Genomic DNA, 55,573 nt, shown 5'->3' with positions numbered 1-55,573 from the left:
GCCATGATCTGCACATTGGCGTGACCATCGGCCTCCAGCGCTTCGCGAATCGCGCCGATGCGCCCGTCCATCATGTCGCTCGGCGCGATGATGTCCGCCCCGGCGGCGGCCTGATTGAGCGCCTGGCCGATCAGCATCTCCACCGTGGCATCGTTCACGACATAACCGGCTTCATCGAGCAGGCCGTCCTGACCGTGCGCGGTATAGGGGTCGAGCGCCACGTCGGTCAGCAGGCCGATCTGTGGCACGGCATCCTTGATCGCGCGGATCGCCTCGCACATCAGATTGTCCGGGTTGAGCGCCTCCACGCCATCGTCGCTGCGCCGGTCATGCGGGGTATTGGGGAACAGGGCGAGGCACGGAATGCCAGCCGCTGCCGCCTCCCGCGCGCGCCCCACAGCCAGATCGACCGACCAGCGCGAGACGCCCGGCAGCGAGCCGACCGGCTCCTCGACCCCACGCCCCGCCGTGATGAACAGCGGCCAGATGAAATCGGCCGGCGTCAGGCGATGCTCGGCATGAAGGCGGCGGCTCCAGGCGGCAGCGCGGGTGCGGCGAAGGCGAAGCTCGGGATAGGCAGCGTGCGTCATGCCGGCGGGATAGGCCTCTCGCGCGCGCCGATCAATGGCTGCGGCGCCGCCCACCCCTGAGAGACGGTGGGGCGCGCCCATCCACGTTCATTCCTTCGACAAATGATATTCAATCCGTTACGCCGTCGCAAACGGCCGACATCCGGCCAACAACATATCCGAGGGAGAGGCAGGCATGGCATCCACCGCCGCCACCACATTCAGCGCCGCGCTGGCCAGCAGGCCCGTGCGCAGGTTCCAGTGGATCACGGTCGGCATCTGCCTGCTCATCCTTGTCAGCGATGGCATCGACATGCAGCTGCTCGGCATCGTCGCGCCCCTGGTGATCGCCGATTTCGGGGTGGATCGCGGCACATTCGGCATTGCGATGAGCGCGGCGCTGATCGGCTTCGGTCTCGGCGGCTGGCTGGGCGGGATGCTGGGCGACAGGATCGGCCGGCGCTACGCCCTCGCCTTCGCCGCCATCATCTTCGGCCTCGGCACCATCGCGGCAGGCCAGGCCGGCAGCGTGACCAGCATGGCTCTGTGGCGGCTGGTCAGCGGCATCGGCTTTGGCGCAGCCTATTCCAACGCATTGACCATGGCCAGCGAGTGGCTGCCGGACCGGCTGCGGCCGATCACGGTCAGCTCGCTCTCGGTCGGCACGCCGATTGGCGGCGCCGTCGTCGGCTGGGTCGCCCCCGCCCTGTCGGACCTTTATAGCTGGCGCTGGACCTTCATGGTCTTCGGCATCGCGACGCTTTTCCTCATCGTGCTGATTATCGCCGTGCTGCGCGACAGCCCCTCCTTCCTTATCGCGCGCGGTCGCAAGGCGGAGGCGCAGGCCGTTGCCCGCCGCGTGCTGGGTGAAGACATCGACCTCATGCCGGAGCGCCATCGCGCGGATGATGGCGCCGGCGTCGCCATCGGCGTGCTCCACCGCAGCAACCTGCGGATGAACATCGGCGTCTGCACCTCCTTCACCGCCTGCGCCCTCGTCGCCTATGGCATCCTCAACTGGTCCACCACATTCCTGACCGCCGCCGGCTTCACCCTGCCGCAGGCGGGCAATGCCGTCTCGGTGGCGGGCATCACCTCCATGGTCGCGGCGATTGCCGCTGGCTTCCTCAGCCGGCGGCTGGGCACCCGCACGGTGATGAGCGGCATCAGCATCGCGCTGTTCCTCTGCATCGTCACGCTCGGCTTTTTCGTCGAGACGCTCTCCCCGGCGCCGACCGAGACCGAGCGGCTGATCGTGGTCAGCCTGATCGGCGCCTCGGCGGCGGCCTTCAGCGGCGGCATCGCGACCATGTATGTCATCATGACCCATGGCTATCCGCCCTCCTGCCGCTCGTCGGGAATCGGCTTCGGTATCTTCATGAGCCGGGTCGGCGCGGTGTCGGCCAGTGCGTTCGGCGGCGCGCTGCTGGAACTGGGCAATGGCAGCGTCATCCCCTTCTTCGCGGTGCTGGCGGTCGGCGCCATTCTCGTCTCGGCAGCCTCCTTCATTGTCGACCAGCATATGCCGCCCGCCGGGCGCCCCGTCCCGCTGCCGGCCTGAGCGGATCAAGCCGCGGGAACCTAATCTGCGCAGGTCCGCTTAAGGCGCATGCTGGCGCGCGCACCATTTGAGGATGTTCTGGAGGAGATCGCCTCGGGCGACCTCTCGTCGGGCTCCGGCACGGCCGCAGCCTGCGCGCTGGCGATGGGCATTGCCTGCCTGCGCAAGGCGATCGCGGTGAGCCTCCATCATCCCCCCGTCGACCCCGCCCTGCACGATTCGGCGGCTCGGCTGTGCGCCCTGCAGGATCGCGCGCTGGCCGCTGCCAAGGCGGACGCCGTCGGTTTTCCGCGCCTCGTCCGCGCCCGCCCGGATGGCGAGAAAGCGCAGGCGGCGGACGATCTGGTGGCGCTGGCCGACCGCTTCACCTGGCTCTGCGCGCAACTCATGTCGGAAGCCGAGCGACTGGCGCCGCTGCTGCGCCCCAACATGGCCAATGACATCCTCGCCGCGCGCCGATTGGCCGACGCCGCCTCCGCGATCATGGAGGCCAATGGTTCGGAGAATGCAGGCGACGCAACCGAAGGCGCATAGCTCCCCTACCCAAGCGCCGCTGCGCTTGCTAATCGCGCGGCATGACAGATTTTCGCGATCCGCTGGACAGCATCAAGGACCACCCCTTCGATTCAGCCCTGTCCGAGCGATATCTGGTCTATGCGCTCTCCACGATCACCGCGCGCTCGCTGCCCGATCTGCGCGACGGCTTGAAGCCGGTCCACCGCCGCCTGCTGTGGGCAATGCGCCTCTTGCGGCTCGAACCGAGCGGGCCAGCGCCGGATATTCTGGTCGCCAATCCCGAGCGGAACACCACCAGCTACAAGAAATGCGCCCGCGTCGTGGGCGACGTCATCGGCAAATATCACCCGCATGGCGACGCCTCTGTCTATGACGCGATGGTCCGGCTGGCGCAGGACTTCTCCCTGCGCACCCCGCTGGTCGACGGGCAGGGCAATTTCGGCAATATCGATGGCGATAACGCCGCCGCCATGCGCTACACCGAGGCGCGGCTGACGCAGGCCGCTGCCGATCTGATGGCCGGCCTCGACCATGGCACCGTCGATTTCCGCCCGACCTATAATGGCGAGGAGGAAGAGCCCGAGGTCTTCCCCGGCCTGTTCCCCAATCTGCTCGCCAATGGCGCCAGCGGCATCGCGGTGGGCATGGCGACCAGCATTCCGCCGCACAATGTCGCCGAGGTGATCGATGCGGCCACGCTGCTGATCGACCAGCCGGAAGCCGATCACGCCCAGCTCATGCAGTATATGAGAGGGCCGGACTTCCCGACCGGCGGCGTGCTGGTCGATCCGCCCTCGGTGATCTCGGACGCCTATGCGACCGGCCGGGGCAGCATGCGCCTGCGCGCCCGCTGGCACCGCGAGGATGAAGGGCGCGGCACCTGGATCGCGGTGATCGACGAGATTCCCTATGGCGTCGCCAAGGGCAAGCTGATCGAGCAGATCGCCCAGCTCATCGCCGACAAGAAGCTGCCGATCCTCGCCGACGTGCGCGACGAGTCGGACGAGGTTCTGCGCATCGTGCTGGAGCCCCGCGCGCGCACGGTGGATCAGGACGTGCTGATGGACAGCCTGTTCCGTCTCACCGATCTGGAGAGCCGCTTCCCGCTCAACATGAACGTGCTGGATGCCAGCCACACGCCCCGCGTGATGGGCCTGCGCGATCTGCTGACCGAATGGCTCAAGCACCAGATCGAGGTGCTGGTCCGCCGCGCCCGGCACCGCATCGAGCAGATCGACAACCGGCTGGAGCTGCTCGACGGCTATATCATCGCCTATCTCAACCTCGACCGGGTGATCGAGATCATCCGTAGCGAGGATGAGCCCAAGCCGGTGATGATGGCGGAGTTCCAGCTGACCGACCGGCAGGCCGAGGCGATCCTCAACATGCGGTTGCGCTCCCTGCGCAAGCTGGAGGAAATGGAGCTGCGGCGCGAGCGCGACGACCTCGCCGCCGAACGCGAGGATCTGCAGAAGCTCGTCGAATCGCCCGCCCGCCAGCGCACCCGCCTCAAGCGCGACCTCGCCGATCTGCGCAAGCGCTACACGCCGGAAAAGGGCATCGGCGCACGGCGGACTGGACTGGAGCAGGCCGGGCCGGCGCGCGAGATTCCACTTGAGGCGATGATCGAGCGCGAGCCGATCACCGTCATCATGTCCCAGCGCGGGTGGATTCGCGCGATGAAGGGCCATGCCGATCTCACCGCCACCGATGCGCTCAAGTTCAAGGAAGGCGATGGCCCGGCCTATGCCTTCCACGCGCAGACCACCGACAAGCTGCTGCTCGCCGGATCGGATGGGCGCTTCTACACGCTGGGCGCGGACAAGCTGCCGGGCGGACGCGGGTTTGGCGAGCCGGTGCGGCTGATGATCGATCTGGCCAATGAGACCGACATCGTCGCGCTGTTGCCGGCCAGGGCGGACGGCAAACTGCTGCTCGCCGCCAGCGACGGGCGCGGCTTTATCGCGGCGATGAGCGAGATCATCGCTGAGACCCGCAAGGGCCGGCAGGTGGTGAACCTCAAGGCCGGCGCGCAGCTCAAGGTGGTGCGGCCGGTGGCACCGGGGGCCGATTCGGTCGCTGTCATCGGCGAGAATCGCAAGCTCGTCATCTTCTCGCTCGCCGAACTGCCGGAAATGGCGCGCGGACAGGGCGTGACCTTGCAGCGCTACAAGGATGGCGGCCTCTCCGACGCGATGACGCTCACGCTGGCGCAGGGCCTCTCCTGGACGATGGGCGGGGACAGCGGGCGGACCCGCACCGAAACCGACCTGCTCTCCTGGCGCGCGGCCCGCGGCGCTGCCGGGCGGATGCCGCCCAACGGCTTCCCCCGCGACAACCGCTTCGACTGATCCGTCAGCGCAGGCGAATCCTCCTTTTCCCGTCACGGGACGATGGGGACTGTTGCGGCATCAACAAAAATAGGGGCTTGGGCCAGACTTTCAGCCTTAATTTACCATGGGCCGTTAACCCGGCGATCCATGACGGCAAGCGCAAAACGCGAGACGGAGCATGTAGAGGCAGCGGCACGCCCGCGGCCTGCGCCCTTTGATGCCTCCATGACAGAGCCCTTGCCGGCGGTCGACGACCTGCGCGGCTATACCGCCTTCCTGAAGGCGCTCCCTTATCCCGCCGCGCTGTTGACCCAATCCCCATCAGGCCTGCACGTTCTGGTCGGCAATGCGGAGTTTTTCAGCTTTGTCGAGGATCAGGCCGCCAACGAATTGCTCGACAGTGAAGACAGCCAGCGCAGGCAGCGTAACTGGCGGCACCGCGCGCAGGCGATGTTCGATTCGCAGCGCCGCTCCGACCGCTTCGAACTGGAATTCCACGACCGGCTCGGGCTGCGGGCCTACAGCTGCTCGCTGACCTGGGTTGAGGAAGACGATGCGCAGCCCGCCCGGCTGGTGCTCTTCACCGCAACCGACCGCACCAGCGAGCGCAATGCGGAAAGCACATTGCGCAAGGAGCTGATGACGGACAGCCTGACCTCGCTGCCCAACCGCATTGGCTTTGTCGAGCAGATCGAGGGCCTCGCCGAAAATGGCCGCCCGGCCGCGAGCAAGGCGACCTATGCGATCATCGGCTTCGATCTCGTGCGATTCAGCCGCATCAACGAATCGCTGGGCGCGATGGCGGGCGACGAGCTGATCATCACCGTCGCGCGCCGCGTCAAATCCGTGCTGCGCGCGGGCGACGTGCTGGCCCGAATCGGCGGCAACGAGTTCGCCATCTTCGCCCATGTCGGCCATGGCCTGTCCGAAGTGCTGCAGATCGCCGAGCGCGTGCGCAAGGCATTCGAGGCACCGATCCGCCTCTCCACCTATCTCATCAACGTCGAGGTCGCGCTGGGCTGCGCGCTGGCGCAGGAAGACAGCGACGATATCGAGCGGCTGCTCAGGCAGGCGCAGGCGGCGGTGAAGCGCGCCAAGAAATCCGGCGCGCTGGAGGTCTACCGCGCCAATGTGCTCCGCGAGGCGCTCAAGCGCTTCACGCTGGAGAACCGCCTGCGCGAGGCGATCGACAATGGCGAGCTCACCATGGTGTTCCAGCCGCTGATCAACCTGCAGACCGGCGCGGTGAAGGGCTTCGAGGCGCTCACGCGCTGGGAGGATTCGGTGCTGGGGCAGGTCTCCCCCAATGAGTTCATTCCGGTCGCCGAGGAATCGGGGCTGATCGTGCCGCTCGGGCGCTGGGCAATGTGCGAGTGCGTGCAGACCCTTGCGGATTGGGACAGGCGGTTCGGCGAAACCCTGCCGATCACGATGAACGTCAACCTCTCACCGGTGCAGATGGTGCGCGACAATGTGCCCCGCGCGGTGGAGGAAGCGCTGCGCTATGCCGGCATTGCCGGCAACCGCCTGATCATCGAGCTGACCGAAAGCGCGCTCATCGCCGACCCGGACAAGACCCGGCAATTGCTCGGCGCGCTGCAGGCGATGGACGTGACGGTGGCGATGGACGATTTCGGCACCGGCTTCTCCAACCTCGCCAGCCTCCAGTCGCTCCCCATCGACGTGCTCAAGATCGACCGCAGCTTCGTGACGGACATGATCGGCGACGCCGACAAGATCGCCATCGTGCGCGCCATCGTCAGCCTCGCCGGCGCGCTCGGTATGGAAACCACCGCAGAGGGCATCGAGACGCCCGATATGGCCGATGCCCTGCGCAAGCTCGGCTGCCATTTCGGTCAGGGCTATCATTTCGCGCGCCCCCTGCCGCCGCAGGAAGCCTTCCACTACTGGCTGGAGCGCAGCGCCGCCCCGACCATCTGACGCGCCATCTCGCGCGTCTCGTCCGGCTCGGGAAAACCCCGGTCGATCCACGCTCTCTCCAGCGCCTGAAGCGTCCGCGCCACCAGCGGACCTGCCGTCAGCCCCATCGCAATCAGATCGCCTCCCGAAAGCGGCAGGCGCGGCGCCTGCCAGCCGATCAGCGTGGGCGCGCAGTCGGACGAAAAGGCCCGGCCCAGCAGCAGCTGATCGACCGCGCTGTCTTCGCCCAGCGCATAGGCCAGTGCCTGCGGAGTGGCCGCCGAGGTCGGGGTAGCGGCCGCGCGCAAACGCTGGCGCGCCTTGTTGGAGAGCCGCAGCCGTGCGCCGACCTGATCGGCCAGCGCGCCATCGGGCGGAAGCAACGCCGCCAGACGACGCAAGCCGGCCGGCGCGATGCCCGTCGCCTGCTCGGCGGCGATGAGCGCGCGCAAGGCGGCGACGCCCTCCACATCGATCTCCGGCAGCACGGACGCCAGCACCCCGTCGCCCACCATCGCCGCGATCACGTCGGCCGGGTCGGGCAGACCGAGCAGCTTGAGCATCTCGTCCGCGACGCGCTCCCGCGAAAGCGCCATGAGGCTGGTCGCGTGCGCCACGCAGGCGCGATAATCCGGCGTGTCGCGATCCAGCGTGCCGAACCGGGCCGTAAAGCGGAAATAGCGCAGGATGCGCAGATGATCCTCGGCGATGCGCTGATGGGGATCGCCGATGAAGCGCACGCGGCGAGCGAGCAGATCGGCGCGCCCGTCGAAATAATCGGACAAGACGCCACTGGCGGGATCGGCATAAAGCGCGTTCATCGTGAAGTCGCGGCGGGCCGCGTCATCCTGCCAGTCCGTGCCGAACGCGACCGTCGCCCGGCGTCCGTCGGTGGAAACATCCCGCCGCAATGTGGTGATCTCGATCGGGCGATGATCCAGAATGGCGGTGATCGTGCCATGCGCGATGCCGGTCGGCACGGCGCGCAGGCCAGCGGCCTTGACGCGCCGGACCACCTCCTCCGGCAGGTGGACGGTGGCGATGTCGATATCCTTAACCGCGATGCCCAGCAGGGCATCCCGCACCGCGCCGCCGACGAAACGCGCTTCGCCTTGGTCCGCGCCCAGCGCCTCGCAGAGTGCCAGTAGGCCCGGCCAAGCCCGCCACTCGGCATCGGGAAGCCGCTCGGGGAGGGGCGCGCTCATGCGGCCGCCTCGATGCGCCGGGCGAGGTTGACCAGCATCGCTGCCGTCACGCCCCAGATGCGGTGCTCCTGCCACAGAAACTCGTAATAGCTGCGCGTGCCGCCTTCCCAATCCACGGTGCGCAAGGCGCGGTTGGTGGGATCGAGCAGGAAATCGAGCGGCACCTCGAAGATGGCGTCAACCTCCGCCTCGGATGGCCGCAACGCCAGATCGGGCGGGACGATGCCGACAATCGGCTCGATCTCGAACCCCGTGCCGGTGCGGAAGCGATCCGATCGGCCCATCACCTCCACCGCTTCGGGCGGCAGCGCGATTTCCTCATGCGCCTCGCGCAGCGCCGCCTCCACCGCGTCGCGATCACCCGGGTCCAGCCGGCCACCGGGAAAGGCGACCTGCCCGGCATGGGCGCGCAGCCCTGCGTGGCGCAGGGTGAAGATCATGCCCGGATCGGGACGGTCCGTGACCGCGATCAGCACCGCTGCCGGCGTGAACGGCCCCTCCGGCTCAGGCCGGTTGCGATACAGGAAGAAATCATGGGTATGCGCCGAGTCGAATTCCGGCCGCAACGACGCGGTCAGCCGGTCCCGCCAGCTCATGCCGTCGTCTCCAGCGCGTGAAAAACGCCGCTGCTCCACAGGCCCAGGGGATCGTGCCCCTCCGCAATGGCAAGATCGGCCAGCGCATAATAGACCGGGCGGATCAGCCGCGCGCGCAGCCCGGCCTCCAGCCCGAGCGCGGGACGCGGCCCCGCCGCATTCTCTTCCATCCCGAGCGGATGGGCGCCGTCAGCTATGATCCACTGCCCGGTCGCTCCAATCCGAAACCGCAGCGTCCGCGCCTGCCCTTCCCCGTCGCTCGCCATTTCCACCGCGAACAAAGGCGCGTCCTCGACCTCGATGTCGAGCATCTCGACCGGCGTCACCAGCACATGCCGCCCGTCCGGCTCGCGCCGCAACAGGCGCGCGAACAGGCTCACCAGCTCGGGACGGCGGATCTCCCGCTCCTCATGAAACCAGCGGCCCTGCGCATCGATTCGCATGGCGCTGTGCCCGCAGCGCGTGGGCGCCCAATCCATGACCGGATAGGGCCGCGCCGGATCGGCATCCTGCGGGACACCGGCAATGGGCGGATCGGAACCGGGATCGAGAGGCGCAACCATGCGCTGCAGATAGGCAAGGCCAGCCGGCTTGGCAAAGGGCGTCTCGCACCGGGGCCACGCGGTGCTGACCGCGATCAGCGCGCTCAGACCGCCGGCGTGGCCGTCGCCCCCGCCACCAGGGCCGTGCCGCGCGGGCCAAGACTGCCGGCGGAGGGCAGCACCACGCCGGGCGCCGCGCGGGTCAGCAAGCGGTGCCGCTCGACCGGACCGGGCACGGCCCAATCCCCCGTTGCATCGGCCGTAAAGCCCCAGAAGCGGCCATAATATTCGGGATCGCCGATCATCACCAGCGGATCGCCCGGATGCAGATCGACGGTTTCGATCAGCCGGTCCATCAGCGCGCGGCCGGTGCCATGGCGCTGCATCGCTGGGACCACCGCGACCGGCCCGACCATGATCAGCGGTGTCTCGCGACCGTCCGGGCCGTGCAGGGCCACCGGCCAGCTCTGCAGCGTGCCGATCAATTGCCCGTCCGAATCGAAGGCGGCGAAGGAGAGGTCCGTGAACCAGGCCATGCCCAGGCGGATGCGATAGGCCGTGCGGCCGTGGCGCGCCGGGCCAAATGCCGCATCGAGCAGCGCGGTGATGGCCGCGTCTCCGGTTCCTGCCAGCTCGCCGATCCGTGTCACCGCTTGCCGTCCGCCTTCCAAGCGGGCAATAGCGCCCGAGGCGGCGGCCTTTAGCGCTTCACGCCCAAATGAAAAGGGTTATTCGAGGCTATGATGGCGGGACGCGAGGCGGGAATGCCAGGAACGGGAGGGCACAGCGCCAATCCGGCAAACGGCGTGAATCCCATGGATGACATGCTGCTGCTCGAGATTGAGGATCTTGAGGTGGATGTGCTGACCGGCATCTATTCCGAGGAAACCCATCTGCCGCAGCCGCTGCGAATCAGCATTCGCGCCCTGCTCGAGCATCGCAGCCATTACGAGCCGAATACGCCGCTCAGCACGTCCAAAAACTATATGGACCTCAAGCATGCGGCGACCACGGCGATCACGCGCGGCCAGCACTTCATGCTGGTCGAGGCCGTGGCCGATCACATCATCGACACCATCTTCCTGCAGGACCGCAAGGCGCGCCATGTGACGGTGAAGATCGTCAAGCTGGCCCTCTCCGAGCGGAACGAGAAGATCGGCATCACCCTCTCCCGCTGGCGGAAGTAAGCTGCGGGTCCGCAGACCCACATCCTTCCGCCCCCCGTTCGTGTCGAGCGAAGTCGAGACACGAACGAGATGTGTGGGGGCGCGAAAACCTAACCCTTCTTCAGCCCAATCTCGCGCAGCCGCTCGTGCAGATAGTCATGCGCGCTGATCGGCGGTTCACGCAGCGGATTTTCCGCGCTCACGCATTGCGGCAGCGCCTCGATCATCACGTCCGGCTCCAGATGCAGGAAGAAGGGCATGGAATAGCGCGGAATGTGGCGGCGCTCGGGCGGCGGATTGACGACGCGGTGGCTGGTCGAAGGCAGCACATGATTGGTCAGCCGCTGCAGCATATCGCCGACATTGATGACCAGCGCGCCAGCGGGCGGCGTGGCCGGAATCCACTCACCCTCGCGCGTCAGCAGCTGCAGCCCGCCTTCCTCGGCGCCGAGCAGCAGGGTGATGAGGTTGATGTCCTCATGCGCGCCCGCGCGAATGCCGGGCGCCTGCGCGGAGACGGGCGGATAATGCAGCAGCCGCAGGATGGAATTGCCCTCGTCGATCTTGGCGTCGAACCAGTCTGGCGCCAGGCCGAGATGGCGCGCGACGCCGGAGAGGATGCGCGTGCCCACGACATCGAACGCCGCGAACAGCGCCGTAAAAGTCTCCTCGAACCCCGCGATCTCGCCCGGCCAGATGTTAGGCGGCATATCGGCGGCGAGGGGATGACCGGCCGGCAGGGCGCGGCCGACATGCCAGAATTCCTTGAGGTCATTCTCGCTGGCACCCTTGGCGACCTCTGTCCCGAACGCCGTATAGCCCCGCTGTCCCGCGCCGCCGGGCACGAGATAGGCGCGCTTGACCGGATCGGGCAGCGCGAAGAACGCCTTTGCCAGCGCCCAGCCCCGCGCCACGAGGTCCGGGTCCATCCCATGATCGGTGACGATGGCGAAGCCATATTCGCGGAAGCTGCTGCCGATCGCATCGGCGAAATCCTGCGGCGAGAGGCGCGCGAGCGAGAGAGTGGGGACATGCCCCAGCGGATCGGATGACGTCATGACGGTCTCATTCGAACGTGAAATGATGATGCCTGACTAGGCGTTCGCGGCGCGGCTGTCACGCCGGGCCTGGCAGGCGGAAGGCCCTTGCACCCCGCGTACCGGCATGGAATGGCGCCCTGGCAGGCTGGCAAAGGAGGATCGATCGCCCATGCGCTACTGGCTGATGAAATCGGAGCCCGATGTGTTCTCCTGGGACGATCTGGTCGAGAAGGTTCGCGCCGAGTGGGACGGCGTGCGCAACCATGCCGCCAAGCTGAACATGAAGGCGATGGAGGTTGGTGACCAGGCGCTATTCTATCACAGCAACATCGGCGTCGAATGCGTCGGCATCATGGAGATCGTGCGCGGGGCCGAGCAGGACAGCACGGACGAGACCGGCAAGTGGTTCGCGGTGGAAGTCGCGCCGGTGCGCAAACTCGCCAAGCCGGTCACGCTCAAGCAGATCAAGGCCGATCCTGCATTTGCGAACATGGCTTTGGTGCGACAATCGCGCCTGTCCGTGTCGTCGGTGAGCGACGAGGAATTCCAGAGAATCGTTGATTTATCAGAGCAATAATCATTCCCGATTGAATGCGCAGGCCACAACGATTGCAGTTTTTGCATTCGTCGCCCGGCCTTTGCAATTGAACTTTGCTGCGTTGCAACACAAATGGCCTCCAGAGACACGGGCGCTGCGCCCGATCAATTCCGGGAGCCACGACATGACCATTCTCAAGAAGATTTTTGCTGCCTACATCTCTGCCGCTGCCATGAGCGTTCCGTTCGGCGGCCTGTAAGCAGATGAGGCACGGCGCGACCCACTGAGGTCGCTCTGCTGCAAATCAAAAAGGCGACGCTGCAAGGCGTCGCCTTTTTTGTGCGCCTTTTTGCTGGCGAATCTGCGGCCGCTTCCCTACAGCGCGGACCAATGATCGGCCCGGCGCAAATTATCCCCGGACTTATCCACACTCATCCACAGTTTTGATCTCGCTCCCCGCATTGCAGCGGCGGATAATGCTTTGCACGACTCGATTCTCGTGAGACCATCAAGCCATAGAGAGACAGAAATGTTCTGTTAAATCAGGATGTTGAGTCGATCTTACGGACCAAGACCTGCGCGCGGCAACGTGCTCGGCGGATTGGTTCGGCCCGCCGCCAACCGCAGGATCACGCTTCCCCCGGGAACAGGATCGCGAGGCAGCGGGGATGGATGCAGGCTCTGCCGTCTAGGCATGATCCCGCATCCGCAAAGGCCGCCACGGCTTGCCCTTCGGGCGAGCCTCGCGCGGCCGATCCGAAGGCGGCCTGCCGCAGCCGGATCAGCACGTCGGACTTCCGCAAGGAACAGGACGTGAGGCGCACGATCTGACGATCGAGAGCGTCGTGCCAGACGCTGGATGTCCCGGAGACGGGCTGGAAGGCGATGGCATCGGGGGGGCCGGTAGCGATGCCGGCCCCCATTTTCATGCGTCGCGCGCGGTGAAAACCCCCGCACGCCCGGCCTTCGATCAGACCATCAGCGCCTCGGCCTCATCCAGCGTATCCGACAGAAGCTGGACGACGGCACGATAGGGCTCCGGCCCCGCCATGTTCAGCCCCGCGCGCTTGAGGATCTCGACCGGATAATCCGAGCCGCCGGCCTTGAGCACGGCCAGATAATTGTCCCGCGCCTTCGCCCCGCCGCGCTTGATCTCCCCGGCGAAATAGACGGCGGCGGAGAAGCAGGTGGCATATTGGTAGACATAGAAGCTGTTGTAGAAGTGCGGAATATAGGCCCACTCATTGCCATAGGCCGGCTCCATGCCGACCTTCGGCCCATGGTAGCGCGCCAGCAGATCGGTGTAGAGCGTGGTGAAGGCGCCACCCGACAGACCGTCGCCCGCCTCGGCCCGGTCATGCGCCACCAGTTCGAACTCGGCGAACATCGTCTGGCGGAAGAAGGTGCCGCGAATATTCTCCATCCGCTGGCCGAGATAGAAGAGCTTCTCCTCGCGCGTCTTGGCCTGCGACTCCATATAATCGAGCAGCAGCAGCTCGTTCAGCGTCGAGGCGATTTCGGCGGTGAAGATCGGATAATCCGCTTTCTCGAAAGGTTGCGCGGTATTGGCGAGCAGGCTGTGCATGGCATGGCCCCACTCATGCGCGTAGGTGCTCAGGCTCTCATATTCGTCGCTCAGGTTGAGCAGCAGATAGGGATGCACATCATAGGCGCTGGACTGCATATAGGCGCCCGGCCGCTTGCCGGTCCGCGGCCACGGGTCCATCCACCGCGCGGCCGTCGCGCGTGAGAGAGAGGCGGCATAATCGGGGCCCAGCGGCTGCACCGCAGCAAGCGTCAGTCGACGCATCTCGTCGAGCGAGAAGCGGCGCCCCGTTTCGACCAGCGGCGGGTAGATATCGTAATAATAGAGGTCCGGCAGCTTGAGCATCCGGCGGCGCAGCTCGAAATAGCGGTGAAGCTGGGGCAGGCCCTTGTTGGTCTCCGCCACCAGGGTGCGATAGACGCCCTCCGGCACATTCGATCCGGCGAGGGCCGACGCCAGCGCGGTGGGATATTTGCGCGCCTTCGCATCGAAGATATTGCCGCGGACCTGCGCCAGATAGGTCGCACCGAAGCTGTTGCGGAACTCCCCATAGGTCTTCCAGAAGGCATCGAACACCGCCTTGCGATCCGCCCGCTCGGGCGCCGCGCGGTGGACGGTATAGCCCTGATTGTCGAGCTTCACTTTCTCGCCGGTGGACAGGGTGATGCTGGGCCAGGGAATGTCCGAGCTACGCAGCTGGTCCGAAATGTCTCCCGGCGCCGAGAGCACGGATGTTGCGCTCGCCAGCAGGCCTTCCCCTTCTGGCGAGAGCGTATGCGGCGCGCGACGCAGCATGTCGGCCAGCGCATGATCGAACCGATCGCGCAACACGGCATTCCCCGCGATGAACTGCTTGATCTTCGCCTCGCCGATGCTGAGCACTTCCGGCGCGATCCAGGCGCTGGCCTCGCTGAACGCGGTGAACAGGTCAACCGCCTGCCCCTGCTTCTCCTGGTTCGCAGAGACGCGCACATCCTCGTCGGCACGCAGGCTGGCATAGACATAGACGCGCAGGATCTGCCGGTAGAGGTCGGACTGCATGGTGAAGGCCGCCGCGAGCGTCTCGGCACTTTCGCCAAGCCGCCCCTTATAGGCCGCCATGCCCTTGACCGCCTCGAGCGCGGAACGGCGGGCGCTGTCCCACGCGGCATCGTCGGCATAAAGCGCACTGAGATCCCAGGTGAGATCCCGGTTGGAGGCGGTTTGCGCGGCAAGCGACGCGGGCGCCAGCGCGGCGAGGCCGGCAATGGCGGCGGCGGCCACGGCTTCGCGGCGGGAAAGGTCGGTCATGCGGTCATCCTGATCGGGCGCCGCGGAACAGGCAGCGCCAGGTTGCGATGCCCTACTGTGTCGGCATTGCGCGCCGATGGGAAGATGCTTGTGTGAAACCGGCGGCGCCCGCACGGCCCGCCGTTGCCCAAAGGAAAAGGCCGCCGGTTTCCCGACGGCCTTCCCTGATACCAAAGCGGTGAACTTCTTAGAAGTCCATGCCGCCCATGCCACCCATGCCGCCGGGCATGCCAGCCGGAGCCGAGGACTTGTCCTCGGGCAGCTCGGCAATGGTCGCCTCGGTGGTGATGAGCAGACCGGCAACCGAAGCCGCGTCCTGCAGAGCTGCGCGCACAACCTTGGTCGGGTCGATCACGCCGGCTTCCACCAGGTTCTCATAGACGTCGGTCGAAGCGTTGAAGCCCCGGGTCTCGTCATTTTCGCGCAGCAGGTTGCCAGCGACGACGGCACCGTCGAAGCCCGCATTCTGAGCGATCTGACGCAGCGGCGCTTCGATGGCCTTGCGGATGATGTCGATGCCGCGGGTCTGGTCGTCATTGACGCCCTTGAGGCCGGCCAGCGCCTTGGTGGCGTACAGCAGAGCCGTACCACCGCCGGGGACAATGCCTTCTTCGACAGCTGCGCGGGTGGCGTGCAGCGCATCGTCAACGCGATCCTTGCGCTCCTTCACCTCGACCTCGGACGCACCGCCAACCTTGATGACGGCCACGCCGCCAGCCAGCTTGGCCAGACGCTCCTGCAGCTTCTCGCGGTCGTAGTCGGACGTGGTCGTCTCGATCTGCGCGCGGATCTGCTCGGTGCGGCCCTTGATGGCATCCGCATCGCCAGCGCCATCGACGATAGTGGTGTTGTCCTTGTCGATGGTGACGCGCTTGGCGGTGCCGAGCATGCCGACCGTGACGTTCTCGAGCTTGATGCCGAGATCCTCGGAGATCACCTCGCCCTTGGTGAGGACGGCGATGTCTTCCAGCATGGCCTTGCGACGGTCACCGAAGCCCGGCGCCTTCACGGCGGCGACCTTCAGGCCACCACGCAGCTTGTTGACGACGAGCGTGGCCAGAGCCTCACCCTCGATGTCCTCGGCGATGATGAGCAGCGGACGGCCCGACTGCACCACGGCCTCCAGGATGGGAAGCAGCGCCTGCAGCGAGGAGAGCTTCTTCTCGTGGATGAGGATGTAGGGGTCAGCCAGCTCGACCTGCATCTTCTCGGGGTTGGTGATGAAGTAGGGCGAGAGGTAGCCGCGGTCGAACTGCATGCCTTCCACGACGTCCAGCTCGAAATCGAGGCCCTTGGCTTCCTCGACCGTGATCACGCCTTCCTTGCCGACCTTTTCCATGGCCTCGGCGATCTTCTCGCCGACTTCGGTGTCGCCATTGGCCGAGATAATACCGACCTGGGCGATTTCCTTGTTGCCGGAAACGGCCTTGGAGCGGGCCTTGAGGTCCTCGACCACCTTGGTCACCGCGAGGTCGATGCCGCGCTTGAGGTCCATCGGGTTCATGCCGGCCGCAACCGACTTCATGCCCTCGCGCACGATCGCCTGGGCGAGAACGGTCGCGGTGGTGGTGCCGTCGCCGGCAATGTCGTTGGTCTTCGAGGCCACTTCGCGCACCATCTGGGCGCCCATGTTCTCGAACTTGTCCTTGAGCTCGATTTCCTTTGCGACCGACACACCGTCCTTGGTGATGCGGGGGGCGCCGAAACTCTTGTCGATCACGACGTTACGGCCCTTGGGACCGAGGGTGACCTTCACTGCATCGGCGAGAATGTCCACGCCGCGCAGGATGCGCTCACGGGCATCGCGGGAAAATTTGACGTCCTTGGCTGCCATGTTGCTAGTCCTTCCTTGAATTCAACGGAGTGCGAAAATCAGGCGATGACGCCTAGAATGTCGCTTTCCTTCATGATGAGCAGGTCTTCACCGTCGACCTTGACCTCGGTGCCGGACCACTTGCCGAACAGCACGCGGTCACCGGCCTTGACGTCGAGCGGCGTCACCTTGCCGTCTTCCGCCTTGGCGCCCGTGCCCACGGAGACGATCTCGCCTTCCTGCGGCTTTTCCTTGGCGCTGTCGGGAATGATGATGCCACCGGCAGTCTTCTCATCGGCTTCGATGCGGCGAACGAGCACGCGATCGTGCAGCGGACGAAATCCCATTATCCAAGTCCTTTCCATAGCGGCGGGCGCTGTCGCTCTCCGATGGATCGCCCGGCCGGCCCTTGCCGAAGCCTGCGCGCCCCCCGGATACCGACTCCGGCACCCCGCCTGTGAAACACTGTGTTAGCACTGTCAGCGAGTGAGTGCTAACGGCCGCCATATGGGTCGGTCGAACCCCACGTCAAGGCGCGGTGCAGCAAAAAACTATTCGTTCTTTTCCCCGCGCGGTGGACCGTTCGGCGTTCTCGGCCGTTGGACGGTATCGCGTCGAAGGCGTCGCGATCCATCAATGACGGTCACTCATCCGCCCTAAGGACCGGCTGAACGCCCTTAAATGATATTGCGAACTAATCGCAAAGAAAAGCCGAAATCTGGCCCGATCGTCATTGAACGGTAAGGAAATTGGGCCTATGGGCGCCTCATCGACCACCGCGCAAAGAAGGAGACGCGCATGGCCCGGAAGAAGATCGCGCTTATTGGTGCCGGCAATATCGGCGGCACGCTTGCTCACCTCGCGGCTCTCAAAGGGCTTGGCGATATCGTCCTGTTCGACGTGGTCGAAGGGATTCCCCAGGGCAAGGCGCTCGATCTCTCGCAGTGCGGTCCGGTCGAAGGCTTCGACGCCAAGATCACCGGCTCCAACGACTATGCGGACATTGCCGGGGCCGACGTCATCATCGTCACCGCCGGCGTCGCCCGCAAGCCGGGCATGAGCCGTGACGATCTGCTCGGCATCAACCTCAAGGTCATGAAGGCCGTCGGCGAGGGCATTCGCGACAATGCGCCCGACGCGTTCGTGATCTGCATCACCAACCCGCTCGACGCGATGGTCTGGGCGCTGCGCGAATTCTCCGGCCTGCCCCACAACAAGGTCGTCGGCATGGCCGGCGTGCTTGATTCGGCCCGGTTCAGCCACTTCATCGCCGAAGAGTTCGAAGTGTCCGCCAAGGACGTCACGACCTTCGTGCTCGGCGGCCATGGCGATACCATGGTGCCGGTCGTGCAATATTCCACCGTCGCCGGCATTCCCGTGCCTGACCTCATCAAGCAGGGCCGCTCCACCAAGGAGCGTATCGATGCCATCGTGCAGCGCACCCGTTCGGGCGGCGGCGAGATCGTCGGCCTGCTCAAGACCGGCTCGGCTTATTATGCGCCCGCGACCAGCGGCATCGCCATGGCGGAAGCTTATCTGGGCGACCAGAAGCGCCTGCTGCCCTGCGCCGCCTATGTCGAGGGCAAGTACGGCGTCGACGGCCTGTATGTCGGCGTGCCGGTGATCATCGGCAAGGACGGCGTCGAGCAGATCGTCGAAATCGAGCTGGATGACGAAGCCAAGGGCAATCTCCAGGTCAGCGTCGATGCGGTCAAGGAACTGCTGGTGGCGTGCAAGGGCATCGATCCGAGCCTGGCCTAAGCGATGAAGCGCATCGCTTGCTCTTCCTGTTCCCCGGCGAAGGCCGGGGCCCAGCAGCGGCCGTGATGCAATGACCTGCGCCGACTATGTCTACATCATGGCAAGTCGGCGGAACGGGACGATTTATACCGGTGTGACGAGTGATCTGGTGAGACGCGTCACTCAGCATCGGACAGGAGAGATCAAGGGCTTCACCACCAAATATGGCTGCAGGCTGCTGCTTTGGTACGAAGCTCATGACGATCTTCAGAACGCGACCGTGCGAGCTGCGGATCATTGAAGAGATAAACCCGGACTGGAACGATCTGTTCGAGTCCATCTGTCAGAACTGGACCCCGGCCTTCGCCGGGGAACAAGGAAGCGAAGCGAGCCCATGAGCATCCTCGTCGACAAGAACACCAAGGTCATCACGCAGGGCATGACCGGCGCGACCGGCACGTTCCACACCGAACAGGCGCTGGCCTATGGCACGCAGATGGTCGGTGGCGTGACGCCGGGCAAGGGCGGCACCAGCCACATCGGCCTGCCGGTGTTCGACACGGTGGAAGAAGCCGTGGCCAAGACCGGCGCCACCGCGAGCGTCATCTACGTGCCGCCGCCATTCGCAGCCGATTCGATCCTGGAAGCGATCGACGCGGAAGTCCCGCTGATCGTCACGATCACGGAAGGCATTCCGGTGCTCGACATGGTGCGCGTGAAGCGTGCGCTCTCGGGCAGCAAGTCGCGCCTCATCGGCCCGAACTGCCCCGGCGTGCTGACGCCCGACGAGTGCAAGATCGGCATCATGCCCGGCTCCATCTTCCGCAAGGGCAGCGTGGGCGTGGTCTCGCGCTCGGGCACGCTCACTTATGAGGCGGTGTTCCAGACCTCCAATGCCGGCCTTGGCCAGACGACTGCCGTCGGCATCGGCGGCGATCCGGTCAACGGCACCAACTTCATCGACGTGCTGGAGCTGTTCCTCGCCGACGAGGCGACGCAGAGCATCATCATGATCGGCGAGATCGGCGGCGATGCCGAGGAGCAGGCCGCGCAGTTCCTGATCGACGAGGCCAAGAAGGGCCGCAAGAAGCCGATGGCCGGCTTCATCGCGGGCCGCACGGCGCCTCCGGGCCGTCGCATGGGCCATGCCGGTGCGATCGTCTCGGGCGGCAAGGGCGATGCGGAAAGCAAGATCGCGGCGATGGAAGCAGCGGGCATCAAGGTTGCGGCCAGCCCTTCGGAGCTGGGCACGACGCTGCTTGAGGTGCTCAAGGCGTAGGTGGTTAACAGCCGCTTCACCCGGGACGGCTTAACAGGCCGGTCCGGGATGGCGGCACAGGCGTCTTCCGCCCGGCGGAGAGAGGCAAGGATCGAACCGATGGGTTACGAGAATCAGGAATTCAGCGGCGCGCAAGAGGCCGAACAAGGGCCGAGCTGGGCGCGCAAGGGCTGGCCACTCGACAGCACGGACGACCTGACCGCCGCGCTCGACCCCACGCAGATGCAGGTGGCGATCAAGGCCGCGGTAGCGAAGAGCGGCGCGCCCGCCTCGCAGGCCGATGTCGCCAAGGCGGCCGCCGATTCGATCCGCGCGATGATGCTCATCCGCACCTATCGGGTGCGCGGCCATCTGGCCGCCAATCTCGATCCGCTCGGCCTGAGCCAGCGCGACCTGCCGGCCGATCTCACGCCGGAATATCATGGCTTCTCCGGCGCGGAGCAGGACCGCAAGGTCTATGTCGGCGGCGCGCTCGGCCTTGAGTGGACCACGATCCGCGAACTGGTGGACATTCTGCGCGCCAATTACTGCGGCAATGTCGGCCTCGAATATATGCACATCTCCGATGTGGAGGAGCGCCGCTTCCTGCAGGACCGCATGGAAGGCAAGGACAAGGAGATCATCTTCACGCCCGAGGGCAAGAAGGCGATCCTCGCCAAGGTCATCCAGGCCGAGCAATATGAGAAGTTCCTGGGCCGCAAATATGTCGGCACCAAGCGCTTCGGCCTCGATGGCGGCGAGTCCATGATTCCTGCGCTCGAAGCCGTGATCAAATATGGCGGCCAACTGGGCGTGCGCGAGATCGTGTACGGCATGGCCCATCGTGGCCGCCTCAATGTGCTGGCCAATGTGATGGCCAAGGGTTTCCGCGTGATCTTCCACGAGTTCTCGGGCGGCACCGCCAATCCCGAGGATGTCGGCGGCTCCGGCGACGTGAAATACCATCTCGGCACGTCGACCGACCGCGATTTCGACGGCATCAATGTCCATATGTCGCTGGTGCCCAACCCGTCGCACCTGGAGACGGTCGACCCGATCGTGCTCGGCAAGGTGCGCGCGCAGCAGCTCTTCCGCGACGATATCGGCCCCGGCAAGCACAAGCAGGTGCTGCCCGTGCTCATCCATGGCGACGCGGCCTTTGCCGGTCAGGGCATTGTGTGGGAGTGCTTCGGCTTTTCCGGCGTGCGCGGCTACAATACCGGCGGCTGCATCCACTTCGTTGTCAACAACCAGATCGGGTTCACCACCAGCCCGCAATTCTCGCGCGGCTCGCCCTATCCGAGCGATGTCGCCAAGGGCGTGCAGGCACCGATCATCCATGTGAATGGCGATGATCCCGAGGCGGTGACCTTCGCCTGCAAGCTGGCGATCGAATATCGCCAGACCTTCCATCGCGACATCGTGATCGACATGTGGTGCTACCGCCGCTTCGGCCACAATGAGGGCGACGAGCCGAGCTTCACCCAGCCGCTCATGTATGCGCGCATCAAGCAGCATCCGCCGGTGAGCGAGGTCTATGCCTCCCGCCTGCGTGAAGAGGGCGTGGTGGACGATTCGTTCCTGTCCGCGCAGGTCGAGGGCTTTGTCGATCATCTCGAGGAAGAGTTTGAATCGGCCAAGACCTACAAGGCCAATCATGCCGACTGGTTCGCCGGTCGCTGGTCCGGCCTGCATCAGCCCGCCGACATCGAAACCGCGCGCAAGAATGTCGAAACCGCCGTCTCCCCCAAGCTGTTCGAGAGCCTGGGCCGGACGCTGACGACGGTGCCCGAAGGCGTGAACGTCCACCGCACCTTGCGGCGCGTGCTCGATGCCAAGGCGGAGATGTTCAAGACCGGCGAGAATTTCGACTGGGCAACGGGCGAGGCACTGGCCTTCGGCTCGCTGCTGTCGGAAGGCTATGGCGTGCGCCTGTCCGGTCAGGACTCGGGGCGCGGCACGTTCAGCCAGCGTCACGCGGTTTGGGTCGATCAGGATAGCGAGAAGAAGTACATCCCGCTCTCCACCGTGCCGCACGGCCATTTCGAGGTCTATGATAGCCCGCTGAGCGAATATGGCGTGCTGGGCTTTGAATATGGCTATGCCATGGCTGACCCCAAGAGCCTGGTGCTGTGGGAAGCGCAGTTCGGCGATTTCGCCAATGGCGCGCAGATCATCATCGATCAGTATATCGCCTCGTCCGAGTCCAAATGGCTGCGCGCCAACGGCCTCGTGCTGCTGCTGCCGCATGGCTATGAAGGGCAAGGGCCCGAGCACAGCTCCGCACGGCTCGAGCGCTTCCTGCAGCTCTGCGCGGAAGGCAATATCCAGATCGCCAACTGCACCACGCCGGCCAACTATTTCCACATCCTGCGCCGGCAGATGCTGCGCCCGTTCCGCAAGCCACTGATCATCTTCACGCCCAAGTCGCTGCTGCGGCACAAGCTGGCGGTGAGCAAGGCCGAGGATTTCCAGGGCGATCGCCACTTCATGCGCATCCTCTCCGACCCCACACCGGCGGCGGACGAGCAGACGCGCCGGCTGGTGCTATGCTCCGGCAAGGTCGCCTATGACCTCATGGAAGCGCGCGACGCAGCCGGTGACAAGGACGTGCAGATCGTCCGCATCGAGCAGCTCTATCCCTTCCCGACCGAGGCGCTCGCCACGCGCCTCAAGCGCATGACCGTGCTGGAGGAAGTGGTGTGGTGTCAGGAGGAGCCCCGCAACAATGGTGCGTGGTTCTTCGTGGAGCCCTATATCGAGGAGGCGCTCGATCAGGCCGGCAAGGCGCCGATGCGCGCCCGCTACGCAGGTCGCAAGGCTTCGGCCTCGCCCGCCACCGGCCTTGCCCGCCGTCACCAGGCCGAGCAGGGTGCGCTCATTGCGGACGCGCTCGGTCACAATGTGCGCACCGAGATCAAGCGCCAGAAGAAAGCATAGTCCGCGCAGGCCGCGCCGGGCAGGAGGAAAGACATGGCCACTGAAGTGAAAGTGCCGACTCTGGGTGAATCCGTCACGGAAGCGACGGTGGGCCAGTGGCTGAAGAAGCCCGGCGACGCGGTGAAGGCCGATGAGCCGATCGCCAGCCTGGAGACCGACAAGGTCGCAGTAGAAGTCCCCGCGCCGGTCGCCGGCGTGCTCGGCGAGCTGCTGGTGAAGGAGGGCGACACCGTGAATGTCGGCGCCGTCATCGCCACCGTGCAGGAAGGCGCGGCTGCGGCCAGCAAGCCCGCACCGGCCAAGGCGGAAGCCGCTGCGCCGGCCCCGGCCAAGACCGAGGCAGCCCCTGCACCGACCCCGACGCCCACACCCGCGCCCGCGCCCGCGCAGGCCGCGCATGAAGGCGACAGCACGCTCGGCGCCATCACCCTCTCCCCGGCCGTGCGCCGGCTGGTGCTCGAGCATGGTCTCGACCCCAGCAAGATCAAGGGCACCGGCAAGGACGGGCGCCTGACCAAGGACGACGTGATGGCCGCCATTGCCGATGGCAGCGCCGTCGCGAGCGAGTCCGCCGTGGCCGCCGCCGCGCCGGCACCGGCGACCGGCAGCTCCGGCCCGTCGCGCCATCAGGAACGCGTGAAGATGACGCGCCTGCGCCAGACCGTCGCGCGGCGCCTCAAGGAAGCGCAGAACAACGCCGCCATTCTGACCACGTTCAACGATGTGGACATGAGCGCCGTCATCGCCGCGCGCGCCAAGTACAAGGATCTGTTCGAGAAGAAGCACGGCGTGCGCCTCGGCTTCATGGGCTTCTTCGTGAAGGCCGCATGCATGGCGCTCAAGGACATCCCCGGCGTCAATGCGCAGATCGAGGGCGACGAGATCGTCTATAATGATTTCTGCGACATCTCGGTCGCGGTGTCGGCGCCCAATGGCCTCGTCGTGCCGGTCATCCGCAATGCCGAGACGATGAGCATCGCCGAGATCGAGAAGACCATCGCCGATTTCGGCAAGCGCGCCAAGGAAGGCACGCTGTCGATGGCGGACATGGCCGGCGGCACCTTCACCATCTCCAACGGCGGCGTGTTCGGCTCGCTCATGTCGACGCCGATCATCAACCCGCCCCAGTCCGGCGTGCTCGGCCTGCACCGCATCGAGGAGCGCGCCGTGGTGGTCGACGGCCAGATCGTCGCACGCCCGATGATGTATCTGGCGCTCAGCTACGATCACCGCATGGTCGATGGCCGCGAGGCGGTGACCTTCCTCGTCGCCCTCAAGAACGCCATCGAGGACCCCACCCGGCTGCTGATCGATTTGTGAGGCAGGGAAAAATAGCAAACTAGCCCGTGCTCCTGCGAAGGCAGGAGCCCATCGACGGAGAAGAAACGACGAAATCTGGCTTCGTGTATCTGATGGCCAGCAAGCCGAACGGAACGCTGCACCTCGGCGTCACGAGCGACCTCGTCGCGCGGTGTCATCAGCATCGCGAGGGTCACGTCGAAGGGTTCAGCAAACGCTATGGTTGCCGGCTCCTTGTTTGGTACGCAGTATATGACGATCTGCAGGAAGCGCGGCTACGCGAACTGCAGATGAAGAAATGGAAACGGGCCTGGAAAGTCCGCCTGATCAGGGAGAACAATCCCGAATGGCGCGATCTGTGGTCGGTGATTGCGACCTAGCCGTGGGTTCCTGCCTTCGCAGGAACACAAAACGGTGACCGGTCAATGGAGCGAGTAATGGCAGACCAGTTCGACTATGACGTTCTCGTAATCGGCGCCGGGCCCGGCGGTTATGTGGCGGCGATCCGCGCCGCGCAGCTTGGGCTGAAGACCGCCTGCGCGGAAAGCCGGGAGACGCTGGGCGGCACCTGCCTCAATGTCGGCTGCATTCCCTCCAAGACGCTGCTGCACGCCTCGCACCTGTTCCATGAGGCCAAGGATGGCGTGCTGGCCAAGCACGGCATCAAGCTCGGCTCCGTGTCGCTCGATCTGCCGGCGATGCTGGCGGACAAGGATGCGGCCGTGAAGGGCCTCACCGGCGGCATCGAGTTCCTGTTCAAGAAGAACAAGGTTGAATGGCTCAAGGGCATGGCCAGCTTCAAGGACGCGCACAGCGTCGAGGTGGCCGGCAAGACCGTGACCGCCAAGAACATCGTTATCGCCACCGGCTCCAGCGTGACGCCGCTGCCCGGTGTCGAGATCGACAATGACAAGGGCGTGGTGGTCGATTCCACCGGCGCGCTGGCGCTCAAGCAGGTGCCGGATCATCTGGTGGTGATCGGCGGCGGCGTCATCGGTCTCGAACTGGGGTCGGTCTGGGGTCGCCTGGGCGCCAAGGTGACCGTGATCGAATATCTCGACCAGATCCTGCCCGGCATGGACGGCGAGGTGCGCAAGGAAGCCGCCAAGCTGTTCGCCAAGCAGGGTTTCGATATCCGCACCGGCACCAAGGTGACCGGCGTCGCCGTCAAGGGCGGCAAGGCCAGCGTGACGGTCGAGCCGGCTGCCGGTGGCACCGCCGAGACGATCGAGGCCGATACGGTGCTGGTCGCCATCGGCCGCCGCCCGAACACGCAGGGCCTCGGCCTCGACAAGATCGGGCTGGAGCTGAACCAACGCGGCCAGATCGAGACCGGCCATGATTTCTCGACGAAAGTCGACGGCGTCTGGGCCGTTGGCGACGTGATTCCCGGCCCCATGCTCGCGCACAAGGCCGAGGATGAAGGCATTGCCGTCGCGGAGAACATCGCCGGTATGACCGGCATCGTGAACCATGACGTCATCCCCAGCGTCGTCTACACCAGCCCGGAGATCGCCGGTGTCGGCCTGACCGAGGAAGCCGCCCGCGAGAAGGGCGAGGTCAAGGTCGGCAAGTTCCCGATGATGGCGAACAGCCGCGCCAAGGCAATCAGCGCCACCGACGGCTTCGTGAAGGTGATCGCCGATGCCGAGACCGACCGGGTGCTGGGCGTGTGGATCGTCGCCGATCCCGCCGGCACGATGATCGCCCAGGCCGCGCAGGCCATGGAGTTCGGCGCCACATCAGAAGACATCGCCTACACCTGCCACGCCCACCCGACGCACAATGAGTCGGTGAAGGAAGCCGCGATGGCGGTGCTCGGCAAGCCCATCCACATGTGAATTGGCGTCCTGGCCGGCTTGTCCGGTCAGGGGCTTTCCCCTTTGCCCGCGTGTAAGCTTGTTCGCCAGCGAAGCTGAATGCTGGCGGAAGATTCGCGCACGTCTGGCGCCGCGCTGACGAGTCTTCCGCGGCTGAACCAGCCCCCCTACTGCATCCCCGATGGCAGGATCGACGGCGATTCCCGTTGCGGCTGGGGCTGCGCGGGCGGTGCCTGACGCTGCTGCTGCGGCGGCCGTTGCTGGCCCGGCTGGGCGGGTGCCGGGCGCGCCGGGCGTTCGTCGCGGCCGAGCACTTCGTCGATCCAGCGCTGGTCGATCCGGCGCGGCGCTTCGGTGCCGCTGGTGTCGCCCGGCGTTGCGCCTTCGGCACCGCTGCTCTGGCCCTCGGCGGGCGGCAGAGGCAGGCCATTCTCGTCCACCATCATGCCATTGTCGGGCGAACCATAGGCCTCTTCGTCCGGTTCGAGCTGCCATTCGGGCAGCACCACCTCGGTCTCGAAATTCTCGACCGGGCGATTGGCCACGGCGGTGCGCATAAAGGCCGCAAAGGCCCGCGCTGGCGCGCGACCGCCGGCCAAGCCACCCACTCTACGACTATCGTCGCGGCCCATCCACACGCCGGTGGTGAGGCCGCTGGAGAAGCCGACGAACCAGCCATCCTTGTTGCTGGTGGTCGTGCCGGTCTTGCCTGCGACAGGCCGGCCGATCTGGGCCGCGCGGCCCGTGCCGGTGTTCACCGCCGTCTGCATCAGGTCGGTCATCCCCGCCGCGACCCAGGGCGCCACCAGCACGCGGCTGGTATCGTCCTCATGCTCATACAGCGTGGTGCCATCGGCCGTGGTCACCTTGAGGATGCCATAGGGCCGCACCGCCACGCCCTTGCGGGCAACCGACGCGAAGGCCTGCGTCATGTCGATGAGGTGGACCTCGGACGTGCCGAGCACCATCGAGGGGTGCGTGTTGATCGTCGTGGAAATGCCGAACCGGCGCGCCATGTCGGCGACCGTCGAGAAGCCCACTTCCATGCCCAGCTTGGCGGCAATTGTGTTGATCGAATAGGCAAAGGCCGTGCGCACGTCGATCTCGCCCACATTGCGGCGATTGTCGTTGCGCGGCGACCAGCCGTTGATCGTCACCGGACTGTCCACCACCCGCGTCTCGGGCGTGTAACCCGCTTCCAGCGCGGAGAGATAGACGAACAGCTTGAAGGCCGAGCCCGGCTGCCGCTGGGCGACGGTCGCGCGGTTATAGTTGGAGCTGACATAATCCAGCCCGCCGACCAGCGCCCGCACCGCGCCATCGCGGTCGAGGCTGACCAGCGCACCCTGCGCGCCGCCCGGCACATTGCCCTTGAGCGCCGCCACGGCGGCCCGCTGCATCCGGGGATCGAGCGTGGTGTAGACGTCGAGCGGCTGCTCGCGCTCGTCGATCAGCGTATCGAGCTGCGGCAGCACCCAGTCGGTGAAGTAGCGCACGCTGTCCTGCGCCTTCTCGGGCACCAGCCGCACGCTATCGAGATCGGCAGCGGCCCGCTCGGCGCTGGTAAGGTCGCCATTGGCCGCCATCACGTCCAGCACCACGCTGGCGCGGCCGGCGGCAGCATCGGCATCGGCCGTCGGCGAATAATGCGAGGGCGCCTTCACCAGCCCGGCGATGATCGCCGCTTCCTCGAGGCTGAGCGTCGTCGCGGGGTGATTGAAGAACTTGCGGCTCGCGGCATCCACGCCATAGGCGCCACCGCCGAAATAGACCTTGTTGAGGTACAGCTCCAGGATCTGGGACTTGCTGAACTTGCGCTCCATCGCCAGCGCCAGGATCATCTCGCGCAGCTTGCGGCCAGCGGAATAGCTGTTGTTGAGGAAGATGTTGCGCGCCAGCTGCTGGGTGATGGTCGACGCGCCTTGCAGACGCCGCCCCTCGCCACGGCGCACATAACCCACCCAGGCCGCGCGGGCGACGCCGATCGGATCGACACCGGGGTGCATGTAGAAGCGCTTGTCTTCCACCGAGACCAAAGCGCGGGTCATCACCTCGGGAATCTGCGAATGATTGAGCCAGCGCCCATAGCTCGGCCCGAGCGAGACGAGCACCGAGCCGTCCGCGGCGTGAACGCGGATCATCTGCCCATTGGGCGAGCTCTTGAGCGAGTCGAAGCTCGGCAGCGACTGCATCGCGATGACGACCGCAATCACCAGCGCGATCAGTCCCCCGATGGCGAGTGCGATGCCGACCTTGATCAGCCGGATGGTCCAGAGCCTGATCGAGCTCCCCGATTTTGCCTTGGCCATGCCTTGCCTTGTACCGCTCCGAACCGCTGCGTGCTGCAACTGTGCAGGACGCTACAAGCGTCCAGCGCCTTTACAAGCGCTGAATAGGATATCAATCGTCCTGTGCGGTGCCCTGCGGCTCGAAGTCCAGCGCGACGCTGTTCATGCAGTAGCGCAGGCCTTCCGGCCCCGGCCCATCAGGGAAGACATGGCCCAGATGCCCGTCGCAGCGCGCGCAGCGCACCTCGACGCGGCGCATGCCGTGGCTCGTGTCGGTATATTCACTGACTGCCTCGTCTTCCAGCGGCGCCGTGAAGCTCGGCCAGCCCGAGCCGCTGTCATATTTATGCCCACTGTCGAACAGCGGCAGGCCACAACCGGCGCAATGATAGATGCCGGCATCCTTGAGCTTGTCATAGGCACCCGCAAAGGCGCGCTCGGTGCCATGCTCGCGCAGCACATGATATTGCTCGGGGGTCAGGCGCTCGCGCCACTCGGCATCGCTGAGGTTCATCTTGTCCATGCGCGGAATATCGGGTGCCTGCCCGGGCGCGTCAATGGCACCGAGCGGCGGATCGTGGGGCGTGGACCAACGCGCCGAATCTACGGGAAGCAAACGTCCGCTTTTCAACCCTTCTTTTCGTCATCCCGGACTTGATCCGGGATCCCGCTGCCCTTGAAGATCGCAGGTCCAGATTGAGAAACCGGAAGAAGCGGGATCCCGGATCAAGTCCGGGATGACGTCGCTAATGACGAGATAGGGTCCGGCGCCATCGCCTCGGAACTGTCCACGCCCCTCGGGCCAATCGACATTCAGATGATGACGTGACGAAAATGGCGGTTTTCCGTGACCCGGAGCGCAGCGTACTTCAGGTACGTGAGCACCGGAAGCGCGGAATGCCGCCATTTGCAGGCCGTCAGCGCTGAATGTCGATTGGCCCTAGCGCCCGCGTGCGCCGAGCCGTGCGACGTTGATCAACTCCTGCGCCAGCACCGTCTCGCCGATCTGGTGCGAGAGGCGGCTGGTCCGCTCGGCCTCCGCCAAACGGTGAATGGCCTTGTCGAGCGCCTCCGCACTCCAGCGGCGCGCGACCTCCTCGTCGCCGCGCCCGCCAAAGCGCGGCGCCTGTCCGCCCTGCGCCTGCGCAAAGCCGATGGCGCGTTGCAGGGTGAGGCGGGCAAGCCCCGCCAGCGAGCCGCCACTCTGGCGCAACCGGGCCATCTCATGCTCGGTGGCGCGGACATTGCCGGAGAGCACGACCATCGCCGCCTTGAAGAGCTGCTGGTCGCCCCCCTCCGCGCCCAGCGCATCCAGCGCCTCGGGCGTCGCGGCCTTGGGCTCCTCGGGCGAGGCATCCAGATACAGCGCCAGCTTCTCCATCTCGCCGGCCAGCAGCCCCCGCTCGGCGCCGGTCAGCGCAACCAGCCGACGGGCCAGATCGCCCGGCAGTTCCAGGCCGAGTTCGCGCGCCATGCTGACCGCCAGCGCATCGGCATTGCGGCCCTCCGGCGCATAGCTGACGATGGCGACCACCGCCTTGTCGCCCTCGCACAGCTTGAGCAGCTTGCTTGTCTTGCGCAGATTGCCCGCGATCATCACCACCGGATTGCCGGTCGCAGGCGCCTGCAGCAGGGCCTCGACGGCGGGCACGACTTCCTCACCCGCCGGCTGCACGCGCACCCAGCGCTTGTCCCCGAACATGGAGATGGCGGCGGCCTCATCCGGCAGGCGGGCCGGGTCACTGCGCAGCGTCGCCCCATCCAGGTCGATTCGCTCGGCGCCCGCCCCCATGGCCTTGCCGACGCGCGCCGACAGCGCTTCGCTGCCGGCTTCATCCGGCCCGTACAGCAGATAGAGGCGGATGTTCGGCGCGGGATCGTCCAGCGCCTTGAGCGCGGCCTGATTGTCCGCCCGCAGGCTCATTCGCGCGCGGCGAGCGCCACGCTGGCCAGCACGCGGTCGGCGACGATCTCGGTCAGCCGCTCCAGCGCGCTATCCTCAGCCGCAACCGTGGCATATTCGCTGGAGGCCACGTCGATGCCGGCATCCCAACTTGAAGTTTCATCGAGCACGGTCTTGCCGCTCTGCGTGTCAACCAGCTGGTAGCGCGCGCGCAGGGTCCGGCGTTCGCGCGTCACCGTGTCATCCGCGCGCACACCCAGACCCTCGATGCGATCATCGAGCTGCACCTTGAGCAGAAAGCGCGGGGCGGCATCGCCCATGGCGGCCAGCCGGTCGTTGAGCGCATTACGCATCAGCCAGCCGCTCTTGCCGGGGATCGGTTCCACCTGCACGCTCGCCAGCGCCTGCGCCGCAGCCCCGCTGCGCCCGCCGGCATACATGGGCTTCAATCCGCAGGCCGAGAGGCTGGCGGCAAGGGCGAGGCCCAAAACGAGGCGGCCCTGAACGAGGCGGGAGAAAGCGCTGGTCATCAGACGACCAGATTGACCAGACGATCCGGAACCACAATCACTTTCTTCGGCGCCCGGCCTTCAAGCTGCCGCGCGACATTGGGCGCGGCGAGCGCAAGGCTCTCCAGCGTGGCCTTGTCCGTGCCCTTGGCGACCGTGATCGTATCGCGCAGCTTGCCCATCACCTGAATGGCGATGGTCACTTCGTCATCGACCAGCAAGGCGGGATCGACAGACGGCCACATGGCGTCGGCGATCAGGCCCTCATGGCCCATCTCGGCCCAGGCTTCCTCGGCGATGTGCGGCGTCATCGGCGCGACGAGCAGCGCCAGCGCGCGAATCGCCTCGGCGCGGGTGGCGGACGGCGCCGCCTTCTCGATGGCATTGGCCAGCTCGTAAATCTTGGCGACGCCCTTGTTGAACGCCAGCGCCTCGATGTCCCTCGCAACGCCGTCGACCGTCTGGTGCAGCTTGCGCTTGAGCGCCTTGTCCTCGCTGCCGTCGCCGGTTTCGCCGACCTGTCCGAAGATCCGCCACAGGCGATTGACGAAGCGCCATGAGCCCTCGATGCCGGCCTCGCTCCACGGCAGGTCGCGCTCGGGCGGCGAATCCGAGAGCATGAACCAGCGCACCGCATCCGCGCCATAGCGCTCGATGATCTCGTCCGGGTCCACGACATTCTTCTTGGACTTGGACATCTTGATGACGCGGCCGATCTCGACCGGCGCGCCATCGGCCAGCAGCGTCGCGCCCTCAGCGGTGCGCGTCACTTCGCTGGGCGCGTAGTAGAGCGGCGGCAGGCCTTCGCCCTGCTTGCGGGCATAGGTCTCATGCGTGACCATGCCCTGCGTGAACAGGCTCTCGAACGGCTCGGCGACGCTGATCTTGCCGATATGGGCCAGCGCGCGCGTCCAGAAGCGGGCGTAGAGCAGATGCAGGATCGCATGCTCGATACCGCCGATATACTGGCCGACCGGGAGCCAGCTCTCAGCCTCGGCGCGGTCGAACGGCTGGTCATCGGGCTGGCTGGCGAAGCGGATGAAGTACCAGCTCGAATCCACGAAGGTATCGAGCGTGTCGGTCTCGCGCACCGCAGCCTTGCCGCATTTGGGGCAATCGACGTGCTTCCACGTCGGGTGCCGGTCGAGCGGATTGCCCGGCACGTCGAAGCTCACATCCTCGGGCAGCACCACCGGCAACTGCGCCTTGGGGACGGGCACCACGCCGCAATCCGAGCAATGGATGAACGGGATCGGCGTGCCCCAGTAGCGCTGGCGCGAGACGCCCCAGTCGCGCAGGCGCCACACGGTCGTGCCCTTGCCCCAGCCCTCGGCCTCGGCGCGGCGGATGACTTCGGCCTTGGCCTCTTCCACGGCCATGCCGTCGAGGAAGCGCGAGTTCACGAGGCGACCGGGGCCGGTATAGGCCTCGTCATGGATCGGCGCTTGCTCCTCGCCCTGCGGCGCGACGACGCGCTCCACCGGCAGCATATATTTGCGCGCGAAGTCGAGATCGCGCTGGTCATGCGCCGGGCAACCGAAGACGGCGCCGGTGCCATAATCCATCAGCACGAAATTGGCGACGAACAGGGGCAGCTTCCAGTCCGGATCGAGCGGATGGACGACGCTCAGGCCCGTATCGAAGCCCTTCTTCTCCTGCGTCTCCAAATCCGCCGCAGCGGTGCCCGACCGGCGGCATTCCTCGGCGAACGCCGCCAGATCGGCGTTGTCCTGAGCGAGCGCCAGCGCAATCGGATGATCGGCGGCAATCGCCGCGAAGCTCGCGCCGAACAGCGTGTCCGGCCGGGTGGAGAAGACCTCCAGCTCCTGAATCTCGCCAACCGGCGTTTCCAGCCGGAACCGGAACTGCATGCCCTGCGACTTGCCGATCCAGTTCTCCTGCATCAGCCGAACCTTCTCGGGCCACTTGTCCAGCGTGCCGAGACCGGCGAGCAGGTCGTCGGCGAAGTCGGTGATGCGCAGGAACCATTGGTTGAGCTTGCGCTTCTCGACCAGCGCGCCCGAGCGCCAGCCGCGCCCGTCGATCACCTGCTCATTGGCGAGCACGGTCATATCGACCGGGTCCCAGTTCACCGCGCTTTCCTTGCGGTAGACGAGGCCGGCTTCATACAGGTCGATGAACAGCGCCTGTTCCTGGCCGTAATAATCCGGCTCGCAGGTCGCCAACTCGCGGCTCCAGTCGAGCGCGAAGCCGAGGCGCTTCAACTGCGCCTTCATCGAGGCGATGTTGTCGCGCGTCCAGCTGCCCGGATGGATCTTCTTTTCCATCGCGGCATTTTCGGCGGGCATGCCAAAGGCATCCCAGCCCATCGGGTGCAGCACGTCATGGCCCTGCATCCGGCGGAAGCGGGCCAGCACGTCACCCATGGAATAGTTGCGCACATGGCCGATGTGGATGCGCCCGGAGGGGTAGGGGAACATCTCCAGCACATAGCTTCTCGGCGCGCCCTGGCGGGTGCCGGCCTTGAAGCTCTCCCTGTCGTCCCACACGGCCTGCCAGCGGGCGTCAGCCTGCGCAGGGTTGAAGCGTCTGTCGCTCACTCTCGCCTCGTTCATCAATAGGGCCGGTCCGGCCCCGTGACGGGCGCCGAGGCCGGGCTTTGTCAGCCGCTGATCGCGCGGCGCCGCAGGTCGCGGGCACGCGTCAGGATGATTTCTTCAAGCTTCTGGGTCGTCGCCGCCTGCACCGGGGCATCGATCCACTGGCCGTTCTGCAGCATCTGGCGGCTGGCCGCCACGCGCAGGGCATCGGCGCGCAGATCCTGGTCGAGGATCGTCACCGTCAGCTTCATGCGCTCGTTCGTCGCGGCGGGATTGATGTACCAGTCGGTCAGGATCACGCCGCCGTTGGAATCTGTCTGGAGCAGGGGCATGAAGGACAGCGTCTCGAGGCTCGCGCGCCAGAGATAGCCGTTGATGCCGATGCTGGTCACGCGCGAGGCGGCCAGATCGGCCTTGGGGCGATCCTTCCCGCCACCGCAGCCTGCCAGCAGCCCGCAGGAAAGCGCCAGCAGCAGGCCGCCCTTCAAAGTCTTGTGTCCGCTCAGAACCATGCGTTGCCTATCCCGTGATGTCCGGTGGTGACCGGGCTCCCTGTCGATCAGCCTCTATAGTGAGGCAGGGCGGCGGCACAAGTGGCGGATTGCGCGGGCTCTGCCGCTCGCGCCGCTGCCGGCATCGGCCCGGCGCAATTTCAGTTGCGGTGGGTTGATTTTTGCAACCGTGTTGAACAATGGTCGTTTCACGAAGGGATTATAAGGGGATAACCGGCTCGCCGGTGGCCACTGTGGAGAATCGGTCACGCTTTCCAGCGAATCGTCTCTGCTTCTGGTCCGCGCTATCCCCTCATGATATAAGAACACAGACCGGCCCTCAAAATGGAGTCGGCGCAGGGAGCGAACGGTGACGGTGAAGACGGGAAAGATCGCGTTGGCGGGGGCTTTGACAGCCGCCCTTTCGCTCGCCCTCACCCCGGCGCTTTCCGCTGTTCTCGGCGCAGAATCGAAGAGCTTGGATCAAAGCGGCGTGTCGCTGAAGATGCTGGGCAGCATCGGTTCGTTCACGCCGGTCACCCATGACGAGAAGCTGGCCAAGGCCTATGCCCAAGCCGCGCGCGAATCGCAGAGCAAGGGCTTCCGCTTCACGCCGACCAGCGGTTCGGCGGCCGGCAATCGCTCGCTGACCATTCTCGTCCGCACGCCCAACGCCATGGCCTCCGCGCTGGATGGCCGGTCCGAGCGGGTTCTGCCCAATCTCGGCGTCGCGCCTGTCGCATACCGGCTGGGCGTGACCAAGGGTCTCGCGCGGTTCACGCCGGGCACCCGCATCGAATCCTCCAGGCTCGACCCGATCATCGAGAAGTCGATCAGCGAGCCGGTCGCCAGCTTCACGCTGCGCCCGAAGCAGGATCGCTTCTCGGCGAATGTCCAGCTTGAGCATCGCGAAGTCGCCGCCGCCTCCCCGGCTGAAGATACGCCGGCCACGCTCGGCGCCGAGCCCAGCTATGCCGTCGATCTGTCGAGCAGCTACTCGCTGACCCGCAACCTGAACCTGAAGGCTGGCGTGCGCTATGCCGGGCCGAACAACCGGCTCGCGCCGACCGTCACGGATCAGGCGCAAGACAGCCAGGCCGTCTACGTCGGGACCACATTCAAGTTCTAAGCCCGCCTGTGCGCTGACCTCTCGTTTGCGAACGCGATGAGTCGCGCCCGCAAGTGCTGTGGTTCTTCCGTCTCGATGATTGACACAGCGGCGCCCCACAAGGCAGCACCGCAGTGCAGGCCTTCAGATGGCACCGCAACGGGGAGAGGGACTATGCGCATAAATCAGATCGCCCATCATCGTCGCGATCACGCCGAAAAAAGCCGGCTCGGACGCACGACGGGCATCGCCGCCATGGCCCTCGGCCTACTTCTCTCGGCAGCCCCCGCGCGGGCGGACTGGATCACCAGCTGGTCCGCCGCGCCCGTCCGGCCCCGCACGGATCTTGGCCCACTGATGGCGCCGAGAAGCTATAATAATCAGACGCTGGTGCAGACGCTTCGCATCGCGGCCGGCGGCACGGCACTGCGGCTGCGCTTGACCAATGCCTATGGCGAAAAGCCGCTGGAGATCGGCGGGGTGCGCATCGCCCTGCTCGATCCACAAGGCGCCGAAGTGCCGGGCTCGGCGCGGATGCTGCGCTTCGGCGGCGCGGCGACAGCCCGCATCCCGGCGCGCGCACCGTTGCTGAGCGACACGGTCGATATGCCCGTGCCGGATCTCGCCCGCCTCTCCGTGCAGATCTATGTGCCGGGCGATACCGGCCCCTGCACCTGCCATGAAAGCGGGCTGGATACGCTGCGCGTCTCGCCGCCCGGCAATTATCTCGGCAAGCCCTTCGAGCCTGTGCAGCAAGGTCCGCACCGCCCCTTCCTCGCCGCCGTGGAGATCGATGCGCAGGACGGTGCCGGGACGATTGCCATGCTGGCCGATTCGATCACCGATGGCATCGGCTCCACGCCCGGTGCGAACCGGCGCTGGCCGGACTTCCTCGCCGCCCGTCTGCTGGCGGCGAATCCCGGCAAGTGGGGCATCGCCAATCAGGGCATCAGCGGCAACCGCGTGCTCAGCGATGGCTTTGGCGATAGCGCCCTGGCCCGTCTGGACCGCGACATTCTCGCCCTGCCCGGCATCCGCTATCTGATCGTGTTCGAGGGCGTGAACGATCTTGGCATCGCCTTTGGCGCCGAGCGCATGGCCCAGCAGGCTGGCCGGCCCAATGTCCTCGCCGATGGCACCAAGGTAACGCTGGAGACGATGCTGGAAGGCTATCGCCAGATCGCCGAGCGCGCACGGGCGCGCGGCATCACGGCGGTCGGCGCGACGATCGCCCCCTATAAGGGCGCGACCTACTGGACGCCGGAGGCCGAGACCGTGCGGCAAGGCATCAATGCCGCCATCCGCTCCGGTACGATCTTCGATGCCTGGCTGGATTTCGACGTCGCCTTTGCGGACCCGGCCAATCCCCAGCAGATGCGGCCCGGCTATCATATGGGCGACTTCCTGCACGGCACCGACGCGGGTTATGAGGCGCTGGCCGCGTCCATCGATCTCTCGCTGTTCAAATAGCGCCACCGCGCGGGCCACGTCTGGGCGTCAACCCGTCGATAGCGGCATAACCCACAGCCCCAAGGCGCCGCACCAGGGCGGCGTGGCGCGGGTGGACCCCGCCAAGCGCGATCACCGGCAGGGTCGCAAGCCGCGCGAGCGCCGCAAAGCGTGCAGGGCCGAGTGGTCGCGCGCCGGGGTGCGAACGCGTGCGAAACAGCGGCGAGAGCAGCACAACGTCCGCACCGGCGCCCTGCGCGGCCAACGCTTCCCTATGGCTGTGCGCCGGCGCGCTATGCAGCCAGCGCGAGTCGCGCGGCCCCCGCGCCGGACCATGATGGCCATCTGCCCCCCAGTGCCGGGCCATGTCCGCATCGCCGGCCAGCAGAATGCGGCAATGGCGCTTGCGCGCTGCCCGCCGCACCTGATTGAACAAGGCCCGCCGTGCGATGGGGTCGAGGCGATAATGGCGCAGCACAATGGCCGAATGGCGCGGCAGACGCGCGATGGCGCGCAGCAGATCGTCCGTCGCAACGCGCTCGTCGCTCATCAGCCACAGGGTTGGCAGGGGAGTGCGCGATTTGCCTTGGCCTGCGTGCATCGCGCCTTTTATAGCGGCGCCGATGAATGGGCAAAATAATCAAATGAGCGCTGAGGGCACGGCCGAGAGCCGGTTGGCGCATGTGCGGGACAGCATCAGCAGGGTCGAGCGCGTCGCAAGTCGTCCTGCGGGGTCCGTGACGCTGATCGCCGTCAGCAAGACGCATCCGGCTGAGGCGGTGCGCCCGCTCATCGAGGCCGGGCAGCGCGTGTTCGGCGAAAACCGCGTTCAGGAAGCGCAGGCCAAATGGCCGGCGCTGCGCGAGGCTTATCCCGATATCCGCCTCCACCTTGTCGGCCAGCTTCAGTCCAACAAGGCGGAGGATGCCGTCGCCCTGTTCGATGCCATTCATGGCGTCGACCGCGCCTCGCTGATCGCGGCGCTGGCCAAGGCCATGGACAAGGCGGGCCGCCGGCCGGACTGCTTCCTGCAGGTCAATATCGGCGAGGAAGAGCAGAAGGGCGGCTGCGCCATCGCCGATGTGCCGGCCTTGCTGGAGCAGGCGCGTGCGGCGGACCTGCCGGTCGTCGGGCTGATGTGCGTGCCCCCCGCTGAGGTCGAAGCCGCGCCCTATTTCGCCCTGCTCGACAAGCTGGCCCGCGATCATGGACTGCCGGGCCGCTCCATGGGCATGTCCGGCGATTATGAGACGGCGGTGATGCTCGGCGCCACCCATGTGCGCGTGGGCACCGCTTTGTTCGGTACCCGCGACGCCGTCTGACGTCAGCCCGGCTTGCGCTGCGCCTTCACCGCGCCGGCCCACCATTCCAGCTCGTCCGCAAAGCCGGTGCAGCTGCGCACCAGCGCCGCGCCGCCCGCGCCGCTCGGTTCGCCGGCCGCATCGAGACTGTCCGTGATCCCACCGACTGCCACGCTGGCGGGAATCACGGCGATGCCCAGCGTCGTCAGCGTCGGGTGCCAGGCGTAGCTGGAGCGCGCGCCCGCCATCCGCCCTGCCGAATAGCTGACAATGCCGGCCGGCCGCCGACGCCATTCCTGATAATAATGGTCGATGAGATTCTTGAGGCCCGGCTGCAGACCGGAATTATACTCGCCGGTGACGAACACGAACCCATCGGCCGCGCTGATCTTGTCGGCCAGCGCCGTCATCTCGGCAGGGGCAGTACCGGGCGCATAATCGGAGAGGCGCTTGTCCAGCATCGGCAGGCCGACCGCCCGCGCATCGATCAGCTCCACTGCATGGCCCCGTTCGGACAGCATGCGCACGCAATAGTCCGCAAGCCTTATGCCGGCGCGCGCCTCCCGATAGGATCCATAGAAGACGAGAAGCGAAAGGCTCATATTGTCAGGCTCCGTGGCAATGATGATGCGAGCCTAGCAGCCTGTCCCATCCTGCGCGACGGGCGAAACGCCGGAGCAGCAAAGGGGGGAGCAGAGATGGAAAGCCCGCCGATCTGCGCTAAGGAAGGCGCATGACACCGCAGGATCTGCCCGTACCCGTCGATGCGCTGCTCTCCGCCATGGGGCTGGTCGGCATCTTCGTCTTTGCGGCCTCGGGCGCGCTGGCGGCGGCGCGGCTGGGCCAGACGCTCGTCACCTTCGCCTTCTTCGCCATCGCCACCGGCGTAGGCGGCGGCACGGTGCGCGATCTGCTGATCGGCGCGCCCGTCTTCTGGATTCACGATGTGCGCCCCGCGCTCATCTGCCTCGGTGCATCGCTGGTGGTATGGATGACGCCCGAGCGCTGGTGGAGCGAGCGCGCGCTCGACTGGCTGGACGCCGTGGGGCTGGTCGCCTTCGCCGTGTTCGGCACCGCCAAGGCCATGAGCCTGGACATCCCGCCCTTCATCAGCGCGCTCATGGGCATCATCACGGCCTGTGTGGGCGGCATTATCCGCGATCTGCTGGCCGGCCACCCCTCTATCGTGCTGCGCCCGGAAATCTATGTGACCGCCGCCGCCCTGTCGGCAGGCCTCTATGCCCTGCTCGCCAGCATCGGCATGGCCGCCCCTTGGGCCGCCGTGCTGGCGGTGATCGCCGGCTTCATCCTGCGCGCCGTTGCCATCGTGCGCGGCCTTGCGCTCCCGCATTATCGCGCCAGCATCAGCCCGGATCAGGCAGGTGGCCCCTCGGGATAATGCGGCAGATCATCGGCCGATGTCAGCCAGCTCAGCCCGCTTGAGGTCCAGATATGCTCGGTCGGCGGGTAGCGCTCGGGTTCATCCAGGCTGCCAATGGCAAGGCCGATCACATTGGCCGAGGCGCGCTCCGAGAACAATGTGGTTCCGCACGCGGTGCAGAAGCCGCGTCGCAACGCCGCCGAGCTGTGATGCCATCCCACCGGGCCTTCGATACGGACGGCATCGAGCAGCACCAGCACCCGCGCATAAAGCGGTGCGCCGGTCGCCTTTTGGCAGAGCCGGCAATGACAGGCGCGAATGTTGATCGGCGCCGTATCGGTCGCATAGCGGCAAGCGCCGCACAGGCAACCGCCGGTGATCGCGGCCGCCATTTCAGAGCGGCCGCTGGGCAGCGCCAACGAGGATGCCGAGCCAGCCTGCCTGCTCGCCCGACGTCATGGCGCTGGCCGGCGTAAAGGCGCGGCATTCCAGGCAGTCCGCGCGGATCGACGGGCCTTCCACCAGCCCCTTCAGATCACGCATGATACGCACGGCAATCTGCCGCTGCTGCCGCGCCGCATAGCTCAGCAGATCGCGCGGGGCGGTGATGGCGGGCGCTCTAGTCTCCCCGCTCAGGAACATGCCGAGAAACTGCGCGAGCGAATCCGGCTCCGGGTCGAAATAGCGCGCGCTTGCGGCGTCACCGCTCAGCTTGGCGCGCCGCGCGGCTTCCGCCACGGCCTCTTCCAGCCCGCCGAAGCGGTCGACCAGCTTGAGCTGATGCGCCATGCCGCCGGCCCACACCCGGCCCTGCGCGATCTCGTTGACGCGCTGCGGCGTCATCTTGCGGTTGCTGGCGACCAGACCGATGAACTTGCCGTAGATATCCTCCACGCTCGCTTGCGCCAGCGCGTTGAACTCGGGGCTCACCCCACCGATCACGTCCGGCTCGCCGGAGAGCGGCGTCGCTTTCACGCCATCGCTGGTGATGCCGACCTTGGCGAGCGCATCCTCGAAGCTCGGCAATATGCCGAACACGCCGATCGACCCGGTGATCGTCGCCGGCTCGGCAAAGATCATGTCGCTGGCCGTACTGACCCAATAGCCGCCGCTGGCCGCGACATTGCCCATCGAGACGACGATCGGCAAGCCCTTGGCCCGCGCCTGCGCCAGGGCGAGGCGAATTTCCTCCGCCGCCGCCGCCGATCCGCCGGGCGAATCGACGCGCAGCACCAGTGCCTTCACCGAATCCTCGGCCACCGCATCGTTGATGAGGCTGGCGACGCTGGTGCCCCCGGCTTGCCCCGGCGCCGCTTCGCCATCCACGATTTCTCCGGCCACGGTGACGACGCCGACCTGCCCGCCGCTGCCTTCCTTGTGCTTGCGCAAATAGCCCTCGAACGGGATGGCGGCGTAATCGCCCGGCCGCGGATCGCTCGCCTCCCCGACGATTTCGGCGACATGATTGCCGAACGTCACCGGATCGCCGAGCTTGTCGACCAGCCCTGCCGCCTGCGCCGCCTTGGCCGTATCACCGCCATTGGCGCGCAGCAGCGCCAGCGGATCGGCCAGATAATCCCGCACCCGCGCCGCCGGACGCGCCTTGCCCACATGTTCCAGCCAGTCGGACCAGATCGCCGTTACCAGCGCCTCATTGGCGGCACGCGCCTCGGGCGACTGTTCGGCCTGCGTATAGGGCTCCACCGCGCTCTTGAAGCTGCCGACGCGGTAGACATGCGCCTTCACCCCCAGCCGGTCGATCAGGCCCTTGAAGTAGAGATTGCTCCCGCCCGGCCCGGTCACCCCGACCATGCCGAGCGGATCGAGCCACACTTCGCTGGCATGGGCGGCCAGCATGTAGCTGGCATCGTCATAATAAGAGGCGCGGGTGAGCACCGGCTTGCCCGCGGCGCGCACCTTGTCCAGCGCCTCGCCCACGCGCTGCATCGCGACCTGACCGCCGCCGCCAAAGCCATCCAGATCGAGCACCACGGCCTTGATCGCGCTGTCGCCGGCCGCCGCCTCGATGGCGCGCACCACGTCGCGCAGGCGATACTCGCCCGACCCGCCGGTGCCCGCGACCATCGCATATTGATCGATCGGCCGGGGCTGCTCGACGATCGGCCTGTCCAGCGCAAGATAGAGCGCACCACTGGCCGGAAAGCTCTCTTCCATCCGCGCGGCCTTGAGGCCGGCGTAGAGCATCGCGAAGAAGAGGATGAGGAAGAGCAGGACCAGCGCGTCCTTCACCCCCATCATGATTTTCCAGGCAGTTTTCACAAGACTCAGCACGTTGGCGGCTCCTTTGCCGCTTCGCTAGCGCATCTTCCTGCCCGATGCACGTTCCCGTCAGATGCAAAACGCCCCGGCGATTGCGAACCGCCGGGGCGCATCATGCTTGATTGGTCGTCAGCCCTTCTTCTTCCAGGTGAAGAAGGCGGACATGACGTAGTTCCACACGACGCTGACCATGATTCCGGCCAGTGCGGACAGGGCCCAATAGGCCTTGTTGACGAACAGCCAGTCCGCCACGCCGATATTGGCCGCAGCACCGAAGGCACAGACGAGGTTGAAGGTGATCCAGCCGCGCAGCAATCCCCAGCCCTGCAGGCGCTGGTCGCGGTAGGTGAACATGTTGTTGAGCAGGAAGTTGCTGGTGATGGCGACGAGCGTCGCTGCGGTCTGCGCCGCCGCGAAGCTGACCCCCAGCGCCACAAACAGCAGCGTCAGCACCGCAAAGTGGACGACCACGCCCGTGCCGCCAACCATGGCGAAGCTCAGGAAGCGGACGGGCACGATATGGCCCACCGCCTTGTCCATGAGCAGCTGCACATATTCCCACAGCACCAGGCTATCGAGCTTGCTCTCGCCGAACTGGCGCGTGCGGAAGGTGTAGGGCACTTCCGCAACCCGCAGCGGCGTGGGTGCGCTGGCCGCGATATCCAGCAGGATCTTGAAGCCCACGGTCGAGAGATTGGGCAGCGAGCGCATGAAGGCATCCCGCCGCATCATCATGAAGCCGCTCATCGGGTCGGAAATCGGCGTCTTGGTCAGCTTGAGCGCCAGCTTGGTGGCGAACTGGCTCATCCGCTGGCGGCTCTCGCTCCAGTCGCCCATGCCACCGCCTTCGACATAGCGGCTACCCACCACCAGATCGACATCATCCGCCCTGATCCGCTCGAACATGGTCTTGAGCACGCTCTCATCGTGCTGAAGATCGGCATCCATGATCGCCACATAAGGGGCGGATGTCGCAAGAATGCCCTCGACGCAGGCGCTCGACAGGCCCCGGCGCCCAAAGCGATGGAGAATGCGCACGCGTGGATCGCGCTGAGCCAGCGCCCGCACCTTGCCGGAGGTATCGTCGGGCGAATTATCGTCCACGAACACCAGCTCCCAGGCGACGCCGGGCAGGGCCTTGTCGACCAGATCGGCGAGCAGGGCCACATTCTGCGCTTCGTTGAAGGTCGGAACGACGATCGCAAGCTCGGCCGGAAGCATCTGCGCCGCGACCGGAGCGTCTGTCATGATCTGGATGGTCACTCGGAAAGGTCCTCAATGGCTGGCGCGGCGGGTTGACGGGTCGGCGCTGATGCAGGGTCGGGATGATGGTACAGCGTACCGGTGAAGGCGAAATTACCGGGACGATCGATTGTTTCCGCCGGGCGCCATCCGGCCGCCGTCAGGGCGGGGACCAAATCCCTCGCCGGCGGGGGCGTCTCACCCCGCGCCACGGCGCGCAGGTCATTGTGGCTTTTGAGTTCGACATGGCTGACCAGCAATGTCGCGCGGTCGGCCAGCGCCGTCAGCGGCTGCGGCGGCCCACCCGGATCGCCGCCGCGCGTGATCCGAATCGCGGATCGCCCGTCCGCCGTCAGCAGCCATTGCGGCAGATCGTCGCGATGGGTGCGATAGAGCGGGAAATAGGCCCATGCCCAGGCATCGCCGACATGCAGCACGGCGAGCGGCTTCTCCGCCTTGGCCACCATGGACTCCAGCGTGCGCGAAGGCCCGTGGATGAACCAGTCGGCCCGCACCAGGAACATGACCAGCGCCGCCGCGCTACCGATGACCAGAAGGGCGGTGCCCGCGTGGCGAACCCAGTCGGCGACCCGCCCGCGCCTCGCGATGGCCCCGTCAGCGGCGAGCGCGAGGATCACCGCGAGCGGCGCCAGCATCCAGATATTATAGCGCGGCGCGAGCGCATCGAATTGCGAGACCAGCAGCGCCGCCGCGATGGTCACGATCGTGCCCGCAGCCAGCGCGAGGATCAGGCCGATGACCGGATCATGCCGGATGGCTGTTCCGCGTGTGGCGGCCTGCCCGCCAAGGCCGACTGCGGCGATGAGCAAAAGGATAGCGCCCCCCGCAAAGCACAAGGCGGCCACCGGCAGATCGACTAAAGTCGCGCCACTCACCAGCATCTGCGCCAGAAAGGCCGCGATGTCGCCCAGACCGACCCCGCCGGCCGGCGCGGCGGAGCCGGGTGCCGGCGAACTCAGATTGGCCGCACCCAGAACGAAGGGCGCAAGTCCTGCCCACAGCAGCAACAGCAGCGCATAGGCCAGCACCACCCGCACCGCGCCGCGCACGGTCCGCGCATCGATGAAGATCGCCAGCGTATAGGCCGATGTCGCGACGAGGCCGAAGAAATGCGTGTAGCCGCTCAGCACGCCGAGCAGCACGAACAGGCCCAGCCGCCGCACGCTTTGCGCCACGTCGCCGCGAATCACCATCGCCGCCTGCCCACAGCTGATCGCGAGAAGGATGGGATAGGCGCGGATTTCGACGGCCATCGAGACCAGCCGGGGGGAAAGCACCAGCAGCAGCCCGGCAATCAGGGCCGCGCGCGACCCGTAGCGAGACGCCAGCGCGCGCATCAGGATCAGGATGCCGCCGGCGGTGATCGCCGCATGATAAAGCCGGAACGCCAGCTCATTGGCGCCCCACAGGTGCCAGCCGATCATATCGATAAAGTAGCTGAGCGGCGGCATCCGGTCATCCGGTACGCCGAACCCGGCATCATAGCCGCCGGCCAGCCAGGAGAGCAGCGCGCCCGGCGCGAGGGTGACGCCGGAAAGCTGGGTCGTCTCGTCGATCCAGATATTCTGGACACGCGCGAAGAGGAATGCCGCAATGGCAAAAATCACGAGGACGGGCGTGGCCGCAAGCCAAAGCCGTCCTGCACCGCTGGACCCCTGCTTCATTGATTCCCCACGTCCCACAGGCCCGCCGGCCCGCATATCAGATCATCATTCCGCCAGCCGCTAGCACCGGCAGCCTAATTTTACGTCAACTGGCGTGCGCGCCATGGCCGAGCGCGAGATACTCCAGCGACTGCATTTCCATCAGGCGGGAGACCGTCCGCTCGAACTCGAACTTGCCATCCCCCCGCGGATAGAGATGCTGCGGCAGGGCGTCCGCACCGGCGATCAGCTTGACCTTATGCTCGTACAGGGCGTCGATCAGCGTGACGAAGCGCGCGGCCTCGTTGCGATTTTCCGGGCCGAGCACCGGAATGCCGACAATGATGACGCTGTGGAAGCGCCGCGCAATGGCGAGATAATCCGCCGCGCCGCGTGCTTCTCCGCACAGGCGCTTGAATGAAAACACCGCCACGCCCTTGAGGCTCTTGGGCACATGCAGGCTGCGCCCGCCGCCGACGCTCAGTTCCTCGCTCGGCACATTGGCGCTGTCTTCAGGCGGATAGTCCGTCAGGCGGAAGAAGATTTCGCGCAGCTTGGCGGTGGTCTCATCGCCATTGGGGACATGCCAGATGTCCATGCCGCCCAGCCGATCCAGCCGATAATCGGTCGGCCCGTTCAGCGGCACCACGTCGAGACGCGCCTTGAGCAGATCGATAAAGGGCAGGAACAGCTCGCGATTGAGCCCATCCTTGTAGAGATCGTCCGGCGCGCGGTTGGAGGTGGCGACCAGCGTCACCCCGGCATCGAACAGCGCGGTGAACAGGCGGGACATGATGGCGGCATCCGCCATATTGTTGACCACCATTTCATCGAACAGCAGCACCTTGGCCTCGGCCGCGAGTTGCGCGGCGACGGGCGCAATCGGGTCGCCGCTCTCGCTCTCGCGCACCGCCCTCAGCCGCGCATGCACATCGAGCATGAACTCGTGGAAGTGGATGCGGCGCTTGGCGGGGCCATCCAGGCAATCGCGCATCAGGTCCATCAGCATGGACTTGCCGCGCCCGACGCCACCCCAGAGGTACACGCCGCGGATCGGCTCGGGCGCCTTGCGGAGCATCCGCCAGAGTACGGAGCCTTTCTTCGGCGCGGCTTCCAGCTCCTGCTGCAGCCGGTCGAGCCGGATCGCGGCAGCGCGCTGATCCGGATCGGGTTTCAGCTCTCCAGCGGCGATAAGGTCGTCATAACAGGAGAGCAGGCCACTCATGCGTCGCGCGGGGAGGCCTCCGCCGGGGCGCTGTGCTGCACGCGCGGCTGCATGATCTCATATTTGGGCAGCGCCGGGTCGAAATAGTCCCAGGCCACGGCATCCTTCATGTAGATGACGCTTTGCGGCGACACGCGGTCGGGCTCATCGAGAGACCCGGCCTGCACCATGATGAACTCGCCCGGCAGCGTGCCGGAGGTGAAAATCCGCCCGCCGCATGTTCCGCAGAAATGCCGCGTCACATCCCCGCCGGTATCGCCATGGTTGGTATAGGTCTTGGGCGTGCCCTCGATGGCGAGCTGGCTGTTATGGATGCCGATGATCGTGGTGTGGCCGGTGCCGGTCGCCTTCTGGCAATCCTTGCAGCAGCATTGGGACACCCACAGCGTCGGCCCGGTCAGCTTGTAGCGGAGCTCTCCGCACAAGCAGCCGCCATCCAGAACTTCGCCTTCCTTCACCATCGCCGATCTCCGAATTGTCGTTGTCTCGGTCGACTGTGACGTCAAATCGCGCGTTCGACCATCATCTTTCGCGTCTCGGCAATGGCCTTGGCGGGCGACAGGCCCTTGGGGCACACATTGGCGCAGTTCATGATGGTGTGGCAACGATAGAGGCGGAAGGGATCTTCCAGATCATCGAGCCGCTCACCGGTCATCTCGTCGCGCGAGTCGGCCAGCCAGCGATAGGCCTGGAGCAGGATCGCCGGGCCAAGGAAGCGATCGGAATTCCACCAGTAGCTCGGGCAGCTGGAGGAGCAGCAGGCGCACAGGATGCACTCGTAGAGCCCATCCAGCTTCTCGCGATCCTCCGGGCTCTGCAGCCGCTCCTTGCCGCTCGGCGGCGGGGTGACGGTCTGCAGCCAGGGCTTGATCGAGCTGTATTGCGCATAGAAATGCGTGAAGTCCGGCACGAGATCCTTGATCACGTCCATATGCGGCAGCGGCGTGATGCGGACCTCGCCCTTGCAGTCCTCGATCGCGGTCGTGCAGGCGAGGCCGTTCTTGCCGTTGATATTCATCGAGCAGGAGCCGCAAATGCCCTCGCGGCAGGAGCGGCGGAAGGTCAGCGACGAATCCTGCTCGCCCTTCATCTTGATGAGGGCGTCGAGCACCATCGGCCCGCATTTATCGAGATCGATCTCGAACGTGTCGTAGCGGGGGTTCTCGCCGCTATCCGGATCGTAGCGATAGACCTTGAACTTCTTGACGTTCGTGGCGCCGTCCTGCGCCTTGTGCACGGTCCCGTTCTTGCGAACGACGCTGTTTGCGGGGAGGGAGAATTCGGCCATCGTCTGTTTCCTGCCGCCTGCTGGCTGATCGGGCGCTTGATGCCGCGCCGCAATAAAAGCAATGCGGCGTCCTAGCGCGTGTGTCCGCGCGGCTCAAGCACCGAGCGGAGGCCACGCGAAATTGCTTGTCACCGCTGCCATCCTGCATCCAAACACCCCGCCAGACGTTCCCGGCGAGCATGACGGTCACAATGAGCGACTCCCTCTTCATCTATAATGAGCGCAGCGGCACATGCGATCCTGCGCTGGTGTCCGCGATCCAGGCCGCGTTCGCGCAGGCCGGACGACCCATCGGCACCGCCCGGCCCATCGACGACGGCCCGCTCCCAGACGCCGCGCAGGCCCGTGAGCGCGGCATTGGCCTCGTCATCATTCTCGGCGGGGATGGCTCGCTCGCCTCCACCGCGCAGGCGCTCGCCGGCTGGGATGGCACCCTGCTCGCGCTGCCCGGCGGCACGATGAACCTGCTGGCCCACCGGCTCCACGGCAATCTCGATCCGCTCGCCATCGCCAAGGCCTATCTGGCGGACAAGGGGACCGTGATGGCCGTGCCGGTGATCGAGGCAGACGAGATCACCGCCTATACGGGCATCATCGTCGGCCCCACGGCCGCGTGGGGCAATGTGCGCGAGGCGCTGCGCAATCATGATCTCGCCGCGCTGGCGGAAAAGGTGCCGGAGGCCATCACCGCCACCTTCGAGGCCCCGGCCGTCTCCCTCGTCGGCGATCCGCGCGATTATCCCGCGATCTTCGTCGAGCCGGCCAAGCAGGGCTTGCATGCCTATGGCGTGCTCGCCCGTAATGCCGGCGAGTTGTTCGCGCATGGCTGGGCCTGGCTCTCGGGCGATTTCCGCAATGGGCCCTCCGAATCACTCGGCACCGCCGATCATCTGGAGATAGAAAGCGCCGGCAAGACGCTGGACCTGCTCGTCGATGGCGAGAAGGCGACCACCAAGGCGCCCTTCAACCTCCGCAGCGCCCAGTCGGGCGTGCGCTTCTTCGCCGCACAGGGGGACGCAGGCTGGCGCTGAGCCATAGCGCCGCCGCCCGCCGTACGACATTTCTCCCCCTCCAGCGCCACGCCGGGCCCTTCCCACCAGCCCACGGACATGCTGAAATGCAGCCATGTCCATGCTCACGCGCCTGCTCACCGCCGCTCTGGCTTTCTCCGCGACCACCGCGCTGGCCGAACCGGCCGATCCCGCCGATCCCAATCTGCCGCGCCTCAAGAAAGTGCTCGCCGCCACGCCGCTGATCGACGGGCATAATGACTGGCCCGGCGCCATCGCCGGCCATGATGGCGATGCGCGCTGGTCGGTGGATCTGACCCGGCTGAACACAGAGGATTTCGATACGGACATCTCCCGGCTTCGGCAGGGCATGGTCGGCGGTCAGTTCTGGTCCGTCTATGTCCCCGCGACGCTGCCGCCGCTGGAACAGGTCAAGAAGACGCTGGAACAGATCGACCTCGTGAAATCCATCGTGCGCCGCTACCCGGCCGAGTTCACGCTCACGCGCACCGCCGCGCAGGTCCGGGCCGCGCACAAGGCCGGGCGGATCGCCTCGCTGATCGGCGCGGAAGGCGGCGGCCAGATCGACGAGAGCTTCTCGGTCCTGCGCGCTTATGCCGAGCTGGGCGTGGGCTACCTCACCCTGACGCACAGCCGCACCATTGCCTGGGCGGACAGCGCCACCGACGATCCGGCCCATGGCGGGCTCACCCCGTTCGGCGTGGCGGTGGTGCGTGAGATGAACCGGCTGAACATGCTGGTCGATCTCAGCCATGTGAACGAGGACACGATGCTGGACGCGATCGCCGCGAGCCGCGCGCCGGTCATCTTCTCCCATTCCAGCGCACGGGCGCTGTGCGATCATCCTCGCAACGTCTCGGACAAGGTGCTCAAGGAGGTCGCGCGCACCGGCGGCATCGTCATGGTCGCCTTCGCGCCCAATTATATTTCGGAGCCGCGCCGGGTGTGGGGCGTGCAGCAGGGCGCCCAGCGCGCGCTCTACAACCAGCCGCCGCTCAACGGCCTCTATATCGGCCAGCCGGACCGGGCGAAGGCCGCCATGGAAGCCTGGCTCGCCGCCAATCCCGAGCCGCGCGTGACGGTGCAGATGGTCGCCGACCATATCGATCATATCGCCAGGGTCGCCGGCTATGATCATGTCGGCCTTGGGGGCGATTATGATGGGCTGCCGGCCCTGCCGGACGGCATGACCGGCGTTGAAAGCTATCCGCCACTGCTGCTGGAGCTGATGAAACGCGGCTGGAGCGATGCCAATATCGCCAAGCTGGCCGGCGGCAACATCCTGCGCGTCATGGAACAGGCCGAGAAGGTCGCCGCCTCCCTGAAGGACGAACCACCCGCCACCGGCACGCGCGAGGCGATGGACGCCGCGCCGAAGGGCTAAGCCATCCCCTCAATTCACCCCCTCAATTCACAGGCGCGCGCCGCCTGTAACTCAGCGCTTCCGCCACATGCGCCCGCCCCACGGTCTCCGCGCCTGCCAGATCGGCAATGGTGCGGGCGACCCTGAGCACGCGGGTATAGCCCCGCGCGCTCAGCTTCATCGCGGCGGCAGCCTGCGCGAGAAGATCGCGGCCCGGCGCGTCCGGCGCGGCATGGGCATCCAGCGCATCGCCAGTCAGTTCCGCATTGGTGCGCGCGCCACCGCTTGATGCCGCGCGCGCCGTCTGGCGTGCCCGGGCCTGCGCGACGCGGGCGGCAACCTCCGCCGATCCCTCGACCGGGGGCGGGAGCAGCAGATCCGCCGCGGAAACCGCGCCGACCTCCACATGCAGATCGATCCGGTCCAGCAGCGGTCCCGAAACCTTCGCCTGATAATCCCCCGCACAGCGTGGCGCCCGCGAGCAGGCCAAAGCGGGATCGGCGAGATGCCCGCAGCGGCAAGGATTCATCGCGGCAATCAGCTGGACCCGCGCCGGGAAGGTCACATGCGCATTGGCGCGCGCGACGCTGACCTCGCCCGTCTCCAGCGGCTGCCGCAAACTATCCAGCACCGCGCGCTGAAATTCGGGCAGCTCGTCCAGAAACAGCACGCCCAGATGCGCGAGGCTGACTTCCCCCGGCTTCACCCGCAGCCCGCCCCCGACCAGCGCCGCCATGGAGGCACTGTGATGCGGCGCGCGATAGGGGCGGTTCTGGCTGATCCGCCCGCCCGAGAGCGTGCCGGCCACGGATGCGACCATGGAGACTTCCAGCGCTTCGGCCGGGGTCAGCGGCGGCAATATGCCCGGCAGGCAGCTCGCCATCAGCGATTTGCCGGCTCCTGGCGGCCCGACCATCACCAGATTATGGCCACCGGCCGCCGTGATCTCCAGCGCTCGCTTGGCGACCTCCTGGCCCTTCACTTGCCGCAGATCCGGCCCCGGCACAGGCGGTTCGACAGTGCCGGGCGCCGGGCGCGGCAGCACCGTCGCGCCCTTGAGATGATTGATGAGACCGAGCAGATCCGGCGCAGCCAGCACGCCTTCGGAGCCTGCCCAGGCAGCCTCCGACCCCTGCGCCGCCGGGCAGATCAGCGTCTTGTCCGCCTGCGCCGCATGGAGCGCGGCCAGCAGCACGCCCGGCACCGGCGCGATGCGCCCGTCCAGCCCCAGCTCACCCACGACGAGATGATCGGCCAGTTGCTCGGCATCGACGACGCCCATCGCCCCCAGCAGGGCCAGCGCGATCGGCAGATCGTAATGCGAGCCTTCCTTGGGCAGGTCCGCCGGTGAGAGATTGACCGTGATGCGCTTGGGAGGCAGCGAGAGGCCGATGGCGGCGATGGCATTGCGCACGCGCTCGCGGCTTTCCGCCACGGCCTTGTCCGCCAGCCCGACGACGATGAAGTTCGGCAAGCCGGAGACAAGCTGGCACTGCACCTCGACCGGCCGTGCCTCCAGCCCGAGAAACGCCACCGTTTCCACCGTCGCAACCAAGACTTGCCCCCTCTTTGTTCCCCTCCCTGTCTATGTCGGGTCAACGGGGCAAAGTCGAGCCGCTTTCGTCGGGCTGGTAGCGCGGCGGCAGGTTGAACAGCGCCGCGAAGCGCGCCTCCAGCGCCGCATCGCCACTCACGCTGAGCTCGCCCGTCTCGGCAAGCTGGTCGACGGGCATCTTGCCGTAGAAGCGCTTGGCAAGGCCGCGCGCGCTGCCCTCATAGGCGAGGTCCGGCGCCGAGACCTCGCCGGCTTCGACATGATAAAGCCCGCGATCCAGACTGGCGCGATAGGGCGTGCCGTCAATGCGAAAGCCGACCTGCAGCACCATCTCCGCCGCCGCTGCCCGATCCAGATTGACCTTGAAAGAGAGCATCATCGCCGTGCCGTTGAGCGGCAGCATCCGGTCATGCGTCGGCGAGCGATAGGCCCATTGCGCCATCGCCAGCACCATCGGCTCGGCCTCCTTGCCCCATGGCGTCAGGCCATAAACCTGCACATTGGCGGGCGGCGGCAGGCGCAGACGCTCGACAATGTGGCGCTCCTCCAGCTCGGTCAGGCGCTGGGTGAGCACATTGGCGCTCAGCCCCGGCAAGGCCGCGCGCAGATCGGAAAAGCGGCGCGGCCCGAGCAGCAATTCGCGGACGACAAGCAACGCCCAGCGCTCCCCGACCAGATCGAGCCCGTGCGCAAGGCCGCAGGCGTCGTCAAACCGACGCTTTTGAGGGAGTTTCGCCTCGTGAGTTATTTTTTCTAACTCCATAGTTGCAACATCTAATTTCTTCCGTCAGGATCGTCAAGGTCGGTGATTCGGGTGGGGCCGATACGGCGAGAGAGTTTGGGAGAGGACGGGTAGCTGCCATGGAACGGATGATTTTCGTCAATTTGCCAGTCACGGATCTGGCACGGTCGATGCGCTTCTATGAGGCGATCGGAGCAGTCAACGATCCGCAATTCACCGACGAGAGCGCCGCGATGATGCGCTTTTCCGAGACGATCTGCGTCATGCTGCTCACCCGCGAGCGCTTTGCCAGTTTCACGCCGCGAAAAATTCCCGATGCGCATGAATGTGCGCAAGTGCTGCTCGCACTCAGCGAGGAGAGCCGTGCGTCCGTGGATGCGATCACGGAGCGCGCGGCTGCTGCGGGCGGCACGCCCGATCCCAATCCGCTGCAGGACCACGGCTTCATGTATGGCCGCAGCTTCGCCGATCCCGATGGCCACATCTGGGAAACCGCGTGGATGGACATGAGCGCCGTCCCGCAACCGGCCTGATTGCTTCGGCAGGAGATGCGACCATGTCCTTCCAGGCCTATCTGGACACGATCAAGGCAAAAACCGGCCAGTCGCCGGACGACTTGCGCGCTTACGCCGCCTTTCAAGGCTTTCTCGACGACGAGAAGAAGCTGCGCCCGGAGGTGAAGGCGGCGACGCTGGTCGCCAGTCTCAAGCGCGATTTCGATCTCGGTCAGGGTCACGCGATGGCGGTCTACGCCCTGCTCAAGGGTACGCGCAAGGAAGGCGACTGAGCCCCTGCAGCATTCAGACCGCACAGAGAGGAGTGATACATGTCTCAGAGGGATAGCGCCTCCATCGAGGTGACTGCATTTTCATGGGTGCCGCCGTTCGCGCGCGGCCATGTCCGCGATCTGCGGGTGCGCTGGGCGCTGGAGGAGGCAGGCCTCGATTATCGCACCCGCCTGATCAGCGCCATCGACCGGCCGGCGGACTATTATCGCGAGCAGCCCTTCGGCCAGGTGCCGCATTATCGGGAGGGGAATGTCGCCCTGTTCGAGAGTGGCGCCATCGTCCTCCACATCGCCGAGAAGGACGAGCGGCTGATGCCGCGCGATCCCGTCGGGCGGGCGCGGGCGATCACATGGGCCGTCGCCGCACTCAACAGCATCGAGCCGGGCATCATGCATCTGGCCGATATCGACCTGTTCTGCGCCGGGCAGGAGTGGGCGAGGCTGCGCCGCCCGGATGCCGTCAAGCAGGTGGAAGGCCGCCTCGACCGGCTTGCCGCAGCGCTGGGCGACAAACCCTGGCTGGAAGAGCGCTTCACGGTCGGCGACCTTCTGATGGTCGAGGCGCTGCGCAATCTCTCGCCGGATCGCCTCGCCATACCGGACGTGCTGACCGCCTATGTCGCGCGCGGCGAGGCGCGTCCCGCATTCAAGGCCGCCATGGCGGCGCAAATGGCCGACTTCATCTCCGATGATGCGGTCCAATCAGAAGGAGTATCCGCATGACCTATATCGATGGCATTCTCGTGCCGGTGAAGCCGGGCCGCAAGGCGGACTATCTGGAGATCGCCCGCCGGGTCGATCCGCTCTTCATCGAATATGGCGCGCTGCGCGTGGTGGAGGGCTGGAATGACGATGTGCAGCCCGGCAAGACCAACGATCTGCGCACCGCCGTCCTGGCGGAAGAGGGCGAGGATGTCGTCTTCTCCTGGATCGAGTGGCCGGACAAGGCGACCCGCGATTCCGGCTGGCAGAAGCTGATGGCCGACGAGCGCATGGCGCACGCCCCGGAGGACAATCCAATGGTCGGCCCGCGCATGATCTACGGGGGCTTCACCGTGATTCTGGACGAGCGCAAATAGCATTGGCGGGAGGAGGCGGCCCCATGACCAACAGGCAGGGCGAATTCATCTGGTACGAGCTGATGACCTCCGATCTGGAGGCCGCCCGCGCCTTCTACGGGGCGGTGGTCGGCTGGAGCATCGCGGACCGGAGCGACATGCCCGGCATGGACTATCGCATGATCCGCGCCGCCGATGGCGAGGTCGGGGGCATGATGGCGCTGGATGCCGAGATGATCGCAGGCGGCGGGCGCCCGATCTGGATCGGCTATATCGGCGTCGATGATGTCGACGTGACGGCGGCCGCGATCCTGGCCATGGGCGGTCGCCTCTACGTGCAACCGCAGGACATCCCCGGTGTCGGCCGCTTCGCCATGGCGGCCGACCCGCATGGCGCGCCCTTCTACATCATGCGCGGCAGCGTCGAGGGTGGCGTCAGCCGCGCCTTCTCGCCGCAAGCGGTGGGCCATTGCGGCTGGAACGAACTCTCATCGCCAAACCAACCGGCAGCGCTCGCCTTCTATACAGGCCTGTTCGGCTGGACCAATCCCTCCGCCATGCCGATGGGGCCGATGGGCGACTATCGTTTCCTGTCCGTGGGCGATCTGCCCATCGGCGCCAGTCTGGAACAGAAAGACCAGCGGGCCGAATGGCGCTTCTATTTCCGCGTCCCGTCCATCCGCGCCGCGATGGAAGCCATCACAGCCCATGGCGGCACCATCACCACAGGCCCCCATGAGGTTCCCGGCGGTGACTGGGTCGTCATGGGCACCGATCCGCAGGGCGCGCGTTTTGCGCTTGTGGGCGATCGATAAGGAGAGCGGAGATGACCAGCGCGATCACGCCCTGCATCTGGATGGACGGGACAGCCGAGGAGGCCGCGACCTTCTACGTCTCGCTCTTCCCGGATTCCCGCATCGACCGGATCGTCCGCTATGTCGATGACTCGCCCTTCCCGCCCAATTTCCCCGCCGGCACGGCCATGCTCGTGCTGTTCACGCTGAGCGGCCGACCATTCTCCGCATTGAACGGCGGGCCGATGTTTCCGCAGACCGAAGCCGTGTCGTTCGTCATCCCCGTGGATGATCAGGCCGAGCTGGACCGCGTCTGGACCGCCCTCACCGCGGATGGCGGCGCGGAGAGCATGTGCGGCTGGTGCAAGGATCGCTTCGGCGTCTCCTGGCAGGTCGTGCCGCGCCGCGTGCTGGAGATGCAGGCCAGCGATGACGCAGACGCCGTCCGCCGCATGAGCAGCGCGCTCATGACCATGCACAAGATCGACATCGCCACGCTCGAAACCGCCTTTTCCGGAGACTGACCCCGTGAGTTACATCCTCTACGCCCATCCCTTCTCCAGCTACAGCTGGAAGGCGATGATCGCGCTGCACGAGAAGGAACTGCCCTACACGCTGCGCAATGTCGAAGACGAAGGCGTGATGGACGCGCTGCGCGACCAGTGGCCGCTCGGCAAGTTCCCGGTGCTGGTGGATGAAGACACGCCGGCAATCGAGGCGACGACGATCATCGAATATCTCGACCTGCGCCACTATGAGCGCGCGCCCTTGATTCCCGCCACTGCCCATGATGCGCTGGATGTGCGCTTCATGGACCGCGTGTTCGACAATCATGTGATGACGCCGGTTCAGGCGGCGGTGACCGAGGCCCTGCCCCACCTCGTCGGCGCGAGCGATCCGGTGCGCACCCAGCGCGCGCGCGATGCGCTCGAGACCATTTATGGCTGGCTGGAAGCGCGGCTGACCGGGCATCTCTGGGCCTCGCCGCAAGGCTTCAGCATGGCGGATTGCGCCGCCGCGCCGGCTCTGTTCTATGCCGATTGGGTCCACCCGATCGGCGAGCGCTATCCGGAAGTGCGCGCCTATCGCGGGCGGCTGAACGCACGCCCGTCGGTTGCCCGCTGTATCGAGGGCGCAAGGCCCTATCGCCATTATTTCCCGCTTGGCGCGCCGGACCGGGATTGAAATCCTTAACCGACCGGGCCGGCTGCCGAGGGGTCACGCTCCCACGCTCCCCCCGGCCTGTGCCCTGGAACGATCAGCGCTGGCTCGCGATCCGGGTTTCACCGCCCTTGCTGATCTGCACCGAGTCCCCCGCGCCTTCGATCCGCGCGCCGGCATAGCTCAGTTCCTTCTCGGTCACGCAAACCCGGCGGGACATGCGCGTGCCGGTCGTCGCCTGCTGCTTGAAGCAATAGAAGGTCTGGCCACCACGCTTCAGCACCTTGGCCGGAATCTGATAGGTGGTTTCCGCAGCAGGCGCGGCCAGCGCCGGCTGGGCCAGCGGCAGGATGGCGATAGCGGCAGCGGCGGCGATCAGATGAAATTTGCTCGACATGTTGGTTCTCCCTACTGAATTTTTTCAGTCCCGAATGACTGACACACAAGGCTTTGCACTTTGCGTGCCAACTCATAAAAACACGTCTTTTCAGTGTTTTGAAAATCAGGAGGCTCAGCACCTTCAAAAGCCTCCTCCCACAGGTTGGTTATTCGTTCAGATAGTTGGCGAAATTCACCATCACACACCGAGCGCCATATCGAAAGCATGCTATTTTGTTTGCGCATCATCCGCTCTACGCTCACCGCCGCGAACAGAATGCGGGCACACCCCCCGTGAGGAGAGCCGGATGATGAGGATGAC

Annotated in this window: 54 protein-coding genes and 1 pseudogene (1 of these 55 only partly in view); 27 read left to right on the top strand and 28 right to left on the bottom strand. The window is 66.1% G+C overall.

The genetic code is table 11. From position 1 onward, the window contains the following. Window positions 1-590 carry the 5' portion of a porphobilinogen synthase gene (gene hemB, locus M2336_RS04345; protein WP_264593246.1) on the bottom strand. It extends 406 nt beyond the left edge of the window, so 590 of the gene's 996 nt are visible here — the first part of the coding sequence; it begins with the start codon at window positions 588-590; its stop codon lies beyond the left edge, outside the window. Window positions 591-765: 175 nt separating this feature from the next. Between hemB and M2336_RS04340 the strand changes: the two genes are divergently transcribed. The 4 genes from M2336_RS04340 (at window position 766) to M2336_RS04325 (ending at window position 6,920) form a co-directional block, all read left to right on the top strand. Further along, complete coding sequence (locus M2336_RS04340; protein WP_264574115.1) at window positions 766-2,130, top strand: MFS transporter; 1,365 nt, start codon at window positions 766-768, stop codon at window positions 2,128-2,130. A 48-nt stretch (window positions 2,131-2,178) separates the two neighbouring features. After that, window positions 2,179-2,664: a cyclodeaminase/cyclohydrolase family protein gene (locus M2336_RS04335; protein WP_264574114.1), complete on the top strand. Its 486-nt coding sequence runs from the start codon at window positions 2,179-2,181 to the stop codon at window positions 2,662-2,664. Window positions 2,665-2,705: 41 nt separating this feature from the next. After that, window positions 2,706-4,997, top strand: coding sequence for a DNA topoisomerase IV subunit A (gene parC / locus M2336_RS04330; RefSeq protein ID WP_264574113.1), 2,292 nt, complete (start codon window positions 2,706-2,708; stop codon window positions 4,995-4,997). Window positions 4,998-5,204: 207 nt separating this feature from the next. Next, complete coding sequence (locus tag M2336_RS04325) at window positions 5,205-6,920, top strand: putative bifunctional diguanylate cyclase/phosphodiesterase (RefSeq protein WP_264574112.1); 1,716 nt, start codon at window positions 5,205-5,207, stop codon at window positions 6,918-6,920. Here M2336_RS04325 and M2336_RS04320 read toward each other — a convergent pair. The 4 genes from M2336_RS04320 to M2336_RS04305 form a co-directional block, all read right to left on the bottom strand. After that, window positions 6,884-8,104 (bottom strand): CCA tRNA nucleotidyltransferase, encoded by a 1,221-nt coding sequence (locus M2336_RS04320; RefSeq protein WP_264574111.1) that lies wholly within the window; start codon window positions 8,102-8,104, stop codon window positions 6,884-6,886. The two genes, M2336_RS04325 and M2336_RS04320, sit on opposite strands and share 37 nt — an antisense overlap. Continuing rightward, entirely contained in the window at window positions 8,101-8,700 is a 600-nt protein-coding gene (locus M2336_RS04315) for a CoA pyrophosphatase (protein ID WP_264574110.1), read from the bottom strand. Before M2336_RS04315 ends, M2336_RS04320 begins: the two co-directional genes overlap by 4 nt. Continuing rightward, window positions 8,697-9,263, bottom strand: a complete 567-nt coding sequence (locus M2336_RS04310) for a DUF1285 domain-containing protein (protein WP_264574109.1) — start codon at window positions 9,261-9,263, stop codon at window positions 8,697-8,699. Before M2336_RS04310 ends, M2336_RS04315 begins: the two co-directional genes overlap by 4 nt. 83 nt (window positions 9,264-9,346) lie before the next feature. Next, window positions 9,347-9,892: a GNAT family N-acetyltransferase gene (locus M2336_RS04305; RefSeq protein WP_264574108.1), complete on the bottom strand. Its 546-nt coding sequence runs from the start codon at window positions 9,890-9,892 to the stop codon at window positions 9,347-9,349. Between the two features lie 165 nt (window positions 9,893-10,057). Here M2336_RS04305 and M2336_RS04300 point away from each other — a divergent pair, with 165 nt between their 5' ends. Further along, the gene (locus tag M2336_RS04300) at window positions 10,058-10,429 is read left to right on the top strand and encodes a dihydroneopterin aldolase (protein ID WP_181560925.1); all 372 of its coding nucleotides are present in this window, start codon (window positions 10,058-10,060) and stop codon (window positions 10,427-10,429) included. 89 nt (window positions 10,430-10,518) lie between these two features. On the opposite strand, the gene M2336_RS04295 is transcribed toward M2336_RS04300, so the two are convergent. Next, window positions 10,519-11,466 (bottom strand): isopenicillin N synthase family dioxygenase, encoded by a 948-nt coding sequence (locus tag M2336_RS04295; protein ID WP_264574107.1) that lies wholly within the window; start codon window positions 11,464-11,466, stop codon window positions 10,519-10,521. A gap of 151 nt (window positions 11,467-11,617) precedes the next feature. Between M2336_RS04295 and M2336_RS04290 the strand changes: the two genes are divergently transcribed. Further along, window positions 11,618-12,025 carry an EVE domain-containing protein gene (locus M2336_RS04290; protein ID WP_264574106.1) on the top strand — a complete coding sequence of 136 codons (408 nt, stop codon included), beginning with the start codon at window positions 11,618-11,620 and terminating at the stop codon, window positions 12,023-12,025. After that, window positions 12,006-12,245 carry a hypothetical protein gene (locus tag M2336_RS04285; RefSeq protein WP_264574105.1) on the top strand — a complete coding sequence of 80 codons (240 nt, stop codon included), beginning with the start codon at window positions 12,006-12,008 and terminating at the stop codon, window positions 12,243-12,245. The genes M2336_RS04290 and M2336_RS04285 overlap by 20 nt, the downstream gene beginning before the upstream one ends. 370 nt (window positions 12,246-12,615) lie before the next feature. On the opposite strand, the gene M2336_RS04280 is transcribed toward M2336_RS04285, so the two are convergent. The 4 genes from M2336_RS04280 to groES all read right to left on the bottom strand — a co-directional run bounded on the left by M2336_RS04280 (window position 12,616) and on the right by groES (window position 16,982). Next, window positions 12,616-12,915, bottom strand: coding sequence for a hypothetical protein (locus M2336_RS04280; RefSeq protein WP_264574104.1), 300 nt, complete (start codon window positions 12,913-12,915; stop codon window positions 12,616-12,618). Between the two features lie 41 nt (window positions 12,916-12,956). Continuing rightward, a complete protein-coding gene (gene pepF, locus M2336_RS04275) occupies window positions 12,957-14,822 on the bottom strand; it encodes an oligoendopeptidase F (protein ID WP_264574103.1) in 1,866 nt (621 codons plus the stop codon). 187 nt (window positions 14,823-15,009) lie between these two features. Next, window positions 15,010-16,656, bottom strand: coding sequence for a chaperonin GroEL (gene groL / locus M2336_RS04270; protein ID WP_181560931.1), 1,647 nt, complete (start codon window positions 16,654-16,656; stop codon window positions 15,010-15,012). Between the two features lie 38 nt (window positions 16,657-16,694). Beyond that, window positions 16,695-16,982 (bottom strand): co-chaperone GroES, encoded by a 288-nt coding sequence (groES, locus tag M2336_RS04265; protein ID WP_181560932.1) that lies wholly within the window; start codon window positions 16,980-16,982, stop codon window positions 16,695-16,697. Between the two features lie 451 nt (window positions 16,983-17,433). Here groES and mdh point away from each other — a divergent pair, with 451 nt between their 5' ends. The 7 genes and pseudogenes from mdh to lpdA all read left to right on the top strand — a co-directional run bounded on the left by mdh (window position 17,434) and on the right by lpdA (window position 25,713). Further along, window positions 17,434-18,396, top strand: coding sequence for a malate dehydrogenase (gene mdh / locus M2336_RS04260; protein ID WP_181560933.1), 963 nt, complete (start codon window positions 17,434-17,436; stop codon window positions 18,394-18,396). Between the two features lie 70 nt (window positions 18,397-18,466). Then, window positions 18,467-18,773, top strand: a pseudogene (locus M2336_RS04255) (GIY-YIG nuclease family protein). Next, entirely contained in the window at window positions 18,770-19,654 is an 885-nt protein-coding gene (gene sucD / locus M2336_RS04250) for a succinate--CoA ligase subunit alpha (protein ID WP_181560935.1), read from the top strand. Before M2336_RS04255 ends, sucD begins: the two are co-directional and overlap by 4 nt. Window positions 19,655-19,753: 99 nt before the next feature. Beyond that, window positions 19,754-22,573 (top strand): 2-oxoglutarate dehydrogenase E1 component, encoded by a 2,820-nt coding sequence (locus M2336_RS04245; protein ID WP_264574102.1) that lies wholly within the window; start codon window positions 19,754-19,756, stop codon window positions 22,571-22,573. A gap of 33 nt (window positions 22,574-22,606) precedes the next feature. Next, window positions 22,607-23,893, top strand: coding sequence for a 2-oxoglutarate dehydrogenase complex dihydrolipoyllysine-residue succinyltransferase (gene odhB / locus M2336_RS04240; RefSeq protein ID WP_264574101.1), 1,287 nt, complete (start codon window positions 22,607-22,609; stop codon window positions 23,891-23,893). 50 nt (window positions 23,894-23,943) lie between these two features. Continuing rightward, window positions 23,944-24,252, top strand: a complete 309-nt coding sequence (locus tag M2336_RS04235; protein ID WP_264574956.1) for a GIY-YIG nuclease family protein — start codon at window positions 23,944-23,946, stop codon at window positions 24,250-24,252. A 57-nt stretch (window positions 24,253-24,309) separates the two neighbouring features. Next, entirely contained in the window at window positions 24,310-25,713 is a 1,404-nt protein-coding gene (gene lpdA, locus M2336_RS04230; protein WP_264574100.1) for a dihydrolipoyl dehydrogenase, read from the top strand. A 146-nt stretch (window positions 25,714-25,859) separates the two neighbouring features. Here lpdA and M2336_RS04225 read toward each other — a convergent pair whose 3' ends face one another. The 6 genes from M2336_RS04225 to M2336_RS04200 form a co-directional block, all read right to left on the bottom strand. Continuing rightward, window positions 25,860-28,001 carry a transglycosylase domain-containing protein gene (locus M2336_RS04225; protein WP_264574099.1) on the bottom strand — a complete coding sequence of 714 codons (2,142 nt, stop codon included), beginning with the start codon at window positions 27,999-28,001 and terminating at the stop codon, window positions 25,860-25,862. 91 nt (window positions 28,002-28,092) lie between these two features. Further along, complete coding sequence (msrB, locus tag M2336_RS04220) at window positions 28,093-28,503, bottom strand: peptide-methionine (R)-S-oxide reductase MsrB (RefSeq protein WP_264572327.1); 411 nt, start codon at window positions 28,501-28,503, stop codon at window positions 28,093-28,095. A 417-nt stretch (window positions 28,504-28,920) separates the two neighbouring features. Next, a complete protein-coding gene (locus tag M2336_RS04215) occupies window positions 28,921-29,904 on the bottom strand; it encodes a DNA polymerase III subunit delta (protein WP_264574098.1) in 984 nt (327 codons plus the stop codon). Then, window positions 29,901-30,413 carry an LPS assembly lipoprotein LptE gene (gene lptE, locus M2336_RS04210; RefSeq protein WP_264574097.1) on the bottom strand — a complete coding sequence of 171 codons (513 nt, stop codon included), beginning with the start codon at window positions 30,411-30,413 and terminating at the stop codon, window positions 29,901-29,903. Before lptE ends, M2336_RS04215 begins: the two co-directional genes overlap by 4 nt. Then, window positions 30,413-32,968, bottom strand: a complete 2,556-nt coding sequence (gene leuS, locus M2336_RS04205) for a leucine--tRNA ligase (RefSeq protein ID WP_264574096.1) — start codon at window positions 32,966-32,968, stop codon at window positions 30,413-30,415. Before leuS ends, lptE begins: the two co-directional genes overlap by 1 nt. Before the next feature lie 47 nt (window positions 32,969-33,015). Next, the gene (locus tag M2336_RS04200) at window positions 33,016-33,465 is read right to left on the bottom strand and encodes a DUF3576 domain-containing protein (RefSeq protein ID WP_264574095.1); all 450 of its coding nucleotides are present in this window, start codon (window positions 33,463-33,465) and stop codon (window positions 33,016-33,018) included. A gap of 349 nt (window positions 33,466-33,814) precedes the next feature. Between M2336_RS04200 and M2336_RS04195 the strand changes: the two genes are divergently transcribed. Together M2336_RS04195 and M2336_RS04190 are read left to right on the top strand one after the other, a co-directional pair. Beyond that, entirely contained in the window at window positions 33,815-34,573 is a 759-nt protein-coding gene (locus M2336_RS04195; RefSeq protein WP_264574094.1) for a hypothetical protein, read from the top strand. 153 nt (window positions 34,574-34,726) lie between these two features. Continuing rightward, window positions 34,727-36,022 carry an SGNH/GDSL hydrolase family protein gene (locus M2336_RS04190; RefSeq protein WP_264574093.1) on the top strand — a complete coding sequence of 432 codons (1,296 nt, stop codon included), beginning with the start codon at window positions 34,727-34,729 and terminating at the stop codon, window positions 36,020-36,022. On the opposite strand, the gene M2336_RS04185 is transcribed toward M2336_RS04190, so the two are convergent. After that, window positions 36,015-36,551, bottom strand: a complete 537-nt coding sequence (locus tag M2336_RS04185; protein ID WP_264574092.1) for a thiamine phosphate synthase — start codon at window positions 36,549-36,551, stop codon at window positions 36,015-36,017. The genes M2336_RS04190 and M2336_RS04185 overlap by 8 nt on opposite strands. A gap of 94 nt (window positions 36,552-36,645) precedes the next feature. Between M2336_RS04185 and M2336_RS04180 the strand changes: the two genes are divergently transcribed. Further along, window positions 36,646-37,323, top strand: coding sequence for a YggS family pyridoxal phosphate-dependent enzyme (locus tag M2336_RS04180; RefSeq protein WP_264574091.1), 678 nt, complete (start codon window positions 36,646-36,648; stop codon window positions 37,321-37,323). A 2-nt stretch (window positions 37,324-37,325) separates the two neighbouring features. On the opposite strand, the gene M2336_RS04175 is transcribed toward M2336_RS04180, so the two are convergent. Beyond that, the gene (locus M2336_RS04175) at window positions 37,326-37,904 is read right to left on the bottom strand and encodes an NADPH-dependent FMN reductase (RefSeq protein WP_264574090.1); all 579 of its coding nucleotides are present in this window, start codon (window positions 37,902-37,904) and stop codon (window positions 37,326-37,328) included. Between the two features lie 131 nt (window positions 37,905-38,035). On the opposite strand from M2336_RS04175, the gene M2336_RS04170 reads away from it, so the two are divergent. Continuing rightward, window positions 38,036-38,701: a trimeric intracellular cation channel family protein gene (locus M2336_RS04170; RefSeq protein WP_264592575.1), complete on the top strand. Its 666-nt coding sequence runs from the start codon at window positions 38,036-38,038 to the stop codon at window positions 38,699-38,701. On the opposite strand, the gene M2336_RS04165 is transcribed toward M2336_RS04170, so the two are convergent. From M2336_RS04165 to M2336_RS04135, 7 genes are all read right to left on the bottom strand, one after another. Further along, window positions 38,677-39,075: a GFA family protein gene (locus tag M2336_RS04165; RefSeq protein WP_264592574.1), complete on the bottom strand. Its 399-nt coding sequence runs from the start codon at window positions 39,073-39,075 to the stop codon at window positions 38,677-38,679. The genes M2336_RS04170 and M2336_RS04165 overlap by 25 nt on opposite strands. A 1-nt stretch (window position 39,076) precedes the next feature. Continuing rightward, window positions 39,077-40,972, bottom strand: a complete 1,896-nt coding sequence (gene sppA / locus M2336_RS04160; RefSeq protein ID WP_413715984.1) for a signal peptide peptidase SppA — start codon at window positions 40,970-40,972, stop codon at window positions 39,077-39,079. A gap of 120 nt (window positions 40,973-41,092) precedes the next feature. Beyond that, complete coding sequence (locus M2336_RS04155) at window positions 41,093-42,226, bottom strand: glycosyltransferase family 2 protein (RefSeq protein ID WP_319801638.1); 1,134 nt, start codon at window positions 42,224-42,226, stop codon at window positions 41,093-41,095. Then, the gene (locus tag M2336_RS04150) at window positions 42,223-43,890 is read right to left on the bottom strand and encodes a hypothetical protein (protein ID WP_264592573.1); all 1,668 of its coding nucleotides are present in this window, start codon (window positions 43,888-43,890) and stop codon (window positions 42,223-42,225) included. Before M2336_RS04150 ends, M2336_RS04155 begins: the two co-directional genes overlap by 4 nt. Window positions 43,891-43,975: 85 nt before the next feature. Continuing rightward, window positions 43,976-45,094, bottom strand: coding sequence for a cell division protein ZapE (gene zapE / locus M2336_RS04145; RefSeq protein ID WP_264592572.1), 1,119 nt, complete (start codon window positions 45,092-45,094; stop codon window positions 43,976-43,978). Next, a complete protein-coding gene (locus tag M2336_RS04140; protein WP_181560956.1) occupies window positions 45,091-45,555 on the bottom strand; it encodes a GFA family protein in 465 nt (154 codons plus the stop codon). The genes zapE and M2336_RS04140 overlap by 4 nt, the downstream gene beginning before the upstream one ends. Before the next feature lie 41 nt (window positions 45,556-45,596). Further along, window positions 45,597-46,382: a succinate dehydrogenase iron-sulfur subunit gene (locus M2336_RS04135; RefSeq protein WP_264571563.1), complete on the bottom strand. Its 786-nt coding sequence runs from the start codon at window positions 46,380-46,382 to the stop codon at window positions 45,597-45,599. Window positions 46,383-46,573: 191 nt separating this feature from the next. On the opposite strand from M2336_RS04135, the gene M2336_RS04130 reads away from it, so the two are divergent. Next, window positions 46,574-47,413: a diacylglycerol/lipid kinase family protein gene (locus M2336_RS04130; protein WP_264592571.1), complete on the top strand. Its 840-nt coding sequence runs from the start codon at window positions 46,574-46,576 to the stop codon at window positions 47,411-47,413. 94 nt (window positions 47,414-47,507) lie between these two features. Then, complete coding sequence (locus tag M2336_RS04125) at window positions 47,508-48,797, top strand: dipeptidase (protein ID WP_264592570.1); 1,290 nt, start codon at window positions 47,508-47,510, stop codon at window positions 48,795-48,797. A 22-nt stretch (window positions 48,798-48,819) separates the two neighbouring features. Here the strand turns inward: M2336_RS04125 and M2336_RS04120 are convergent, their stop codons facing one another. Further along, window positions 48,820-50,331 (bottom strand): YifB family Mg chelatase-like AAA ATPase, encoded by a 1,512-nt coding sequence (locus tag M2336_RS04120; protein ID WP_264574079.1) that lies wholly within the window; start codon window positions 50,329-50,331, stop codon window positions 48,820-48,822. Between the two features lie 40 nt (window positions 50,332-50,371). After that, the gene (locus tag M2336_RS04115) at window positions 50,372-51,094 is read right to left on the bottom strand and encodes a winged helix-turn-helix transcriptional regulator (protein WP_264574078.1); all 723 of its coding nucleotides are present in this window, start codon (window positions 51,092-51,094) and stop codon (window positions 50,372-50,374) included. A 98-nt stretch (window positions 51,095-51,192) separates the two neighbouring features. Between M2336_RS04115 and M2336_RS04110 the strand changes: the two genes are divergently transcribed. The 7 genes from M2336_RS04110 to M2336_RS04080 are packed head-to-tail and all read left to right on the top strand — an operon-like array spanning window position 51,193 to window position 54,897. Then, entirely contained in the window at window positions 51,193-51,606 is a 414-nt protein-coding gene (locus tag M2336_RS04110; protein ID WP_181560961.1) for a VOC family protein, read from the top strand. 23 nt (window positions 51,607-51,629) lie between these two features. Beyond that, window positions 51,630-51,860, top strand: a complete 231-nt coding sequence (locus M2336_RS04105; protein ID WP_181560962.1) for a DUF4287 domain-containing protein — start codon at window positions 51,630-51,632, stop codon at window positions 51,858-51,860. Between the two features lie 39 nt (window positions 51,861-51,899). Beyond that, complete coding sequence (locus M2336_RS04100) at window positions 51,900-52,583, top strand: glutathione S-transferase family protein (RefSeq protein ID WP_264577809.1); 684 nt, start codon at window positions 51,900-51,902, stop codon at window positions 52,581-52,583. Continuing rightward, entirely contained in the window at window positions 52,580-52,939 is a 360-nt protein-coding gene (locus tag M2336_RS04095) for a DUF1428 domain-containing protein (protein WP_181560964.1), read from the top strand. Before M2336_RS04100 ends, M2336_RS04095 begins: the two co-directional genes overlap by 4 nt. Window positions 52,940-52,962: 23 nt before the next feature. Then, a complete protein-coding gene (locus M2336_RS04090) occupies window positions 52,963-53,733 on the top strand; it encodes a VOC family protein (protein ID WP_264574076.1) in 771 nt (256 codons plus the stop codon). Between the two features lie 11 nt (window positions 53,734-53,744). Continuing rightward, a complete protein-coding gene (locus tag M2336_RS04085; RefSeq protein ID WP_264574075.1) occupies window positions 53,745-54,236 on the top strand; it encodes a VOC family protein in 492 nt (163 codons plus the stop codon). Between the two features lie 4 nt (window positions 54,237-54,240). Next, a complete protein-coding gene (locus tag M2336_RS04080) occupies window positions 54,241-54,897 on the top strand; it encodes a glutathione S-transferase family protein (RefSeq protein WP_264574074.1) in 657 nt (218 codons plus the stop codon). A 73-nt stretch (window positions 54,898-54,970) separates the two neighbouring features. On the opposite strand, the gene M2336_RS04075 is transcribed toward M2336_RS04080, so the two are convergent. Further along, window positions 54,971-55,270, bottom strand: coding sequence for a hypothetical protein (locus M2336_RS04075; RefSeq protein ID WP_264574073.1), 300 nt, complete (start codon window positions 55,268-55,270; stop codon window positions 54,971-54,973). Between the last annotated feature and the right edge of the window lie 303 nt (window positions 55,271-55,573).

The sequence above is a fragment of the Sphingobium sp. B1D7B genome (assembly GCF_025961965.1).
Taxonomy (GTDB): Bacteria; Pseudomonadota; Alphaproteobacteria; order Sphingomonadales; family Sphingomonadaceae; genus Sphingobium.
The sequence above is the reverse complement of the archived record's forward strand: the minus strand, read 5'-3'. Positions and strand labels throughout refer to the sequence as shown.

What these genes read in the sequence shown, in the direction of transcription:
- M2336_RS04340 (WP_264574115.1), top strand. Translation starts at nt 766, where the DNA reads ATGGCATCCACCGCCGCCACCACATTCAGCGCCGCGCTGGCCAGCAGG.
- M2336_RS04335 (WP_264574114.1), top strand. Translation starts at nt 2,179, where the DNA reads ATGCTGGCGCGCGCACCATTTGAGGATGTTCTGGAGGAGATCGCCTCG.
- parC (WP_264574113.1), top strand. Translation starts at nt 2,706, where the DNA reads ATGACAGATTTTCGCGATCCGCTGGACAGCATCAAGGACCACCCCTTC.
- M2336_RS04325 (WP_264574112.1), top strand. Translation starts at nt 5,205, where the DNA reads ATGACAGAGCCCTTGCCGGCGGTCGACGACCTGCGCGGCTATACCGCC.
- M2336_RS04320 (WP_264574111.1), bottom strand. Translation starts at nt 8,104, where the DNA reads ATGAGCGCGCCCCTCCCCGAGCGGCTTCCCGATGCCGAGTGGCGGGCT.
- M2336_RS04315 (WP_264574110.1), bottom strand. Translation starts at nt 8,700, where the DNA reads ATGAGCTGGCGGGACCGGCTGACCGCGTCGTTGCGGCCGGAATTCGAC.
- M2336_RS04310 (WP_264574109.1), bottom strand. Translation starts at nt 9,263, where the DNA reads ATGGTTGCGCCTCTCGATCCCGGTTCCGATCCGCCCATTGCCGGTGTC.
- M2336_RS04300 (WP_181560925.1), top strand. Translation starts at nt 10,058, where the DNA reads ATGGATGACATGCTGCTGCTCGAGATTGAGGATCTTGAGGTGGATGTG.
- M2336_RS04295 (WP_264574107.1), bottom strand. Translation starts at nt 11,466, where the DNA reads ATGACGTCATCCGATCCGCTGGGGCATGTCCCCACTCTCTCGCTCGCG.
- M2336_RS04290 (WP_264574106.1), top strand. Translation starts at nt 11,618, where the DNA reads ATGCGCTACTGGCTGATGAAATCGGAGCCCGATGTGTTCTCCTGGGAC.
- M2336_RS04280 (WP_264574104.1), bottom strand. Translation starts at nt 12,915, where the DNA reads ATGAAAATGGGGGCCGGCATCGCTACCGGCCCCCCCGATGCCATCGCC.
- pepF (WP_264574103.1), bottom strand. Translation starts at nt 14,822, where the DNA reads ATGACCGACCTTTCCCGCCGCGAAGCCGTGGCCGCCGCCGCCATTGCC.
- groL (WP_181560931.1), bottom strand. Translation starts at nt 16,656, where the DNA reads ATGGCAGCCAAGGACGTCAAATTTTCCCGCGATGCCCGTGAGCGCATC.
- groES (WP_181560932.1), bottom strand. Translation starts at nt 16,982, where the DNA reads ATGGGATTTCGTCCGCTGCACGATCGCGTGCTCGTTCGCCGCATCGAA.
- mdh (WP_181560933.1), top strand. Translation starts at nt 17,434, where the DNA reads ATGGCCCGGAAGAAGATCGCGCTTATTGGTGCCGGCAATATCGGCGGC.
- sucD (WP_181560935.1), top strand. Translation starts at nt 18,770, where the DNA reads ATGAGCATCCTCGTCGACAAGAACACCAAGGTCATCACGCAGGGCATG.
- M2336_RS04245 (WP_264574102.1), top strand. Translation starts at nt 19,754, where the DNA reads ATGGGTTACGAGAATCAGGAATTCAGCGGCGCGCAAGAGGCCGAACAA.
- odhB (WP_264574101.1), top strand. Translation starts at nt 22,607, where the DNA reads ATGGCCACTGAAGTGAAAGTGCCGACTCTGGGTGAATCCGTCACGGAA.
- lpdA (WP_264574100.1), top strand. Translation starts at nt 24,310, where the DNA reads ATGGCAGACCAGTTCGACTATGACGTTCTCGTAATCGGCGCCGGGCCC.
- M2336_RS04225 (WP_264574099.1), bottom strand. Translation starts at nt 28,001, where the DNA reads ATGGCCAAGGCAAAATCGGGGAGCTCGATCAGGCTCTGGACCATCCGG.
- msrB (WP_264572327.1), bottom strand. Translation starts at nt 28,503, where the DNA reads ATGGACAAGATGAACCTCAGCGATGCCGAGTGGCGCGAGCGCCTGACC.
- M2336_RS04215 (WP_264574098.1), bottom strand. Translation starts at nt 29,904, where the DNA reads ATGAGCCTGCGGGCGGACAATCAGGCCGCGCTCAAGGCGCTGGACGAT.
- lptE (WP_264574097.1), bottom strand. Translation starts at nt 30,413, where the DNA reads ATGACCAGCGCTTTCTCCCGCCTCGTTCAGGGCCGCCTCGTTTTGGGC.
- leuS (WP_264574096.1), bottom strand. Translation starts at nt 32,968, where the DNA reads ATGAACGAGGCGAGAGTGAGCGACAGACGCTTCAACCCTGCGCAGGCT.
- M2336_RS04200 (WP_264574095.1), bottom strand. Translation starts at nt 33,465, where the DNA reads ATGGTTCTGAGCGGACACAAGACTTTGAAGGGCGGCCTGCTGCTGGCG.
- M2336_RS04190 (WP_264574093.1), top strand. Translation starts at nt 34,727, where the DNA reads ATGCGCATAAATCAGATCGCCCATCATCGTCGCGATCACGCCGAAAAA.
- M2336_RS04185 (WP_264574092.1), bottom strand. Translation starts at nt 36,551, where the DNA reads ATGAGCGACGAGCGCGTTGCGACGGACGATCTGCTGCGCGCCATCGCG.
- M2336_RS04180 (WP_264574091.1), top strand. Translation starts at nt 36,646, where the DNA reads ATGAGCGCTGAGGGCACGGCCGAGAGCCGGTTGGCGCATGTGCGGGAC.
- M2336_RS04175 (WP_264574090.1), bottom strand. Translation starts at nt 37,904, where the DNA reads ATGAGCCTTTCGCTTCTCGTCTTCTATGGATCCTATCGGGAGGCGCGC.
- M2336_RS04170 (WP_264592575.1), top strand. Translation starts at nt 38,036, where the DNA reads ATGACACCGCAGGATCTGCCCGTACCCGTCGATGCGCTGCTCTCCGCC.
- M2336_RS04165 (WP_264592574.1), bottom strand. Translation starts at nt 39,075, where the DNA reads ATGGCGGCCGCGATCACCGGCGGTTGCCTGTGCGGCGCTTGCCGCTAT.
- M2336_RS04150 (WP_264592573.1), bottom strand. Translation starts at nt 43,890, where the DNA reads ATGAAGCAGGGGTCCAGCGGTGCAGGACGGCTTTGGCTTGCGGCCACG.
- zapE (WP_264592572.1), bottom strand. Translation starts at nt 45,094, where the DNA reads ATGAGTGGCCTGCTCTCCTGTTATGACGACCTTATCGCCGCTGGAGAG.
- M2336_RS04140 (WP_181560956.1), bottom strand. Translation starts at nt 45,555, where the DNA reads ATGGTGAAGGAAGGCGAAGTTCTGGATGGCGGCTGCTTGTGCGGAGAG.
- M2336_RS04135 (WP_264571563.1), bottom strand. Translation starts at nt 46,382, where the DNA reads ATGGCCGAATTCTCCCTCCCCGCAAACAGCGTCGTTCGCAAGAACGGG.
- M2336_RS04130 (WP_264592571.1), top strand. Translation starts at nt 46,574, where the DNA reads ATGAGCGACTCCCTCTTCATCTATAATGAGCGCAGCGGCACATGCGAT.
- M2336_RS04125 (WP_264592570.1), top strand. Translation starts at nt 47,508, where the DNA reads ATGTCCATGCTCACGCGCCTGCTCACCGCCGCTCTGGCTTTCTCCGCG.
- M2336_RS04115 (WP_264574078.1), bottom strand. Translation starts at nt 51,094, where the DNA reads ATGGAGTTAGAAAAAATAACTCACGAGGCGAAACTCCCTCAAAAGCGT.
- M2336_RS04110 (WP_181560961.1), top strand. Translation starts at nt 51,193, where the DNA reads ATGGAACGGATGATTTTCGTCAATTTGCCAGTCACGGATCTGGCACGG.
- M2336_RS04105 (WP_181560962.1), top strand. Translation starts at nt 51,630, where the DNA reads ATGTCCTTCCAGGCCTATCTGGACACGATCAAGGCAAAAACCGGCCAG.
- M2336_RS04100 (WP_264577809.1), top strand. Translation starts at nt 51,900, where the DNA reads ATGTCTCAGAGGGATAGCGCCTCCATCGAGGTGACTGCATTTTCATGG.
- M2336_RS04095 (WP_181560964.1), top strand. Translation starts at nt 52,580, where the DNA reads ATGACCTATATCGATGGCATTCTCGTGCCGGTGAAGCCGGGCCGCAAG.
- M2336_RS04090 (WP_264574076.1), top strand. Translation starts at nt 52,963, where the DNA reads ATGACCAACAGGCAGGGCGAATTCATCTGGTACGAGCTGATGACCTCC.
- M2336_RS04085 (WP_264574075.1), top strand. Translation starts at nt 53,745, where the DNA reads ATGACCAGCGCGATCACGCCCTGCATCTGGATGGACGGGACAGCCGAG.
- M2336_RS04075 (WP_264574073.1), bottom strand. Translation starts at nt 55,270, where the DNA reads ATGTCGAGCAAATTTCATCTGATCGCCGCCGCTGCCGCTATCGCCATC.